At 72.4% G+C, this 57010-nt stretch carries 51 protein-coding genes and 3 pseudogenes; 21 read left to right on the top strand and 33 right to left on the bottom strand.

All coding sequences use genetic code 11. The features are described from left to right. Positions 1-859 precede the first annotated feature (859 nt). Positions 860-3490 carry a glycosyl hydrolase family 28-related protein gene (locus J5Y04_RS05600; protein WP_209410694.1) on the top strand — a complete coding sequence of 877 codons (2631 nt, stop codon included), beginning with the start codon at positions 860-862 and terminating at the stop codon, positions 3488-3490. Between the two features lie 225 nt (positions 3491-3715). Then, positions 3716-3948 (top strand): annotated as a pseudogene (locus J5Y04_RS05595) (cation diffusion facilitator family transporter); the annotation flags it as partial. 183 nt (positions 3949-4131) lie between these two features. On the opposite strand, the gene J5Y04_RS05590 reads toward J5Y04_RS05595, so the two are convergent. Continuing rightward, on the bottom strand, positions 4132-4281 hold the full coding sequence (locus J5Y04_RS05590) for a hypothetical protein (RefSeq protein ID WP_209410692.1): 150 nt from the start codon (positions 4279-4281) through the stop codon (positions 4132-4134). Positions 4282-4518: 237 nt separating this feature from the next. On the opposite strand from J5Y04_RS05590, the gene J5Y04_RS05585 reads away from it, so the two are divergent. Next, positions 4519-5025: a GNAT family N-acetyltransferase gene (locus J5Y04_RS05585; protein WP_209410690.1), complete on the top strand. Its 507-nt coding sequence runs from the start codon at positions 4519-4521 to the stop codon at positions 5023-5025. An 88-nt stretch (positions 5026-5113) separates the two neighbouring features. Here J5Y04_RS05585 and J5Y04_RS05580 read toward each other — a convergent pair whose 3' ends face one another. The 3 genes from J5Y04_RS05580 to J5Y04_RS05570 all read right to left on the bottom strand — a co-directional run bounded on the left by J5Y04_RS05580 (position 5114) and on the right by J5Y04_RS05570 (position 7171). Then, positions 5114-5356: a hypothetical protein gene (locus J5Y04_RS05580; protein ID WP_209410688.1), complete on the bottom strand. Its 243-nt coding sequence runs from the start codon at positions 5354-5356 to the stop codon at positions 5114-5116. Positions 5357-5419: 63 nt separating this feature from the next. After that, positions 5420-5890, bottom strand: coding sequence for a flavodoxin family protein (locus J5Y04_RS05575; protein WP_209410686.1), 471 nt, complete (start codon positions 5888-5890; stop codon positions 5420-5422). A 372-nt stretch (positions 5891-6262) separates the two neighbouring features. Then, positions 6263-7171 carry a LysR family transcriptional regulator gene (locus J5Y04_RS05570; RefSeq protein ID WP_209410684.1) on the bottom strand — a complete coding sequence of 303 codons (909 nt, stop codon included), beginning with the start codon at positions 7169-7171 and terminating at the stop codon, positions 6263-6265. An 84-nt stretch (positions 7172-7255) separates the two neighbouring features. On the opposite strand from J5Y04_RS05570, the gene J5Y04_RS05565 reads away from it, so the two are divergent. From J5Y04_RS05565 to J5Y04_RS05555, 3 genes are all read left to right on the top strand, one after another. Beyond that, positions 7256-8194 (top strand): DMT family transporter, encoded by a 939-nt coding sequence (locus J5Y04_RS05565; protein WP_245204356.1) that lies wholly within the window; start codon positions 7256-7258, stop codon positions 8192-8194. Between the two features lie 164 nt (positions 8195-8358). Then, on the top strand, positions 8359-9021 hold the full coding sequence (locus J5Y04_RS05560) for a hypothetical protein (protein ID WP_209410682.1): 663 nt from the start codon (positions 8359-8361) through the stop codon (positions 9019-9021). 215 nt (positions 9022-9236) lie between these two features. Beyond that, the gene (locus tag J5Y04_RS05555; RefSeq protein WP_307852944.1) at positions 9237-10949 is read left to right on the top strand and encodes a GAF domain-containing sensor histidine kinase; all 1713 of its coding nucleotides are present in this window, start codon (positions 9237-9239) and stop codon (positions 10947-10949) included. A gap of 182 nt (positions 10950-11131) precedes the next feature. Here J5Y04_RS05555 and J5Y04_RS05550 read toward each other — a convergent pair whose 3' ends face one another. The 4 genes from J5Y04_RS05550 to J5Y04_RS05535 form a co-directional block, all read right to left on the bottom strand. Next, complete coding sequence (locus J5Y04_RS05550) at positions 11132-11623, bottom strand: pyridoxamine 5'-phosphate oxidase family protein (protein ID WP_209410680.1); 492 nt, start codon at positions 11621-11623, stop codon at positions 11132-11134. Between the two features lie 137 nt (positions 11624-11760). Further along, positions 11761-12456, bottom strand: a complete 696-nt coding sequence (locus tag J5Y04_RS05545) for a response regulator transcription factor (protein WP_209410679.1) — start codon at positions 12454-12456, stop codon at positions 11761-11763. A gap of 203 nt (positions 12457-12659) precedes the next feature. Next, entirely contained in the window at positions 12660-13439 is a 780-nt protein-coding gene (locus J5Y04_RS05540; RefSeq protein WP_209410677.1) for a trans-aconitate 2-methyltransferase, read from the bottom strand. Positions 13440-13605: 166 nt separating this feature from the next. Continuing rightward, on the bottom strand, positions 13606-14094 hold the full coding sequence (locus J5Y04_RS05535; protein WP_209410675.1) for an HPP family protein: 489 nt from the start codon (positions 14092-14094) through the stop codon (positions 13606-13608). 370 nt (positions 14095-14464) lie between these two features. Here J5Y04_RS05535 and J5Y04_RS05530 point away from each other — a divergent pair, with 370 nt between their 5' ends. Beyond that, positions 14465-15115 carry a DUF4360 domain-containing protein gene (locus tag J5Y04_RS05530; protein ID WP_209410673.1) on the top strand — a complete coding sequence of 217 codons (651 nt, stop codon included), beginning with the start codon at positions 14465-14467 and terminating at the stop codon, positions 15113-15115. 248 nt (positions 15116-15363) lie between these two features. Here the strand turns inward: J5Y04_RS05530 and J5Y04_RS05525 are convergent, their stop codons facing one another. From J5Y04_RS05525 to J5Y04_RS05480, 10 genes are all read right to left on the bottom strand, one after another. Next, positions 15364-15786, bottom strand: coding sequence for a hypothetical protein (locus J5Y04_RS05525; protein WP_209410671.1), 423 nt, complete (start codon positions 15784-15786; stop codon positions 15364-15366). Continuing rightward, complete coding sequence (locus J5Y04_RS43450) at positions 15783-16511, bottom strand: class I SAM-dependent methyltransferase (RefSeq protein ID WP_209410670.1); 729 nt, start codon at positions 16509-16511, stop codon at positions 15783-15785. Before J5Y04_RS43450 ends, J5Y04_RS05525 begins: the two co-directional genes overlap by 4 nt. A gap of 224 nt (positions 16512-16735) precedes the next feature. Next, positions 16736-17515 carry a DUF2071 domain-containing protein gene (locus tag J5Y04_RS05515; RefSeq protein ID WP_209410669.1) on the bottom strand — a complete coding sequence of 260 codons (780 nt, stop codon included), beginning with the start codon at positions 17513-17515 and terminating at the stop codon, positions 16736-16738. Between the two features lie 2 nt (positions 17516-17517). Continuing rightward, positions 17518-18567 carry a DUF3419 family protein gene (locus tag J5Y04_RS05510; protein WP_209410667.1) on the bottom strand — a complete coding sequence of 350 codons (1050 nt, stop codon included), beginning with the start codon at positions 18565-18567 and terminating at the stop codon, positions 17518-17520. Further along, entirely contained in the window at positions 18564-18980 is a 417-nt protein-coding gene (locus tag J5Y04_RS05505) for a DoxX-like family protein (RefSeq protein WP_209410665.1), read from the bottom strand. Before J5Y04_RS05505 ends, J5Y04_RS05510 begins: the two co-directional genes overlap by 4 nt. 619 nt (positions 18981-19599) lie before the next feature. Further along, positions 19600-22572, bottom strand: a complete 2973-nt coding sequence (locus tag J5Y04_RS05500; RefSeq protein ID WP_209410664.1) for an aminotransferase — start codon at positions 22570-22572, stop codon at positions 19600-19602. Positions 22573-22630: 58 nt separating this feature from the next. Next, the gene (locus tag J5Y04_RS05495) at positions 22631-23071 is read right to left on the bottom strand and encodes an Lrp/AsnC family transcriptional regulator (protein ID WP_209411064.1); all 441 of its coding nucleotides are present in this window, start codon (positions 23069-23071) and stop codon (positions 22631-22633) included. A gap of 272 nt (positions 23072-23343) precedes the next feature. Beyond that, positions 23344-23538 (bottom strand): hypothetical protein, encoded by a 195-nt coding sequence (locus tag J5Y04_RS05490; RefSeq protein WP_209410662.1) that lies wholly within the window; start codon positions 23536-23538, stop codon positions 23344-23346. Between the two features lie 147 nt (positions 23539-23685). Then, complete coding sequence (locus tag J5Y04_RS05485) at positions 23686-24306, bottom strand: restriction endonuclease (protein ID WP_245204355.1); 621 nt, start codon at positions 24304-24306, stop codon at positions 23686-23688. A gap of 267 nt (positions 24307-24573) precedes the next feature. Then, complete coding sequence (locus J5Y04_RS05480) at positions 24574-25035, bottom strand: NTP pyrophosphohydrolase (protein WP_245204354.1); 462 nt, start codon at positions 25033-25035, stop codon at positions 24574-24576. Positions 25036-25264: 229 nt separating this feature from the next. Here J5Y04_RS05480 and J5Y04_RS05475 point away from each other — a divergent pair, with 229 nt between their 5' ends. Next, on the top strand, positions 25265-25699 hold the full coding sequence (locus tag J5Y04_RS05475; RefSeq protein ID WP_245204353.1) for a hypothetical protein: 435 nt from the start codon (positions 25265-25267) through the stop codon (positions 25697-25699). A gap of 76 nt (positions 25700-25775) precedes the next feature. Here the strand turns inward: J5Y04_RS05475 and J5Y04_RS05470 are convergent, their stop codons facing one another. Then, positions 25776-27251 carry an MFS transporter gene (locus J5Y04_RS05470; protein ID WP_209410660.1) on the bottom strand — a complete coding sequence of 492 codons (1476 nt, stop codon included), beginning with the start codon at positions 27249-27251 and terminating at the stop codon, positions 25776-25778. 186 nt (positions 27252-27437) lie between these two features. Between J5Y04_RS05470 and J5Y04_RS05465 the strand changes: the two genes are divergently transcribed. From J5Y04_RS05465 to J5Y04_RS05455, 3 genes are all read left to right on the top strand, one after another. Further along, on the top strand, positions 27438-27788 hold the full coding sequence (locus J5Y04_RS05465) for a YciI family protein (protein WP_209410659.1): 351 nt from the start codon (positions 27438-27440) through the stop codon (positions 27786-27788). A gap of 12 nt (positions 27789-27800) precedes the next feature. Next, complete coding sequence (locus J5Y04_RS05460; RefSeq protein WP_209410658.1) at positions 27801-29069, top strand: RNA polymerase sigma factor; 1269 nt, start codon at positions 27801-27803, stop codon at positions 29067-29069. Positions 29070-29373: 304 nt separating this feature from the next. Beyond that, positions 29374-30066: an ester cyclase gene (locus tag J5Y04_RS05455; RefSeq protein WP_209410657.1), complete on the top strand. Its 693-nt coding sequence runs from the start codon at positions 29374-29376 to the stop codon at positions 30064-30066. Positions 30067-30297: 231 nt separating this feature from the next. Here the strand turns inward: J5Y04_RS05455 and J5Y04_RS05450 are convergent, their stop codons facing one another. Continuing rightward, positions 30298-30876 (bottom strand): TetR/AcrR family transcriptional regulator, encoded by a 579-nt coding sequence (locus J5Y04_RS05450; RefSeq protein ID WP_209410656.1) that lies wholly within the window; start codon positions 30874-30876, stop codon positions 30298-30300. A 160-nt stretch (positions 30877-31036) separates the two neighbouring features. Between J5Y04_RS05450 and J5Y04_RS05445 the strand changes: the two genes are divergently transcribed. The 3 genes from J5Y04_RS05445 (at position 31037) to J5Y04_RS05435 (ending at position 33027) form a co-directional block, all read left to right on the top strand. After that, the gene (locus J5Y04_RS05445; protein WP_245204352.1) at positions 31037-31798 is read left to right on the top strand and encodes an SDR family NAD(P)-dependent oxidoreductase; all 762 of its coding nucleotides are present in this window, start codon (positions 31037-31039) and stop codon (positions 31796-31798) included. 174 nt (positions 31799-31972) lie between these two features. After that, positions 31973-32305 carry a metalloregulator ArsR/SmtB family transcription factor gene (locus tag J5Y04_RS05440; protein WP_209410655.1) on the top strand — a complete coding sequence of 111 codons (333 nt, stop codon included), beginning with the start codon at positions 31973-31975 and terminating at the stop codon, positions 32303-32305. Beyond that, the gene (locus J5Y04_RS05435) at positions 32302-33027 is read left to right on the top strand and encodes a DUF2071 domain-containing protein (protein ID WP_209410654.1); all 726 of its coding nucleotides are present in this window, start codon (positions 32302-32304) and stop codon (positions 33025-33027) included. Before J5Y04_RS05440 ends, J5Y04_RS05435 begins: the two co-directional genes overlap by 4 nt. 170 nt (positions 33028-33197) lie before the next feature. Here J5Y04_RS05435 and J5Y04_RS05430 read toward each other — a convergent pair whose 3' ends face one another. Next, complete coding sequence (locus J5Y04_RS05430; RefSeq protein ID WP_209410653.1) at positions 33198-34010, bottom strand: SDR family NAD(P)-dependent oxidoreductase; 813 nt, start codon at positions 34008-34010, stop codon at positions 33198-33200. Positions 34011-34165: 155 nt separating this feature from the next. On the opposite strand from J5Y04_RS05430, the gene J5Y04_RS05425 reads away from it, so the two are divergent. After that, positions 34166-35017 (top strand): SAM-dependent methyltransferase, encoded by an 852-nt coding sequence (locus J5Y04_RS05425; RefSeq protein WP_209410652.1) that lies wholly within the window; start codon positions 34166-34168, stop codon positions 35015-35017. A gap of 162 nt (positions 35018-35179) precedes the next feature. Here J5Y04_RS05425 and argG read toward each other — a convergent pair whose 3' ends face one another. After that, positions 35180-36625 carry an argininosuccinate synthase gene (gene argG, locus J5Y04_RS05420; protein WP_209410651.1) on the bottom strand — a complete coding sequence of 482 codons (1446 nt, stop codon included), beginning with the start codon at positions 36623-36625 and terminating at the stop codon, positions 35180-35182. Positions 36626-36722: 97 nt separating this feature from the next. Beyond that, on the bottom strand, positions 36723-37532 hold the full coding sequence (locus J5Y04_RS05415) for a hypothetical protein (RefSeq protein ID WP_209410650.1): 810 nt from the start codon (positions 37530-37532) through the stop codon (positions 36723-36725). 333 nt (positions 37533-37865) lie between these two features. Between J5Y04_RS05415 and J5Y04_RS05410 the strand changes: the two genes are divergently transcribed. Together J5Y04_RS05410 and J5Y04_RS05405 are read left to right on the top strand one after the other, a co-directional pair. Further along, positions 37866-38336 carry a cupredoxin domain-containing protein gene (locus J5Y04_RS05410; RefSeq protein ID WP_209410649.1) on the top strand — a complete coding sequence of 157 codons (471 nt, stop codon included), beginning with the start codon at positions 37866-37868 and terminating at the stop codon, positions 38334-38336. A gap of 32 nt (positions 38337-38368) precedes the next feature. Further along, positions 38369-38866 carry a hypothetical protein gene (locus J5Y04_RS05405; RefSeq protein ID WP_209410648.1) on the top strand — a complete coding sequence of 166 codons (498 nt, stop codon included), beginning with the start codon at positions 38369-38371 and terminating at the stop codon, positions 38864-38866. A 161-nt stretch (positions 38867-39027) separates the two neighbouring features. On the opposite strand, the gene J5Y04_RS05400 is transcribed toward J5Y04_RS05405, so the two are convergent. The 6 genes and pseudogenes from J5Y04_RS05400 to J5Y04_RS05380 form a co-directional block, all read right to left on the bottom strand. Then, entirely contained in the window at positions 39028-39774 is a 747-nt protein-coding gene (locus tag J5Y04_RS05400; RefSeq protein WP_209410647.1) for a phosphotransferase family protein, read from the bottom strand. Positions 39775-39918: 144 nt separating this feature from the next. After that, positions 39919-41271, bottom strand: a complete 1353-nt coding sequence (locus J5Y04_RS05395) for an SMI1/KNR4 family protein (protein WP_209410646.1) — start codon at positions 41269-41271, stop codon at positions 39919-39921. A gap of 197 nt (positions 41272-41468) precedes the next feature. After that, a complete protein-coding gene (locus tag J5Y04_RS05390) occupies positions 41469-41903 on the bottom strand; it encodes a hypothetical protein (protein WP_209410645.1) in 435 nt (144 codons plus the stop codon). 162 nt (positions 41904-42065) lie between these two features. Continuing rightward, positions 42066-42590: an ATP-binding protein gene (locus J5Y04_RS05385; RefSeq protein WP_209410644.1), complete on the bottom strand. Its 525-nt coding sequence runs from the start codon at positions 42588-42590 to the stop codon at positions 42066-42068. Positions 42591-43117: 527 nt separating this feature from the next. Beyond that, positions 43118-43237 (bottom strand): annotated as a pseudogene (locus tag J5Y04_RS43905) (IS5/IS1182 family transposase); the annotation flags it as partial. After that, positions 43207-43572, bottom strand: coding sequence for a DUF6191 domain-containing protein (locus J5Y04_RS05380; protein WP_209410643.1), 366 nt, complete (start codon positions 43570-43572; stop codon positions 43207-43209). The gene J5Y04_RS05380 and the pseudogene J5Y04_RS43905, both read right to left, overlap by 31 nt. 911 nt (positions 43573-44483) lie before the next feature. Between J5Y04_RS05380 and J5Y04_RS41400 the strand changes: the two genes are divergently transcribed. Further along, positions 44484-47414 carry a hypothetical protein gene (locus J5Y04_RS41400; RefSeq protein WP_245204351.1) on the top strand — a complete coding sequence of 977 codons (2931 nt, stop codon included), beginning with the start codon at positions 44484-44486 and terminating at the stop codon, positions 47412-47414. Positions 47415-47607: 193 nt separating this feature from the next. After that, positions 47608-47824: pseudogene (locus tag J5Y04_RS05370) on the top strand (transposase); the annotation flags it as partial. 5 nt (positions 47825-47829) lie between these two features. On the opposite strand, the gene J5Y04_RS05365 reads toward J5Y04_RS05370, so the two are convergent. Continuing rightward, entirely contained in the window at positions 47830-48417 is a 588-nt protein-coding gene (locus J5Y04_RS05365; protein WP_209410642.1) for a DinB family protein, read from the bottom strand. Between the two features lie 482 nt (positions 48418-48899). Here J5Y04_RS05365 and J5Y04_RS05360 point away from each other — a divergent pair, with 482 nt between their 5' ends. Then, positions 48900-50684: a hypothetical protein gene (locus J5Y04_RS05360; RefSeq protein WP_209410641.1), complete on the top strand. Its 1785-nt coding sequence runs from the start codon at positions 48900-48902 to the stop codon at positions 50682-50684. An 86-nt stretch (positions 50685-50770) separates the two neighbouring features. Here J5Y04_RS05360 and J5Y04_RS05355 read toward each other — a convergent pair whose 3' ends face one another. From J5Y04_RS05355 to J5Y04_RS05345, 3 genes are all read right to left on the bottom strand, one after another. Further along, positions 50771-52117, bottom strand: coding sequence for a serine hydrolase (locus tag J5Y04_RS05355; RefSeq protein WP_209410640.1), 1347 nt, complete (start codon positions 52115-52117; stop codon positions 50771-50773). Positions 52118-52531: 414 nt separating this feature from the next. Beyond that, entirely contained in the window at positions 52532-53047 is a 516-nt protein-coding gene (locus J5Y04_RS05350) for a hypothetical protein (protein WP_307852943.1), read from the bottom strand. Positions 53048-53361: 314 nt separating this feature from the next. Then, positions 53362-54075, bottom strand: a complete 714-nt coding sequence (locus tag J5Y04_RS05345) for a transglycosylase SLT domain-containing protein (RefSeq protein WP_209410638.1) — start codon at positions 54073-54075, stop codon at positions 53362-53364. Between the two features lie 429 nt (positions 54076-54504). Between J5Y04_RS05345 and J5Y04_RS05340 the strand changes: the two genes are divergently transcribed. Then, on the top strand, positions 54505-56910 hold the full coding sequence (locus J5Y04_RS05340; RefSeq protein ID WP_209410637.1) for an excinuclease ABC subunit UvrA: 2406 nt from the start codon (positions 54505-54507) through the stop codon (positions 56908-56910). The last annotated feature ends 100 nt before the right edge of the window (positions 56911-57010 follow it).

The raw sequence follows: 57010 nt of genomic DNA, 5'->3' as shown, positions 1-57010 counted from the left end.
TGCTGGTAAGAACCCTGTCACCAACCGCAGACGGCGGTGATCAGTCCTATGCCCTGGAGGGTGGGGGCAGCTCCGTCGTGTTGGCCGTCTCGGCGAGCGTGAGACGGCTTCCCTTCAGCTCGGGCACGTCGTTGCAGATGGTGTTGCGGGAGACGCCGAGGAGCTTTCGCGATCGAGGTGACGGTGTTCTCCGGGCAGGCGGGCAGGCGGGCAGGCGGGCAGGCGGGCAGGTCGCGGGCGTGACGTACGGTCACCTCATGCCGTGGGCCGCCTGAACTGCCGGGCGGCAGGACGCACATGCATGCGTCCCAGCGTGGTACGCCGCTCGGCAGGACACCGGGCGGCTACGGCTGGCCAGCGGCTCCACCGCGGCCGGCCCTTTCCAACCCGGCTTCGATGATCGCCTCTCGAAGCAGGAGGCCCGGATCTCAACTCCCAGGCCGGGATGGCGATCTGGCGCAACCGGCCATCGCTGCCCGCCGCCTGACCGGCAAGAGCAGCATCGCTTCCGTCCTTCGGCACCATGCCCGCGATGCCCGCCGGCCGCTCACCCTGCTCGGAAGAGGGGTCTGAGTTCATGGATACCAGGGCGTCGCGTACGGGCCCGTTGGCGTTGTCCTTTGCGGGGCCCGGGCCAGGGGCGCCCCGGCGGCGGCGCGCGCCCTCCAGGGGCTGCCACGGATCGTCGAGAGGGCCTGGCGCGCCTATCCTTGGAGGAGGCGGCTGTAGAGGATTCAGTAATACCTCCGGCGCCGATGAGATCGGACCACCGCCCGGCCTCCGCTGAGGACTCTCCCGGAACTGGCGTGTTCCCCGGACCTGCGTTTGCCAACGAAGTCTCAACGGAAGAGAAGCTCCGATGGACACCGTTATTGTCACCATGCAAGCCGCACAGAAGGTCACAGCCGGCCAGGCGGTCCGCATCACCCAATCACCGACCACCCCCGGATCACCGGCCACCCCCGTCACCCCTGCCGTCGCTCCTGCTGTCCCGCAGAGCAACAACCCCGACGACGAGACGTTGCATACCCTTCCGTTCTTTGGGATTGCTCTGCAGACAGCGGACGCCAGGACGAAGGTCGACGTTCAAATAGGCGGTGTTGTCCGAATAGACGGCGCTGTCTTCGGCGGCCTGGGCCCCGGAAAGTCTGGCGCGGTTGGCGTCAACAGTTCGGGAAAACTCGTGCGGGCTAACGCCGTGCGCGTGCGCAAAAACGATCCGACAAACGCAAAAGTCTGCATCAGTGCTCCGAACTGGATCGGTGACTGTGACGCTTCGGGCATGGTGACAATCCGGCCCCGCCGCGACACGCGGCTGAACGTGCTCGACTTCGGGGCAGCAGGGGATGGAAAGGCAGACGACACGGACGCGCTCCAAGATGCCCTGGACTGCGCAATGCGACTCGGAAAGATGACTGATGAACCGGCGTCCGACGGCAAAGTCGTCTACCTGCCTCCGGGTGACTACCTGATTAGGAAGCCTCTTGTCGTCTCGAACGGTTGCATTCTGGAGGGAGCCGGCTTTGGATTCAGAGGAACTTCCCGCATCATCGCAGATGTCGCAGGCGAAAAGGCGGATTTCAACCTCTCCACCAGGACCAGTCCCCTTGAACCCCCTCCACACGACCCTCCAATCCCTCCAGGTATCGGCGGCGGTATCGGTCAAGTCGGAGTAGACGCCGGAGAGACCGTTTATTGCGCAATTGCCCTGACGGGCCATTTTACCGTATCGCCCGATCGCGGTCGTGCTGACTATGCTGTGCTTCGCCAGTTCACCCTCGAGTCGAGGCCCCTACAAGCGAGGGGTACCACCGAGGCCGATCTCCATCAGGCCCCGCAGATGGATGGCGTACGAGTTCTGGCGCACGGCCCGTGGATCGAGAAGGTGCGGGTCGTTGGCTTCAGGCGTAACGGAATAACGATATACGCGAGCTACCCGCCTCGCTTCACGCCGGAAGTTAATGCCAACCTCACACAGATACGTGATTGCCTCATCATTAGCAATGGCCAGCATGGGCTCGACATCGGCAGCAAGGGTAAGGATAATGCAAATACCATGCTGGTCATGAACGTCTCTGCCACACAAAACGGGCGTGATGGAATTCATGATGCTTCGTATCTCGGCTGCACCTTCGTTTCGTGTCACACCGAAGCAAACCAGCACCGAAACATCAGTTCCGAAAGCGATGGCGCGTGGTCTGTGTACGTCGGTTGCTATGCCGAAGTGGATGCACCAGTGGTATTCAAGGGGGGTGGCCATGCCGCTGTAGTCGGAGGGGACATGGACATCACCCCGGACTCAAAGTACTGGGGCTTTGGCGCCGTCAGAGGAGGACCTGGACCCTCTGCCTTGAAAGTGACAAACAACCACTCCGAAGTGCACTTGTATCGGATCGTCAACGGTGGGATCGATATAGATGTGGGCGAGTTGCAGACGCCGCCCGACCCCCCACCAAGGGACCCACCCATCCCACCCTACCCCGCGCAAGGGTACCTATTTCGAGCAATAGTCGGCGGGCATACTCTCGGAGCTAGTCCGGAAAACCCGACCGGTATGCCTATTCAATGGTCCACCGAGGTCCCAACGGAAGGGGGCGTGACAAAAGATGGCGAGGTGAGATGGGAATGCCTGGGCAAATGCCCGCCTTCGATCGTAACGTCCAACGCCCTCGGAAGTAATGCGGATTCCACCATCATTCAGGATGTTCAGTCCGTGACGATGGACGGCAAGCTGAAACCCGTCGACGGGGATTCCCTCTTCCGTACCCAAGTCCAGATATCTCGGGATCCAGATAGCGATGACGCTCGTATCGGCAGGATTGAAACGTCCCTTCTGAGTGGTGGGTCTTTCCATACGTACTATCAAAACGCGTACGAAAACGGTCCGCGCCCCGGCGCGCTGATGCTTCCGGAAGCCTGGATTGGAAGACCTGACAATAACGGGGAGCGGCGAATCTGTGTTGTTTATGGCGGAACTCCCTTCGATACCCTTGCAGGTAGCTCAAACTTCTACCGCCCGGGTGATCTGATCCTCAATGGCCTTAGAGATGCAGAGCGCGAAGGCCCGATCGGGTGGGCGGTGCGGGCTCCGTGTGGAAGGGGGCGAAAGGCTTCTACCTGGGCTCCCGGGACGCACTACATCATCGGGCAAACCGTCACGCCGACTCCCCCCAATGACTTCCTGTATCGGCTGACCGCCTACAAGCCCGGTGGCCCGTTGAACCCGCACGACAACATCTCCGGTCCAAGTCAGCCGCGGTCCTGGAGCCGGGACCTGCCCCAGCAGGTTGGAGTGGTCACTGAGGACAATTGTCTGAAGTGGGAGACGCTCTATGACTTGGATGTCATCGCAAACAGAAAGTACCTTGAGCCGATTCCACAGGGCGTGCCAGATCAGAAGGACTCGACCACGACGGACATTATCCAGCTGAGAAATGATTTCAACGCACTTCTTGCCAAGCTGAGAGCGGCGCACCTGTTGCGAGAGTAAGCGGAGGCGGACGGGACTGATACCGGGAATGCCGCATCTCATCGACTCCGCCATTGACTGAGCTGAGTGTGCTGAACGTTGATGGCACAGCGGGCCGGTGGCACTTCGAAGGCGGAGCCAGTATGACTCTCGTGTCGCCAACTATGCGAGCACACGAGCGTCGTGACGGTATGACACCGTGCAGGGAGGCATAACTTTTCCACGGCCGAGCACGTCCAGCGCGATGTCCGAGACGTGGGACAGGTCCGCATGCGCTGGATCGGCCACACACTGGGCGCCGAAGCCGACTTCGTCGTCGCCCCGCAGCTCACCGAGGTCCAGGCCCACGAACTCGCGGTCGCCGCCGAACACGCCTCATCCACGCCGTCTCCCGGCCGACTGCCGCCGGCGTCCACACCGATGTGACCGAGGGCCACGGCAAACCAGACGCCGCACTCGCCCACCATGCCGAAGCCTGAACCCCGACAACCCTCCAGGTTCAGAATCGGGCACTCGCGGATCCCTGGGGCTCAGCACCGACTGCTCGACGGCCGCAGCGGTACGAGGGAGGGGACCCGTCGAGCCCGCAGTGAGGTTCAGGCGGGTGTCCATGTCGAGATTTACCTCCCCGTACGGGCGGATGTGGGACCAGAACAGCGGGGTCAGGCCACGTCGGTTGGCGGGTGTGAGAAGTTCGGCCTGAACAGATCCGGCGGTAGCCCGATCGCCCGCACCGTCAGCAGCTTGTCGATCTCGGTGAGCATCGTCACCAGGCTCACGTTGCCCGGCGCCTCCTTGATCGTCCCCAGCACCGGCGGCGTGTCCTCACCCTCTCTGCCACCGCCTGCGGGTCCCAGCGGAGGACGGGCCGTGATCGCCGATCGTCCTCGCTGGGCCTCACTCGCCGGAGCCGTACGGCCCGGAACTCACCCACGCAGGTGGCACCGGCGCAAGATCATTCCCGTTTGCGGCTGGTGACAGCGTTCTTACCGGCACCCCAATCCGGCGGTATCCCCCACGCGCCCGGCCGCACCGTCGAGGATGGCCCCATGCCCCACGTACTCGAATCCCCCCGCCCCGACGACGCCCTGGCTCTCGGCCCACTTCAGCTGAGGGTCTGGCTGGAGACGTATCCCTGTGAGGACGCCGGGATCGACGAAGCCTGGATCCGCGAGCAGCACGGCTCCTCCGCCACGGCGGACGGGATCGCCGGGTGGCGGGCGTTCATCGAGGCGGCGCTGCGGCAGCCGGACCTGCTGTTCTGCCTCGTCGCCCGCTCCGGGGCTGAGGCCGTCGGGTTCGTCTGCGGCCGCCGGGACGAGGCGGTCACGCTCGGCCCGATGTACCTGTCGAACGAAGCCCAGGGCCAGGGGCTCGGCGACCGGATGATGCGTGAGTTCCTCGTGTGGGCGGGGGACGCACCCGTGCGGCTGTGGGTCACCGACTACAACACGCGGGCGATCCGCTTCTACCGGCGCCACGGATTCGAGGCCACGGGCGAGCGCGAGCTCTGGCGCGGGAGGCTGCCGAACCTGCGCATGGTGCGGGAACCGTGAGCGCCGCCCAGGGAGCACCAGTTGGCGCGCCGCCCCTGGACGGGGAGGGACGGAGGTCGGCGAGCCGGCGGGGGTCGCGGCGGCGACCTCAGACACCATCGGCCCGCCGCTCGCACCGGAGGCCCTTGCGCAGGAGATCGGTGATGCGCAGGACCTGGGCGGTTCGGGCGGAGCCGAGGTTGATCAGGTAGGCACCGGTCAGCCGACCGTAGTCCCAGTCCACTTCGAGTGATGGCAGCTTGGCGGCGGCGAGCGCGAGGACAGCGCTGAGCTCCTTCGGGGTCGGCGAGGACCCCCAGCCGGAGCCGTCAGGATTCCGGGGCGGTGTCAAGCGGTCAGAGCATCACCGCTGGTTGGGGATGCGGTAGAGGCCGATGCCTCGGGGCACCACTGGTCAGGACACCGGCCCTTGCCTGTCCCGCAGCCGCCCGGCGAACGCCTGCGCGGCGGCCAGGTCCTCGGTGTTCGGCCGCTGTTTGTTGATGCCGCCGACGAGCTTGAAGGGCGTCCAGGTGTCGAACCCCCGGCATGAGAAGCTCCCCTCCACCTGGAAGCCCTTGCCTTCGAGGAGTTGGACCAGGGGGCGGGTGAAAGGCGCCGGCGGGATCTCGGGGAGCCCGCTGGTGGCGAACACGAACGCCCGGCCCCGCCCGGGGGGAAGTGCCTTGACGAGGTCGGTCAGGCGGGGGTGGAGTCTGGTGTAGAAGACTCCCGAGCCGAATCCCACGAGGTCGGCGTCGGCCAGCTCCGTCAGGTCGGCCTGCTCGGGGGAGACGACGTTCGCGCCCAGGACCTGGGCCATGGCGGCTGCGACGCGCCGGGTATTGCCGTGCGACACGGAGGCGCACACGATGACGGTCTTCATCCTCACGATCCCTTCTCTCGCTTCCGCCTTGAAGACAGGGCAGCGGCGTCAGATGTGACACCGCTCAAGCGTGACGGCGGCCACACCGGACGGACGGCGACGAGTCCCCGGCCGCTCGGTGGTCCAGCCATGGATGGTGATGGTGCCGGCCAGGACCGGCGCGGAGACGGGTGCGGCCACCGGTGATCATCGGTCTGTGAAGACGGAAGACCGGTCGGTGGCTGCGGGCCGCAGCAGAGATCCCCGGCCGTTGGCGGGAGGCGCTCGATGTGGCCACGGGGCGGACCGCGGACCGGTTCGCTCGGGTGGAACCGCGGCGCCGGGCACGGGCGTTCGTCCTGGGCCTGCTCGCGGGCCTGCTCGCGGACCTGCTCAGGCCCGGGGCGCGCCGGCCGGGCCGGCCTGCTCGCGCAGCAGTTCGCGGACCAGCGAGAGCGCCGGCCACCGGAGCCGGCCGTGGCGCGCCACCGCGTACGCGCGCAGCACGACGGGCGGGTCGTCCAGCGGGACGAAGCGCACGCCGGGGACGGCAGGCCGTCCCGCGGGCAGCAGCGCCACGCCCAGGCCGGCGGCGACCATGTGCTCGACCAGGCCGAGGCTGTCGGCGCGGTGGGTGACCCGGGGGTCGAACCCCGCCATCGAGGAGAGCGTGCGCACCACCGTCTCGTCGGCGGTGTGGCGGGAGTTGACGATCCAGTCCAGCCCGGCACAGGCGGTGAAGACCCGGACGGCGCCGTCGGCGGGTACGTCCAGGCCCGCCGGTACGCCCAGTCCGCACCGGGCCGTCCACAGCGGGGCCGCGTCGGCCGAGGGGTCGACCGGGGCCGGCGCGAGGTTGTAGTCGTAGGTGAGCGCCAGGTCCACCGTGTCGTCCGCCAGCAGCGCCAGTGACTCCGGCGGTTCGTGCTCGCGCACCAGCAGCCGAACCCGCGGGTACGCCTCGGCCAGCCGGACGACCAGGGGGAGGAGGTGGTCCCGCACCCCCGTGAGGTAGCCGGCCACCCGCACCGTGCCGTTCGGCTCGGCGCCCGCGCTCAGGTCGATGCGGGCGGCCTCCACCGCGTCCAGGATGCGCGCTCCGTGCTCGGCGAGCCGTCGGCCGGCCGGGGTCAGCCGCACCCCGCGCCCGTCCGGCTCGATGAGCACCTGTCCCACCTCCTTCGACAGCGCGGCGAGCTGCTGCGACACGGTCGAGGTCGTGACGTGGAGGCTCTCGGCGACGGCGCGCATCGAGCCGAGGCGCGTCAGCTCGCAGAGCAGGGCGAGTCGGCGGGTGTCCATCACTCCATCGTTCATGATTCATGAACGGACTGTCCAGAAATGGCACGTGGACGGCAACGGTCATCAGGCGGTCCAATGATCCCCATGACCCCGTACAAGCAGGCCCCGCCGAGCCGTGGCGGCTCCCGGTCCGGCGCTGCCATGGCACTCGCCGCCATGACCAGCGTCCAGGCCGGCCTCGCCCTCTCTGCCGCCCAGTTCGACCGGCTGGGCCCGGTCGCCGCCGCCTGGCTCCGGCTGGTCTGGGCCGGGCTGATCCTGCTGGTGCTGGCCCGGCCCCGGCGCGCCGACTTCACCCGCGCCGGCCTGCGGGCCTGCCTGGCCCTCGGCGTGGTCACCGCGGGGATGATGTCCCTGTTCATGCTCGCCGTCGCTCGCATCCCGCTCGGCACGGCGAGCGCGCTGGAATACCTCGGCCCGCTCGCGGTCTCCCTGTACGGCGGGCGCCGGGCCGGTCTGTTGCAGTGGAGCGTGCTGGCCGGCGCGGGAGTCCTGCTGCTGACCGAACCCTGGCACGGCGGCACGGACCTCGTCGGCATCGCCCTCGCGCTCGGCGCCGGCGCCTGCTGGGCCGGTTACATCGTCCTCACCCAGCACGCCGGCGACCAGGTGGAGGGCCTCAAGGGACTCGCGGTGTCCCTACCGACCGCCGCGCTCGTCACCACCGTCCTCGCCGGCCCGTCCGCGATCGGCGGGCTCACGCCCTCGCTGGTGCTCGTCGGCCTGCTGCTGGCCGCACTCGCGCCGCTGCTCCCGTTCTGCCTCGAACTCCTGGCCCTCCGACGGCTCACCACCGGCGCCTTCGGCACCCTGATGAGCCTGGAGCCGGCCATCGCCACGGCCATCGGCGTCGTGCTGCTCGGCCAGGTCCCCGGTTCGGCCGGCCTGGTGGGCGTCGCCTGCGTGGTGACCGCCGGTGTCGCCGTCGTCCGCACGGGCGGGCGTGCACCCGCCGAAGCTCTCCGCACCCCGGCGGCCGCGGAGGAGCCCACCACGCCGGTGCCCGTCCACCAGGCCGGGTGACCAGGCCGGGTGACCGGGCGGGGTGACCAGGCCAACGCGTGGCCGGCCTGCCGGTGAGTGGCCGGCGGGCCGACGGGCCGGCGGGAGGAGTCCGGCGGGTGCGGAGGATCGCCGGGGCCCGAAAATCCCGGTCGGGAACCTGGGCGGCCTGTCACCCTGGGTGGATGCTGCTCGAGCTGACCGGCTCCAGCGGAGCGGGCAAGACCACACTCGCCCTCGCCGTCGCCGACCGACTGGACGGGGTCGTGGTGCACGACTTCGACGAGGTCGGCGTCCCGGACCCGCCGATCCCGCCCGGCTGGCGCAATCGCACGACCGAGGTGTGGGTACGCCGCGGGCTGGAGTACCAGGCCCGCGGAACGGACCTGCTGCTGTCCGGCAACTCGCCGTTGGGCGAGGTTCTGGCCGCTCCCTCGGCCCCGTTGCCGGACGGGATCGCCGTCTGCCTGATCGATGTCGCGGACCAGGACCGGCGCGACCGTCTCGCCGTACGCGACGGCGGCCGATGGGACCAGGCCGCCACCGACGCCTTCTGCGGCTGGGCGGCCTGGCACCGCGGGCACGCCCGCGACCCGCGCTTCCGGCCCGACGTCATCATCGACGGGAGCCGGCCGGAGATGGCCTGGCACCGGTGGACCACGTGGACCGCCGAGGACCCGCGATGGCGCACCCACCTGATCGACACCACCGGCCGGTCCCTGGCGACGTCCGTGGACCAGGTGGAGCGATGGGCCACCGAACAGCGCGAGGCACAGCGGTCGGGCCGGCTGGCCCTCGCCCGAGGCTGGGCGGACGAGACTCCCCGTCCGACCGGCCACGATGCCTGATCCACGGGTAGGACACGCCCCGACGCGCTGACGCCCCGACGCCCTCCGGGCCTGACGCTCCCCGGCCCCGGAACCCGTTCGCCGACGCCCCTGCCCGGTCCCCGGGCGGGTGCCCGGGCGCCGTTCCGCTGGTCGCGGGGGCTCTGCCAGAATCGGGGTCGTCGCTGGAGAACGGCAGGGGCACGACGGGGGCACGGCGGGGACGAGGAGGACCGGTGGGCGGCGACGTAGAGCGGTCGCGCATTCCACAGCTGCGGTTGGACGAGCTGCTGGAGGAGCTCCAGGCGCGGATCGACGCGGCCCGGGGCACCCGCGACCGGGTGCACAGCCTGCTGGAGGCCGTGCTGTCGGTGGGCCGCGAGCTGGATCTGACGCAGGTGCTGCGGCGGATCGTCGAGGCGGCCGCCGTGCTGGCCGACGCCAGGTACGCCGCGCTCGGCGTGATCGGGCCGGACGGCGAAACGCTGTCGCAGTTCCTGACGGTGGGCCTGTCGGAGGAGGAGATCGCGCGGATCGGCCCCTACCCGACCGGCAAGGGGCTGCTCGGCGAGCTGATCCGGCACCCGGAGGCGCTGCGGCTGGCCGACCTCAACGAGCACCCGGCCTCCTACGGCTGCCCGGCGCACCACCCCACGATGCGGACCTTCCTCGGCGTCCCGGTCCGGGTGCGCGACGAGGTGTTCGGCAATCTCTACCTCACCGACAAGCGGGGCGGCGAGGAGTTCGACGCCGACGACGAGTCGGTGATCGCGACGCTGGCCGTCGCGGCGGGCGTCGCGATCGACAACGCCCGGCTGTACGAGGAGGCGCAGCGCCAGCAGCGCTGGCTGAGCGCGAGCGCGGAGATCAACCGGACCCTGCTGTCGGGGACGTCCCGCTCGGACGTCGTGGAGCTGATCGCGCAGCGGGCCCGGGAGATCACCGGGGCGGACCTGGCGGACGTGTCCGTGCCGGTCGCCGGGACGGACACGCTGCGGGTGGAACTGGCGCTCGGCGGGGACACCGCCGGGCGGCTGGGCCTGGTGGTGGCGCAGGACGGGTCGCTGTCGGGCAAGGCGTGCGCCGACGCCTCGCCGGTCACCACGGCCGACCTGGACGGCGATCCGCGACTGACCGCCGGCCCGCGTCGCTTCGAGGGCCTGGGGCCGGCCGTGGCGGTGCCGCTGGGCCGTTCCGCCGGGCGCATCGCGGGGGTGCTGCTGCTCGCCCGGCGGGCGGGGGAGGCGCTCTTCACCGAGCGGGAGATCGGACCGCTGCTCGGCTTCGCCGACCAGGCGGCGCTGGCGCTGGAGCTCGGGGAGCGGCGCCGCGACGCCGAGCAGCTCGCCATGCTGGAGGACCGGGACCGGATCGCCCGCGATCTGCACGACCTCGCGATCCAGCGGCTCTTCGCCACCGGCATGACGCTGCAGAGCGCGGCCCGGTTCATCGACCACTCCGGGGCGTCCGACCGCGTGCTCCGTGCCGTGGGGGACCTCGACGAGACCATCAAGATCATCCGATCGACCATCTTCGGCCTCCGGGCCCGGGAGGAGGGGGCCGGGCAGGGCCTGAGGGCCCGGGCGGTCCGGACGACGGAGGAGGCCCAGGCCGCCCTCGGGTTCCCGCCGAGGCTCAGCATGGAGGGCCTGCTGGACACGGACGTCCCGGCGGAGGTCGCCGACCACGTCGTGGCGGTCCTGGGCGAGGCGCTCAGCAACGCCGCCCGGCACGCCGGGGCCCGCCGGGTCGAGGTTGTGCTCCAGGCGACCGGGGCGCAGGTGCGGCTGACCGTCCAGGACGACGGCGTCGGAATCCCGGAGCAGGGGCGGCGCAGCGGTCTGCGCAACCTGGCCGAACGGGCCGACGGCGTGGGCGGGGCGTTCGAGATCGCGCCGGCGCCGGAGGGCGGTACGAGGCTGGACTGGTGGGCACCGCTGGGCGCGTGAGCCCGGCGGCCGTCAGGCGGCCGTACGTTGGCCGTACGGTGGCGCCGCCGGATGCCCGGCGTGTGCGGGACGGGTACCCGGCGGGGGCGGACGGCCGTCCGGCCGGTACGAGCGGGGTGCCGGGTCAGGACGCGCGGGCCGGGTGCCGGGTGCCGGGGCATGGCGGGGGCGGAGGCGCCGGGTCAGGACGAGAGGGGCGCGACCGCCAGGTCGGTGAGGAAGCGGCCGGTCACCAGCTCGGGGCGGATCCGGATCGACACCCGGACGGGCGATGGCGGGCCCTTGACCGCACCGGTCGCACCGGTCGCACCGGCCGCTCCGACTGCACCTGTTGCACCGGCCGCACCGGTCGGCGGCGGGTCTTCGGTCACGTCGGCGCGGCCGAGTACGGTGACGCTCCAGCCGCTGCCGTCCGCGGCGTCGACCTCGCCGGTCTCGAAGGCGACGAGCGCGCCGTCCACCGCACGGACCAGCTCGGAACGGGCGGCGCTGCGCAGCAGCACGCTGCCGTCGTCGTCGAGGCGGTAACGGATCGGCAGGACGGCCGGCAGCGCGCCGACGGTGTAGACGACACGCCCGACCGAGGCCCCGGCCAGCAGCCGCAGGCACTGCCGCTCGTCCAGCGGCGTGTGGTCGGGGGGAGCGGGGGCGGGCGGAGTGTGGGCGGAGGTCATGACACCGATGCTCCCGCCGGATCCGTCGCGGGGTGAGGGGCCTTCGGTCCCTCTCGGACGCCGAACGGTCCCGGGCGGGGTGGGACCGTGGGCGGGCGCGGGCGCGGGCGCGGGCGCGGGTGCGGGCGCGTCGGGGCTCACAGGACGGAGCGCCCCGTCGGTCGGCCGACGGCGGTGGCCTGGGTGGCGATGAGCGCGGCCTGGACCCGGCGCTCGACGCCGAGCTTGGCCAGCAGTCGGGAGACGTGGTTCTTGACGGTCTTCTCGGCCAGATAGAGCCGCTGGCCGATCTGGCGGTTGGTCAGCCCTTCGCCGACCAGGGCGAGGATCTCCCGCTCCCGCTCGGTGAGTTCGGGAAAGGCGGGGGCCTGGGCGGGGGTGTCGCCGCGCAGGCGGGCCATCAGGCGGGTGGCGGCGCCGGGGTCGAGCATGGACTGGCCGGAGGCGATCGTGCGGACGGCGGAGACCAGGTCGGTGCCGCTGATCTGCTTGAGCACGTAGCCGGCGGCGCCGGCCATGATCGAGTCGAGCAGGGCCTCCTCGTCGTCGAAGGAGGTGAGGATCAGACACGCCAACTCGGGCATCCGCGAGCGCAGTTCGCGGCAGACGGTGACGCCGTCGCCGTCCGGCAGGCGCATGTCCAGAATGGCGACGTCCGGCCGCAGGGCCGGAACGCGTGCCAGTGCCTGCTCGACGGTGGCGGCCTCGCCGATGACGGTCAGATCGGGCTCGGCGTCCAGCAGGTCGTACACGCCCCGGCGGACGACCTCGTGGTCGTCGAGGAGGAACACCTTGACGGGGGTGTTCGCCTGGGTCGCCGTGTTGTCCGCCATGACTTCTCCGTAAGCCTGGGCCCGCTGCCGCGGCGGGCCGGATGGAACCTCCGAGGAGTCTGCCCCTCCCGGCGGCGGTCCGCCAGGGCCGGAGGGCCCCATTGCCTCTGCCGCCCTTCCCCTCCCGCCTGCTCCTGCGGCCCTTCCCCTCCCGCCGCCCGCCGCCGGTCTACCCCTGACACCCTTCTCCGCCCGCCGCCCGTCTACTCCTGCCGTCCGTCGCGCCGGCGTGCGAGGTGGACGGTGATGTCGGCGGCGATCTCGACCGTCTCCGGAAGCACCCGCAGGATCCGGCCGAGGACCTCCTCCCGCTCGGGGGGAGGCAGGACGAGGTAGGCGGAGACGGTCGAGAGGTGACCGACGTAGTCGTGGGAGCTCAGCGTCAGGCGCCGTTCGAAGACGGACTGCCGCACGCCGGTGAACCACTCGGACCGCTGGAGCTCCGTGCCCGGCCACTGCATGGCGTGCTCCGGAGGCGTCCCGTCCGGGGACGGGACCTCGTCGCTCTCCAGGAACGGTGCCCGCGCCGCGCGGACGGCGTCCTCCACGGCGGGGTCGGCCGGCTGGACCGGCCCGCCGAAACAGGCGAACACGCCACCGGGTTCCAGCAGTCCGGCCATGCGTGACCAGCGGCCCTCCGGACTGGTCCAGTGCAGCGCCGCCGCCGCGTAGACCAGCCCGTACCGGTCACCCGGTGGCAGGTCCAAGTCCTCGAACGCCGCCCGGAGCGTTCTGGCACCGGCCGGTACGTGGCGGCGCAGCTCGGCGAGCATCGCTCCGTCGGGTTCGGTCGCGGTGACGGCGATCCCCTGCCGGGCGAACAGGCGGGTCGCCTTGCCCGTCCCGGCACCGATTTCGAGGGCGGTCCTGATCGGACGGCCCGCGTACGCCGTCACCAGTTCGAAGAGCTCCGGGGGATACCCCGGCCGGAACCGTTCGTACGCTTGCGCCATCACCCCGAAGCTCAGTGCGCGATCAGTCATGCCGGGCATGGTGGCACGAACCGGCGCTCGGCGCACGGCAGTTCCGCGCGACCGGGCTGGAGCGGCCCGCAGGACACAGCGTCAACGCGGGGGCGGCGGCACCGGCGGCACGGCGGCGGACGGTGTGGGCCGCCGGCCCGGCACCGGCGCAGGGTCGGGCGGGGGTTCACCAGGTGAGCGGGTAGCGCTCCGGGTGCCCGCCGATCCGGCCGGGGAGCAGGCCGATGGCCACCAGGAGGGCCGTGGACAGGGCGAGCAGCGGGAGGAAATGGGTCGGCGACGGCGCCTGGAGCACCACGATCACGGAGGTGGCGGCGGCGGGGGAGTGCGAGAGGTGGGTCAGCATCATCGCGCCCAGCGAGAGCCCGGCCGCGACCGCCGCGCCCCAGGCGGTGCTCCCGGTCACCGCGAGCGTGGCGAACCCGATCACGGCGGAGAGCAGCTGGCCGCCGACCAGGTTGCGCGGCTGCGAGATCGGCAGCCCGGGCGCACCGTGGACCAGGGCCGCGCTGGCGGCCAGCGGCGGGATCAGCAGCGGCTGCCGAAGCACCACGCCGACCCCGACCAGTACCAGGAGCGCGCCGATCGCGAAGACGGTGGTGCGCAGAACGTGCAGCGGATGCGGCCGGGGCCGGGCGGGCGGGGGCGTAGGCATGCGGGGGCTCCGGGCAGGCAGGACAAGGGCCCGGAGATGATAAACAGATTGTTGATTGAAGAGGAAAACATTGCCCCGGGGGCAACCGGCTTGACCCTTGCGATCAAGATCGGATACCGGATACCGGATACCGGATACCGGATACCGGATGCGGGGTTCCGGGGCGGGTGTGCGCTGGGGGCGCCCACTGGGGGGGCGTGAACGTGCCGCCCCGCGCCGGGGGGTTCACGCCGACGCGACGCGATGCGCTCTACTGCTCCCCCTGTACGCGCAGTACCGAAGGTGGTGGCATGTACGCGACAACCCGCCGGGTGGTCCGCACGTGGGGGTGCGAGACCCGCAACCGGCGGGAAAGCGGAAGGATACGCCCGTGACCGTACGCGTCCTGGCCGTCGGCGGCGCAGCCGCGGCCCTGCTCGTCACCCAGCTCGCCGGAGCCGCCTCCGGCACCGGCTGGTCCACACCTCCGCCCGACAAGATCGTCATCGACGTGGCCACCGTCAACGGGTCCGGCTGCCCGGCCGGAACGGCCGCCGTCGCGGTCTCGCCGGACAACACCGCCTTCACGGTGACGTACAGCGACTACATCGCCCAGGTCGGCGTCGGCTCCAAGCCCACCGACTTCCGCAAGAACTGTCAGCTCAACCTGAACGTCCACGTCCCGCAGGGCTTCACCTACGCCATCGCCTCCGCCGACTACCGGGGCTTCGCCCACCTGGAGAAGGGAGCGACCGCACTCCAGAAGGCCAGCTACTACTTCCAGGGCTCGCCGCAGACCGCCTCGCGCAGCCACCAGTTCGCCGGGCAGCTCGACAACGGCTGGCAGGTGACCGACACCGTCGCGGTCGAGGCCCTGGTCTGGGCGCCCTGCGGGGAGCTGCGCAACTTCAACATCAACACCGAGCTCAGGGTGAGCGCCGGCACGTCGGACCCGTCCAAGACCACCAGCTTCATGACGATGGACTCCACCGACGGCAGCATCAACACCCTCTACCACCTCGCCTGGAAGCGGTGCCCCTGACCAAGGCCTCTCCAAGGCCCGCCAAGGCCTCTCCAAGGCCCGCCAAGGCCTCTCCAAGGCCCCACCAAGGCCCCACCAAGGCCCCTCCAAGGCCCGGCCGTAGTGCCGTCGGCCCCGCCGTAGGCTCCCGGGTTCAGCCGTAGAGCCCCCGAGGATCCGTCCGCGCCCGCCCGTGCCCCGGCGGGTGGGCGCGGACGGTCGGCCGGCACCCCGGTGGGCGCCCCGGCGGGTGCGGGGCCCCGGGCCGACTACAGGACCCGCCACAGCGCGCACGCGAACACCGCCGTCACCCACGTCCACAGCACCGCGAACGCGACGTGGCCCAGGGTGCGAAGCGGGTCGCCGCGCCAGAGCCGGGACGGGAACACGGTGAACTGGAAGAGCCACCGGGCACCCCAGAACACCGTCTGGCCGGCCAGCAGCGCGGTGGCCAGCGGCGTACCCGCGAGGAGCTCGCCGGCCAGCAGGAGCGGCAGCAGGCCCAGCAGCACGCAGGTGAGGCCGATGAAGAAGAGGTGCGCCCAGGAGACCCGGCGGGTCATCAGCGTGGTCCCGTCCAGGTCGGCCGGCCATCCGATCACGCGCGGCAGCGCCGCGTGGAACAGGCCGACGCCCACCAGCACGGCGCCGACGAGCCGCAACTGCACAGCGAGGTCGAGGAGTCCGTTCATGCCCCGGCCCGCCGGAACGCGAACGCGGTGACCAGGCCGGCGATCCGCCGCTCCGCCGCCAGGCTCAGGCCCGCCCCGGCGGCGTGGCCGAGCCAGGTGGAGCGCGACAGGAAGTGCAAGGCGCCGGGACCGTAGACGGCGGAGTTCGCGGCGTCGCGCAGGTGCTCGACCACGACGAACGCACCCCCGGGCCGCAGCACCCTGGCGGCTTCGGCGAACAGCGCGGCGCGGTCCGCGGGCCGGCGCAGCTCGTGGGCCGAGAACACGGCGAGCACGGAGTCCAGCGAGGCGGTCGCGGCGGGCAACGCCCCCGGCCGGGCGGGCAGGCTGCCGGGCACCGGCGGCACCCGGCGGCGCGCCCGGTGGATGGAGCCTTCCGTCATCAGCGCCGGGTCGTACAGGTCCGCGGTCCGCTGGGGCGCGGCCGGGTGGCGTGCCGCGACGGGCCGGCTCGCCTCGTCGAGGCCCGTGGCGACCACGAGATGCCGGCCGGGACCCTCCGGCAGGAGGTCGTCGAGCCAGGCGTAGCCGTGGAGTCCGGAACGGTCGTAGACGCACCAGGTGGCGGCGGTGGCGGCGGCGAGCAGCCAGCCCGCCGTGAGCGCGCCCGCGCGGACGAGCCGGGCCGCCGGGCGGGGCAGCCACCGGGCCAGCGCCCAGCCCCCGCCGGCCGCGAGAGCCCCGGCGGCGTACAGCGGCCAGTTGTAGCCGACCACCTCGCGCACCCCGGAGGGACGGTGGGGCCGGCCGGCGTCGGTCGTCGTGGATCCGGCTGCGTTCGCGGATCCGGCGCTGCTCGCAGGCCGGGTGGCCCCTGCGACCGCGGTGACCTCTGCGACCCCGGTGACCGCGGCGGCCCCGGCAGCCTCTGCGGCCGCGCCGGGCGCGGCACCGGCAGGCTCCTGCCGACGGACCTCGTGCGGCTCCCGGCCCACCGGGCGGACGCCGCTCACCGGACTCCCCCGTCGAGGGCGCGGCGGCTGCCCGCCTGCCACCCGTAGTCGAGGTCCGCGACGTGGAAGGCGTTGGCGAGCACCGGCCGGCTGCCGGCCAGTGGGCCGTGGTCGAAGAACGTCAGCCGCGGCACCTCCACCGAGACCGGCACCGGCTCCCAGTGGGCACGGACGGCCTTGACGACGATCATCGACCGGGTCTGCGGCTCGTACTCGAAGGTGTAGGGGAGGGGGCCGGCGAACCGGCGGGCGGCCCGGGCGTCGGCGAACGGGCTGCCGGGCGGCAGCGGCGCCGGGCCGCCCGCCAGGTCGGCCCGGACGTGCAGGTCGGCCAGGCCGTCGGCGCTGCACACCTTGAACTCCAGCGTCGAGCCGACGACCCGGCTGCCGATCCGGGCGAGCCGGTAGTGGTAGCGGGAGAACAGGTTGCCGCCCGCGACCATCAGCCGGTGGCCGGTGTCGCTGCGCAGGATGCGCAGGCCGCGCATGGTCCGGCCGCCGGGGGTGGGGAAGCGGGTGAAGACCCGGTAACCGGTGAGCACGCAGTCCGCGCCGAGCCGGGCCGGCAACCCGGCCGGGCGCAGGCCGCGGGCGTCCACCACGGCGGCCGCGACGAAGCCGTGCTCGGTGCCGCCGGGATCCGTGTACGTGTCCAGGGTGAGCCCCGGCGGTACCAGCGGCTCCAGCCGCTCGGGCGGCAGCGCGTAGGTGAGGACGAGCGAGTGCGCGAAGTGGGTGCGCATCGGGAGGGGGTGGCGTTGCAGCAGGTGGCGCACGGTCAGGCCCTTCGGGAGGCGGGGCGGGCGGGGGTTCGCGGCCGGACCACCCGGACGACGCCCCAGAGCAGTGAGCGGTCCTCGGCGGCGGCGCCGGGGCCGGCGGGGCCCGGCTCACGGATGCTGCGCAGGACGACGACCCCGCCGGGCCGCACGGCGTGCCGGACGGCGGTGCGCAACCGCCGGGCGAACGCGGGGCCGGGCCCGTCCAGCACGTTGGAGAGCGTCACCGCGTCGTAGTGGCCGGCCGGGGAGCGCTCCAGGTGGTCGACGACGTCCCCGGCGAGCAGCCGGATGGTCCCCTGGGTCGGCCCGGCCGTGGCCGCCCCACCACCGGGGAGGTCACCTTCGGGCAGGTCGCGCCCGGGCAGGTCGCGTCCGGTCAGGTCACGCCCACGAGGTTCGCCGCCGGGCATTTCGTGGCCGAGCAGCAGCCGCCAGGCCCAGGGGTTGGCGGCATTGGGGTGCCGGGCGAAGCCACGGGCGAGCCGGGCGCGCAGCACGGCGTCGAAGCGCGCCGGCACGACGCCGCGGAAGGGCGGCCGCAGCCCGACGGCCAGGGCTCCGGCGGGCCGGAGCGAGGCGGCGAGGAACAGTCGCAGACCGGGGCCGTCGAGCGTGCGCCGCCATTGCCGGGCCTGCTCGGCCGGGTCGTCCAGGCGCAGGAACCGCTCCAGTGCGGACGGGCGCCAGGCGGGTAGCAGCGCGCCGGCGGCGGCGCGGCCGGTGGCGAGCAGGCGCTCGGCCGAGCCGGGGACGGCCGGGGCTCCGGCCTGGAGCCGGCCGCGGGCGTAGTCGAGCTGGGCGGGGTTGAGGTCGACGGCCGTGACGTCGTAGCCGGCGGCGGCGAGCGCGGCGGCGGTGTCCCCGGCCGAGGCGATGCAGAGCACCCGCGCCGCGGGTGGCGGGAAGGCGGCGAGCTCGACCGCCGGGTCCTCGTACATCCGGCCGAACAGGACGCGCGGCTGCCGAGGCTGGACGGTGAGCAGCCGGCCCTCCGCCCACGGGGTGCCCGCGCCGGCGGCGGTGCGGGCGGCGGTGCGGGCGGTCATACGGCGGCCGCCGCGGGGTGCGCGGGCGTGGCCGCGGGTGCCGGGCGTTCGGCGGCGACCGTCCAGATCAGGGCGAGGAAGGCCAGGTCCTGGACGACCAGCCGGCCCGGCTCGGGGATGTGGTCGGCCCCGACGAGCAGGCCGCCGGTGTTGAAGCCGACCACCAGCACGGTCTGCACCAGCGCGGCGAGCCGGCGCCGGCGCCCGCTCAGCACCCAGGCGCCGAGGGCCAGTTCGGCCAGGCCGATGGCGACGAGCAGCACGGTGGCGGCGCCCTCGGGCAGCAAGGGCAGGCCCTCGACGATGGCCCGCTGGTCGGCGCGGCCGGGGAAGATCTTGCACCAGAGGCCCTCGTACCCCCACATCAGTGCGATCGCGAGGGCGGCGCAGCGGCTCTGCCAGGTTGTCGGCACGGCGGACGGTCCTTTCTGCCGCCGCCCGGGCAGGGGCGTGCACCGGGGCGCGGCGGGGTACGACGAGGCGGCCCGGCGCCCGTGCTCGGGGCCGGTCGCTCCCGCTCGCGATCATCATGGCGCACGCGTTTGAACATGTTCAACTCCGGGTCGGACGTCTCCCCGGAGGTCTCCCCGGACGGCCCCCGGATCCACCCGGATGGCCCTGGACGTCTCCCGGATCCACCCGGATGGCCCTGGACGGCCCCCGGATCCACCCGGGCGGCCCGCACGGCGGGCAGGCGATTGCCGCCGTGCCCTCGGGCCGGTCCGTCGCAGGCCCGCCCGCATCCGGACTGACGGCCTGTCCGGCCGGCGGTGCCGCGTCGGCGGGCTCCCCGGGGGTCTCCAGGGCGCCGGGGACCGTTCGGGCCGCGCCCAGTTGACCAGGAGGCGGGGGCCGAGGCCCCGACGACGACGGCTGCGTGGACCTCCGTGATCTGCGAGTGGAACAGCCGGCCCGCCGTGGCGCCGAGTGCCGGCCCGGTGAGCGCCGCGAGGACGTCCGCCGGAGGGTCGACGTACTGGCTGAACCTCGGCCGGGTCCTCGCCGTGGTCCTGAGTCTCCGCAGTCGGGTGGTCAGAGCCCGCGCGGGCCCGGGGACAGTTCGGTGAGGGCGCGGTCGAGCATGTCGGCGAAGAAGTCGGCGGCCGCGCGGTCGATGCACAGCGGCGGCTTGATCTTGAGGACGTTGAGGTGGTCCCCGGTGGGCTGGACGACGACGCCCAGTTCGAGCATCCGGTCGCAGAGCTCCGCGGTCTCCTCGGGGGCGGGTTCGAGGGTGACCCGGTCGCGGACGAGCTCGACGCCCAGGTAGAGGCCCGCGCCGTGGACGGCGCCGATGACGGGGTGGCGGTCCGCGAGGGCGCGGAGCCGGTTGCGCAGGTGGGTGCCGACGCGCAGCGCGTTGCCCTGGAGGTCCTCGTCCCGCAGGGTGTCGAGGACGGTGAGGCCGGCGATGCTGGAGACGGGGCTGCCGCCGGTGGAGGAGAAGAAGTAGCCCTGGTCGCGGTAGCGGTCGGCGACCGCGCGCGAGGTGATGACGGCGCCCAGCGGATGGCCGTTGCCCATGGCCTTGGCCACCGTCACGATGTCGGGCACCACGCCCTGCTGCTCGAACCCCCAGAACCAGCTGCCGAGCCGGCCGTACCCGACCTGGATCTCGTCCGCGATCGTCAGACCGCCGTGGCGCCGCACCGCCGCGTACACCTGCCGGAGGTAGCCGTCGGGCAGGGCCACCGCTCCGGCGTTGCCGTAGAAGGACTCCGAGACGAAGGCGCCGGGTGCCCGGCCGGACGCCGCGAGGTCGTCGACCACCCGCACCGCGTCGCCCGCGTACGCGGTGGCGTCGGCACCGCGGTGACGGCCGCGGTACGGGTTGGGCGAGTCCACGGTGTGGACCCAGGCCGGGCGGCTGGTCAGCGCGTTGGGATTGTCGGCCACCGAGGTGGAGACGGCGTCCGAGGCGTACGTCCAGCCGTGGTAGGCCTCGCGGAGCGCCACGACGTCGTGGCGTCCGGTGGCGCCGATGGCCAGCCGCAGGGCCAGGTCGACCGCCTCGGAGCCCGAGTTGACCAGGAACACCGTGTCGAGCGGCTCGGGCAGCAGGGCGGCCAGCCGCTCGGTGAACTCCACCACCGAGGCGTAGTGGAACCGCGAGTTGGTGTTCAGCCGCCGCAACTGCCGGGACACGGCCTGCTCCACGCGCGGGTGCGCATGGCCGAGCGGCGTGACGTTGTTGACGATGTCGAGGTAGACCCGGCCGTCGGTGGACACCAGGTGGTGCCGCCAGCCGCGTTCGATGCGCGGCGGGTCGTCGTAGTAGTGCTCCTGCACGTCGGCGAAGGAGGCGCCGCGCCGGCCGAGCAGCTCCGCCGACGAGGTCGTGCCGCTGGTCGCCGCCAGGCCGAGGAGGCCGGCGGGATCGGCGGTCAGGGCGAGCCAGCCGGCCGCGTACTCGGGCCGCACCAGGGCGGGCACCTCGGGGCTCTGCCGACGCCGCAGCGCGAGGTGTACGCGCGTCCCGGCGGGCAGCTCCGCCAGCGGGTCGCCGGCACGCAGGGGTTCGCCGGCGCGCACCCCGGGGGCGGCCGGGCCGTCCCAGGAGACGTCCAGCAGGTGGAGGCCGCAGCCGATGGTCGCCCGGCCGGGCGAGGCGGTGAGCACCTCGCCGTCGCGGGGCGCCTGGAGGCCGGCCGGGCCGCCCAGCCAGAGGTCGACACCCGTCGCGACGGTCGCGGGGGAGTCGGCGGACAACGGGGTGGCGGCGGTGAGCCGCGGCCGGCCGTACCGGGTGGCGACGGCGGCGCTGCCCTGGGCGAGCAGGTCGGCCGCGAGCCGGCCCTCGGCGCCGGGCTCCAGCCAGGCGCCGTGGTCCATGGCGTCGGCCTCCGTCGACAGGTCGAGCAGGGCGATCCCGTCCGGGGCGAGGCCCGCCACCAGCGGACGGCCGACGGGCAGCGAGGGGGCCGGCCGCGCGGGGAGGCCGAGCGCGTCGGCGACCAGGCCCGCCATCACCGCGGACGGCACCGAGACGGCCTGCTCGAAGATCCGCCACTCGCCGGCGAGCGCCGCGTTGACGTAGGCGTTGTCGCCGTCGACGTCGGCCTGCTGGCGGCCGCTGACGACCAGTGCGGCCGCGCGCAGCACGACCAGCGGCCACAGCGCCGCCGCCTCCTCCGCGAACAGCGGGCGCACGGCGTGGAAGGCCCGCACGGCGGGCAGGACGTGGTGCGGCTCCGCGCCGGTGTGGTGCAGTACGGAGGACAGGCACACGGCGAGCTCGGCGACTGCCCAACTGTGCGTCAGGTCGCCGAAGTCGATGATCCCGTCGGGGAGGCCGGCGCGGCTGCCGGGCGAGCGGACCAGGTTGTCGTCGGTGAGGTCGAGGTGCACGGCCTGCCGGGGCAGCGCGTCGCGGACCTCGCCGAGGCCCGCCCAGGCCCCGGCCGTGGCGGCCTCCACGGCGGCGCGCCGGTCCGCCTCGGCGACGTGGTGGAGCAGGCCGCCGACCACCCGGTCGGCGTACTGCGGGTCCCACTGCAGGACCCGCTCCAGCCCGGGGTGGCGGAAGTCGCGGAGCGTCGTGCCGACCCGGCCGGCGATGGAGCCCATGGCCGACACCGTCCGCGGGGACAGGTGGCGGGGCCCGGAGAGGGCTCCGCCCGGCAGGAAGCGCAGCAGCCGCGCGGTGACCGGCCCGTCCTCGGTGACGACGGTGGCCGCCCGCCGGGCCCCCGCGGGGTCGCGCAGGACGGTTGCCACCCGCAGCCCGGGGTGCGCCTCGGCGACCAGGTCGGCGGCGGCGTCCTGCGCCGCCGTCTCGGTCGCGCTGAACGCCGGATTGGCGATCTTGAGCACGGCGACGGCCGTGCCGCCGTCGCCCTGGCGCAGCAGGAAGTTGGTGTCCTGCTGGCTGCCGAGGGCGTCGGCGTGCACGGTGAGCCCGAAGTGCTCGGCGGCGATGCGGCGCGCGTCGGACCCGCTCACGCGCGGGGCGGGCAGGGCCTTGCGGGCGAAGAAGTCGACGCCGGAGGGCTGCTCGTGGGGCATGCGGGAGTCCTTGTCCTGGGTGAACGGCTCGGCGGGGAGGGAGGGCCCGGTGCGGGCCTCAGCCCACGTCCCAGAGGAACCGGTGGGTGTGGATCCCGAAGTAGGGGAAGTTGTCGACCGCCGTGACGCCCTCGACCGGGCGCACCACGTCGTTGATGAAGTCCAGCAGCGCGGCCGGGCTGTGGCAGACGACCTCGGTGAACAGGTCGAAGGCGCCCGAGGTCAGGACGGCGTAGACGACCTCGTCGTGCCGGGAGAGCGCATCGGCCACCGCCCGCGGATCGCCGTCCACCCGGATGCCCAGCAGCGCCATGGCCTGGCCGCCCATCGCCACCGGGTCGGTCACCCCGACGACCTGGACCACCTTGGCGTCGATCAGCCGCTGCAACCGCTGTCGGGCCGCCGACGGCGACAGCCCGACCTTGGGCCCCAGCTCGGCGTAGGGGATGCGGCCGTCCGTCTGGAGCTCACGCAGGATCGCCCGGTCGATCTCGTCCATCCCGCTCACCGCCGCACGGTGGGGTCGGGGCGGCCCGGCAGCCGCCCGGCGGCCGGCCCAGGGGAGCGGAAGGGGTGCATGGCTGGTCCTCCGGTGGGGGGTGCAGGATCGACCCTACGATCGATTCACGCGTCAAGGCAATGCCTGACGCTCGAATCGCGTGTATACCCGGATGAAAACAGCGCCCGGCCCCGGCGCGACGACCGTACGAGCGGCGCCCCCCGCGGTGGGGGCACCGCCCGCAGCGCCCCTCGCGCCGGGCCGGGGCGGCCTCAGAGGGTTGCCTGGGTTACCACGCCGACGAGCCGGAAGATGGTCCGGCCCCATGGCGAGGCGGCGATGAGTACGCCGAACACGACGCAGAGGAAGGCCATGAACCGCTCGTCGGCCCGGCTGCGGGCCTCGGTACGGCGGTTGAGGCGGATGAGGATGATGATGGCGAGTGCCGCCGACGCGCTGATGGTCAACGGTGTATCCCCGTTCTGGTGACTGCGTGACTGCGTGACTGCGTGGGTGTGGGGTGTGGGGGCGGGTGTGTGACTGCGAGGGCGCGTGGTGTGCGGGGCCGTGGGACGGGTGGGGCAAGTGGCTGCGGGAGGGGGAGCCGGGCCGGATCAGTGGTGCCGGCCGGGCCGGGGTGCCGGGACGCGGGGCAGCAGTTCCCAGAGCGGCCGGCCGCCGGCGGCCCAGCGGCCGAGGAGCTCGCGGTCGACCAGGACGACGTCCTGTTCCCGGCCCCACCTCACCGCCGGGCCGGTGAACCTGCCGTTGGTGACGACGACGGGCACCTGGGCCCGGTGCACCCGCTCGTTGGTGCCCACCAGCGCGTACAGCACGCCGACGCCGACCGCCGAGCCGCCGTCCGGGTCCTGTTTGTGCTTGCACTGGAGGACCCAGCGGCGTCCATGCGGGTCCGTCGCCAGGACGTCCGCGCTCTGGTCGCCGCCGCCGCCCACCTGCTCCGCGCGGCACCCGTCGCGGCGCAGGAGGTCCCGTACGGCGAACTCGAAGCCCCGGTGCCCCAGCTGGTCGAGGCCGCCCGGCCCCGTCAGCGCGAGCCGCAGCCGGCGCCGCCGCTCGCGCGCCGCGGCCTCCCGGGCCAGTCGGCTCCGGACCAGCGCCACGCCGACGGCCGCAGCGGCCGCCGACAGCAGCAGCGGCAACCACCAGTGCGCGAACAGCCACCGGAGCAGCGCCGGCACGAAGCCGACGACGACCGCGGCGCCGCACAGCAACAGGACGAGAGACTCACCACCGGACCCACCACCGCTGTTCTTTCCCGACCGTCCCCGACGTGCCGCCGGCCTGCGCGATCCCACCCGGTCCCCTCCGACTCGGTTGCCAGACGAAGGACCCCATGACACCAGCCGCCACGGCCGGCACAGCAGACGCGTGCGGGAGCACACCGAGGGCGCCCGCCGGCGTCCGTCCGCCGGTCTGCGGTCTGCGGTCTGCGGTCTGCGGTCGCCGTCCGCCGGTCGTCGGCCGGTCGCCAGCCGCCCTCAGTCGGCCTGCGGTGCGGACCGGGCGGGCCACACCGCGCGCGGGCCCGTGACCTCGGCGCCGAGGGCGGTGACGCGGGCGCGCAGGCCGCGGTCCGCGGTGACGACAAGGCAGTCCCGCTGCGGCCGACGGGCCAGGGCGTCCCCGACGACCCCGACGATCCGGTCGTCGCCGCTGCCGGCCGCGGCGACGACCTCGACCCCGGGGACTCCCGTGACCCCGCGCGCGGCACCCTCCACGACCAGGACCACCTCCAGCGGTCCGCCGCAGTACCGTTCCGGCGCACCGCCGTGGTCCGCGAGCCCCCTCCGCGCGACGTGCGCCAGCGCGTCCCGCAGCCGTTCCGCCGCCCCCTGCCGGTCCCGCCACCACCCGTCGGGCACCGAACCCACCACATTGGCGGCGTCCACCACCAGCAGCGGCATCCGCCCGCCGGGCCCGCCCGCACCGTTCGCGCTCATGGCCCGCAAGCCTGCCACGCCGCACCCGTCGTCTCGGCGTCCCTCCACGCCGGGCCCGTCCACGTTGGGCCCGTCCACGCGCCCGTCAACGTGGCGCGCGCCGGGGCATCAGGGGCCGCCGCCCGTTGTCGGTGCCGCCCGCTAGCTTGGTCCCGACCGAGCGCGGACGAAGGGGAGAGCGGCCATGGGCGGCAGTACGTGGGAGTACCTCACACCGTATCGGGGGAGCATGGAGGCCACCCTGGAAGCCCTCCACGAGGAGGTCTTCCAGGAGCTCTACGGCGACGGCGCCATGTTCGGCAGCCGCGCCGAGCTCTACGCCGACGAGCAGTACATGGCCGAGGCGGGCACGCACTCGATCCTGGACGTGCGGCACGTCGTCGCCACCACCGAACCCCCGGGCGGGGCCGGCGGCGCTGACTACGGGACGCTGCGCCCCCTGGCCCCCGAGCGGCTGGTGCACCACTTCGGCACCGAACGCCCGACCGTCGAGCAGTACGAGGCCGCGACGGCCCGGGCCCACGAGGCCCTCCTCCGCTGGACCCCGGGCCCGGACACGACGCTCCACGGCGAGCACACCATGCGCTGGACCGGCCGCTACGTGCTCCTCCACACCGACGGTCGGCCCACTCACGTCGGGATCTTCGGCTCCTCCGGGGACTGACCCCCGCCCCCGGCCGGACACCACGCGGACACGAACACGAACACGGACGTGGGTGCGGACACGGGCGGCGGCGGGATCACGCGTCGGTGCGTACCGTCCGCACGGCCCGGGGTTCGGCGGAGGGGCCGGCCTGGCCCGGTCCGCCCTCCCGCGGCGTTCCTGCGTGCCGGGGCGCGAGCAGCGCCGAGACGATGCCGACGACGGCCAGGCCCGCGCCTACCCCGAGGGCGGGTCTGAAGGCGTCGACGAAGGCGTCGGGCGAGCCGTAGACGGCCGGCCCGGTGAAGATCGCCGCGAGGACGGCGACACCGAAGACGCCGCCGAGTTCCCGGATGGCGCTGTTCGTCCCGGACGCGACCCCGGCCTCCTGCTGGGGCACGGACCCCATCACCGCGTTGGCGACGGTCGGGAAGCACATCGACGTTCCGACCCCGGCCACCGTGAGGGCGACGCTCAGCTGGGCGTACCCCATGCCCGGGTGGGCGATCGCGGCGACCCAGCCGAGTCCGGCCGCCTGCATCGCCAGCCCGGCGGCCATGAAGGGGCGGTTGCCGAAGCGCTCGGACAGGGCGCCCGCGACGGGCGCGACCACCACGGGGGTCGCGGTCCAGGGGAGGATCCACAGGCCCGCGGCGAGCGGCGAGTTGCCGAGCCCGATCTGCAGGAACTGCGACATCAGGAAGAGCGCGCCGAACAGCGAGGCGTACATGAAGAAACTGACGCCGTTGGCCGTGGAGAAGCCGCGCAGACGGAACAGGCCGAGCGGGAGCATGGGGTTGCGGGCCCGCCGCTGCCAGGCGAGGAAGCCGGTCACCAGGGCCGTCCCGGCCAGCAGCGAGAGGAGCACCTCGGCGCTGCCCCAGCCGACCGTGCTCGCGCGGACCAGCCCCCAGGTCAGGCCCAGGAAGCCCGTTCCGGCCAGGGCGAGGCCGACGGGGTCGAGGCGCGGCCTGGGGCCGAAGCTCTCGGTCAGCCGGCGCAGCGCGAGCGGGGCCAGGGCGAGCCCGACGGGGACGTTGAGCCAGAAGATCCACTGCCAGGCGAGGCCGTTGGTGATCGCCCCGCCGACGACCGGTCCCATCGCGACCGCGAGACCGGCGATGCCGCCCCAGAGCCCGATGGCCATCCCGCGCTTCTCGGCCGGGAAGGCCTGGCTGATCAGGGTGAGCGTCAGGGGCATCACGATCGCCGCGAAACCGCCCTGCACCGCGCGGGCGGCGATCAGGGCTCCGACGGAGCCGGACATGGCGGCCGCCGCCGAGGCGACGGCGAAGCCGAGGACTCCGATGGCGTACACGCGCCGCCTGCCGAACCTGTCGCCGAGCGCGGCGCCGGTCAGCAGCAGGCAGGCGAAGGCCAGGTTGTAGGCGTTCACCGTCCATTCGAGGTCGGTGAGCTTCGCGCCCAGGTCGGCTCTGAGTACGGGCAGCGCGGTCGTCACCACCAGGGTGTCGAGGGCGACCATGAACAACCCGAGGGAGGCCAGCACCAGGGTCCACGCCTGGCGGGGCCGGGCCGCGGCGGGCGCGCGGGGGAAGTCGTCGTGAGACATGGGGTTCACATCCTCTGCGGATCGGGGGCCGGGTTTCCGGTCTCACCCCTTCGACGGACGGGAGGAGGCCGGATCGACACCGGCCGCAGGAAGATGAGCCCGAGGGCGCTGTCGATTCCGGCGGGTGCCGCACGTCGTACGAGTGGAGGGCCCGGACGGCGGGCCCGAGCGAGAGGGGAGCACGCCATGGCGCAGTACCTGATCCTGATCTACGGGGACGAGGCCTCCTGGGCCGCCGCCCCGCAGGAGACCCTGGCCGAGGCGCACGAGGACCACCGCGCCTTCCAGGAACGCAACAGGACGGCCGTCCTCGGCGGCAACGCCCTGCACTTCACCGAGACGGCCACCTCCGTCCGCAAGGACGGGTCGGGCGGCTTCGCCGTCACGGACGGGCCCTTCGCCGAGACGAAGGAGGCACTCGGCGGCTACTACCTGGTCGAGGCCGCGGACCTCGACGAGGCCATCGGCCTGGCCAAGCAGGTCCCGGTGCACTTCGGCGGCGGCGTCGAGGTGCGTCCCGTCCGGGTGATCGACTGACGGAGGCCGCCGATGGCCACGGACCCGGTGGTCGCCGCCGCGGTCGCGGACGCGCACCGTCGCGAGTGGGCCTTCGTGCTCGCCGCGACCGCGCGCGTCACGCGCGACCTCGACCTGGCCGAGGAGTGCGTGCAGGACGCGTACGCGAAGGCGCTGACGGTGTGGGGCGAGCGCGGCATCCCGCAGCGCCCCGGGGCGTGGCTCACCACGACCGCCCGCAACCGCGCACTGGACGGGCTGCGGCGCGACGCGACCCTGCGCCGGTCGCTGCCGCAGCTCCTCGACCCCGCCGCCGGTCCTGCCGACGGCCCCGCACCGGAGCCGTCCCCGGCGGAGGAGTACCCCGACGACCGGCTGCGGCTGATCTTCACCTGCTGCCACCCGGCCCTCGCCGAGGAGACCAAGGTCGCCCTGACCCTCCGGCTGCTGTGCGGCCTCACCACCGCCGAAGTGGCCAGCGCCTTCCTCGTCAGCGAGCCGGCCATGGCCGCCCGGATCACGCGCGCCAAGAAGAAGATCGCCACCGCGCGCATCCCCTACCGGGTACCGCCCGCCGACGAACTGCCCGAACGCATCGACGCCGTCCTCACCGTGGTGCACCTGCTCTTCACCACCGGGCACACCGCCCCGGCCGGCGACGACCTCGTCCGCCGCGACCTGGTGGAACGGGCCCTCGACCTGGCCCGGATGCTGCGCACCCTGCTGCCCGGGGACTCCGGGGTCGCCGGGCTGCTGGCACTGATCCTGCTGACCGACGCCCGCCGCGAGGCCCGTTCGGCCGACGACGGCCGGCTGCTCCTGCTCGACGAACAGGACCGCACGCGGTGGGACGGCGCCGCGATCGAGGAGGGCCTCGCGCTCGTCCGCGAGGCCCTGCGCCCGAGGCCCCCGGGGCGGTTCGCGCTGATGGCGGCCATCGCCGCCGTCCACGCCGGGGCGCCGAGCTGGCAGGAGACCGACTGGCGGGAGGTCGTCGCCCTCTACGACCTGCTGGTCCGGATCTGGCCGTCACCGGTGGTGGCCCTCAACCGCGCGGTGGCGGTGGGCTTCGCCGACGGCCCGGCCGCCGGACTCGCGGCGCTCGACGCGCTCGCCACCGAACCGCAGCTCGCCGGCTACGGCTACCTCGCCGCCGCCCGCGCCGACCTCCTGCGCCGGCTCCACCGCACCGAGGAGGCGTGGCTGGCCTACCAGGAGGCGCTGCTGCTCACGGAGAACACCGTCGAGCGCGACTTCCTGACCGGCCGCCTCCGGCAGCTGGGGCCGCGCGAGGACGGCTGAGCCGGGGGCCCCCGGATCCGCCGCCGTCGGAGCAGTCGCCGCGGGAGCGCCCGTCCGGCCCCTGGGCGGCCGCCCGCCCGGTCAGCGGGCCGGGCCCCCTTCTTGCGGGTGAGCGGTTCTTGCGGTGGCCGGTTCTGGCGGTGACCGTTCTTGCGGTGGCCGGTACTGGCGGTGACCGGTTCTGGCGGTGACCGGCTGCGGGTGGTGACCGGTTCTTGTGGTGACCGGGCGGCGGCAGGAGGAGAGTGGAAGGCGGCGCGATCGCGGACGGCGGCCAGCAGGGGGAGTGATCGGGAGGTCTGCGATGACCTTTGTACAGATCGTCGAGTGCCGCACGGAGCGGCCGGACGAGCTCAACCGGCTGATGGACACCTGGATCGAGCAGACTCAGGGCCGGCGCACCGCCACCCACGCGATGGTGGGTGCGGACCGGGCGGACGCCCAGCACATCGTGGAGATCGTCGAGTTCCCGTCCTACGAGGCGGCGATGCGCAACTCCGGCCTGCCGGAGACCGACCGGATCTTCCGCGAGATGGTCGCGCTCTGCCAGGAGCCGCCGACCTTCACCAACCTGGACCTGGTCCGCGACGAGCAGCTCCAGAAGGCTGCGGCCCGCCGGCTGCTCGTCGACCCGTCGAGCGGGGACATGTCCGCGCTCGACGAGCTGCTCGCGCCGGACTACCGCGACCACGACCCGTCGATGGACGGCGACACGGTCGGCCCGGCGGCCGTACGGCAGATGATCGAGGGCTACCGGACGGCCTTCGACTTCACCTTCGACATCCAGTCCCAGATCGCCGAGGGGGACCAGGTGGCCACCCGCTGGGTCTGGCGCGGCACCCACATCGGGGAGTTCATGGGCATGCCGGCCAGCAACAAGACCATCGAGGCCGCCGGGATGACGGTGTTCCGCTTCGAGGACGGCATGGTCAAGGAGGGCTGGTGGAGCTGGGACGGCGTCGGAATGATGCGTCAGATGGGCATGATGCCCGGCTGACCGCTCCTCCGCGTCGCACCGGCCCTGCGCCGGTCGATGTCACCTCGGGACGGGCCCTGCCCGCCCGGGGGCGCAGGCGTGCCGTCGTGGGCGCCCCGTCGGTTGGAGCCCCGTCGGGGAGCCCGACCGCGCCGGGCTCGTGATCGCCGGGCCGCCGGAGCCGCCTCGGTCACCGGGGCCGCCGGGCCGAGTGCCGGCGGACGGTCGTCCGCCGGCACTTCCGTGGTGGCATCAGTCCGCTGTTCCGTGCCTGAGCCCGTCCAGGACGAGGTCGAGGAGCCGTTCGGCCTGCTCGCGCTGTTCGGGCTTCCCCGAGGCGAGGGCGACGCCGGTGAGGGCCGCGAACATGTCGCCCGCGCCGATGTCGGACCGGATCGTCCCGGCGGCGGTCGCGGCGTCCAGGAGCGAGGTGAGGGCGGTGATCATCAGCTCGCGGCTGTGGGCGTAGGGGTTGACGCCGGAGTCGACGACGGCGCGAAGGGCCTCGGCCATCCCCAGTTTCGCCGTCGCGTAGTCGATGAAGCGTCCCATCCAGGCGCGGAGCGCCTCACGCGGCGGCATGGCCGCCAGGAGCTCGGGGGCGGCGTCGCACAGCCGGCTCAGTTCGTTGCGGTAGGCGGCCTCGATCAGCGCCTCCCGGGTCGGGAAGTTCCGGTAGAGGGTGCCGGAGCCCACGCCCGCCTCCTTGGCGATGCGTTCGAGGTGCGCGTCCAGCCCCTCCTCGGCGAAGACGCGCACGGCCACGGAGAGGATCTTCTCCCGGTTTCGCCGCGCGTCGGCCCGTAGCGGCCGTCCGGTGCCGGTGGTCATGGGGGGCTCCTTCGCCGTCGGTGCGTTTGCTAAATGGAGGCGCCTCCGCTTAAATCCCAAGAACCGGGGACGCCTCCACTTGGAGAGTGTAAGTCGAGTGCAGGGCGCATCCCCACCGGTGTCCGTACGGTGCGGACGCATCCACCCCGAGGAGAGAACGATGGGCTTCCCGCTCGAAGGCAAGGTTGCCGTGGTCACCGGGGGCGCGTCCGGCGTCGGCCTGGGAATCGCCCGGGAATTCGTGGAGCAGGGCGCCCGCGTGGTCATCACCGACCTGCACCGGGGTCCGCTGGACGCGGCGGTCGCCACGATCGGACCGAACTGCTCCGGCATCGTGGCCGACGTCACCAGGCTCGCGGACATGGAGGCGGCGTACGAGGAGGTCATCGCACGGCACGGGCGCCTCGACGCCGTCGTGGCCAACGCCGGCATCGGCGCACACGCCCCGCTCGGCGCCATCACCGAGGAACAGTTCGACCGGACCTTCGGCGTCAACGCGAAGGGCGTCCTGTTCACCGTCCAGCCGGCGATCGCGCTGCTGCCGCCCGGCGGCACCGTCGTCATCATCGGGTCGACCGCGTCCATCCAACCCCCGGCCGGCATGGGCCTGTACGGCGGCGCCAAGGCCGCGGTGCGCGCCTTCGTCCGGTCCTGGATCCAGGACGTCAAGGGCTCCGGCATCCGCATGAACGTCCTCAGCCCCGGCGCCGTCGACACCGACTCCCTGCGGAACGCCCTCGCCATGGCACAGGGCGCCGACGCCGTCCCCGCCGCGGTGCGGAGGATGGGCGAGGGCAGCCCCACCGGACGGATCGCCGACCCCCGCGAGATGGGCAAGGCCGCGGCCTTCCTCTCCAGTGACGCCTCCAGCTTCATCACCGGAGTGGAGCTCTTCGTCGACGGCGGCATGGCGCAGGTCTGAGGCATGGCACGGGTTCTGAGACGTGGCACGGGTTCTGTTGCGTGGCACAGGTCCGAGGTGTGACGCAGGGCTGAGGCCGCGGGCCGGCCGCCGCCCGCTCCGCGCCGCTTCGGGGGCTCCCGCCGAGCCGGCCGTACTTGTTAGCTACTTAGCCAATCTGCTAAATATGAGGGCGTGACAGAAGCTCAGGACGACGCGGGCGTCTTCCGCGCACTCGCCGATCCGACCAGACGTCAGATCCTGGAGGACCTCCGGGGCGGGGAGCTCGCGGCCGGCGACATCGCGGCCCGGTTCCCGATCAGCGCGCCCTCCGTCTCCCGCCACCTCGGCGTCCTCAAGGGGGCAGGACTGGTCACCGAACGCCGGGACGGCAACCGCATCCTCTACTCGCTCGTCGAGGAGCGCCTGGCGACCTCCGTCGGCCGCTTCCTCAGCGCCGTCTGCCCCGAGCAGATCGTGCTGCGCCACACCAAGTGGCGCTCAGGTGCTCAGAAGGAGGGGTCATGAGACAGCCGAACCTGTCCAGCGTCGTCGAACGCCGGCTGCTGGTGAACTACCGGATCACCCCGGAGGCCGCAGCCCGCCTGCTCCCCGGTGGGCTGCGCCCGCAGCTGGTGAACGGTCACGCGGTCGCGGGGATCTGCCTGCTGCGGCTGGGCGGTGTCCGGCCGGGCTGGGCGCCCCGGGCGTTCGGGCTGCGCAGCGAGAACGCGGCCCACCGGATCGCCGTCGAGTGGGACGGGCCGGACGGCACCGAGACCGGCGTCTACATCCCGCGCCGCGACACCGCCTCCCGGGTCAACGCCTGGGCCGGCGGCCGGATCTTCCCCGGGGAGCACGGCCGGGCCGACTTCGACGTCCACGAGACGGCCGACCGTGTGCACGTCGCCTTCGCGACCCGGGACGGCGCCGCCCGGGCGGACGTCACCGTCGACCTGGCCGACGAACTGCACGGCAGCAGCCTCTTCGCCGGCCTCGCGGAGGCCTCCCGCTTCTTCCAGAACGGTGCCAAGGGCTGGTCGGCCACCAGGGCGAACCGCGGGCTGGACGGAATGGAGCTGCGGACCGGCGCCTGGCACGTCGAGGCGGGCCGCGTCCGCTCCGCCACGTCGTCCTTCTTCGACGACCCGGACCGCTTTCCCCCGAACAGCGCCACCCTCGACTGCGCCCTGGTGATGCGCAACGTCCCCGTCGCCTGGCGCCCGCTCCCGGCCATGGCCGTCGCCTGAGCGCCCCGGTCGGCCCGCGCCTCCCGCCGGCGCCCCCGCGCGAGCCACCTGCCGCGCCGGCCCGGACGGCGGGCCGGTGCCGGGCGGGTCGTGCCGGGAGAGCCGGGCGGGCCGGTGCCCGGCGGCGCGTCCGGCGCCCCCGTCGCACGGGGGAGCGGGTCGGCCGGCCGTCAGTGCGGGCGGCGCGGCTCGATCCGGAAGTCGAAGGCCGTGGTGCCCGGGTCGAGGGCGGTGACCCCGCCGTCGACCGTGAGCACCGCACCGTTCACGTAACCCGCCGCCGGGGACAGCAGCCAGCCGATGGCCGCCGCCACCTCCTCCGGCTCGCCGGGGCGGCCCGCCGGGGTGAGCCGGGTTGCCTCGCGGTACGCCTCGTCGACGCCGCCGGCCAGGCCGTCCCGCTCCGCGAGGCGGGTCATCGGGCGGTCCGCCATCTCGGTGCGCACCCAGCTCGGGCAGACGGTGTTGGCCCGGAGTCCGTCGCGGCCGTAGTCGACGGCGAGCGAGCGGCACAGTTGGAGCAGGGCGGCCTTCGAGGTGGCGTACGCGGCGTTGGCGCTGCCGTTGCGCAGGGCGGAGACGGAGGCGACCGCCACGACGGCGCCCCGCGACCGCAGCAGGTGCGGCAGGGCGGCCCGCAGGAGGAGGAACGGGCCGGTGACGTTGGTGCGCATCACCAGCTCCCAGTCCTCCAGCGCGACGTCCCCCACCGCGCCGCCCCGGCCGACCCCGGCGTTGAGCACGAGCCCGTCGAGCCGGCCGAACCTGGAGACGGCGGCCTCGACGAGGGCCTCGACGTCGTCCGGGTCGGTGGTGTCGGAGACGTGGGCGACCGCACCGGTCTCGCGGGCGACGCGTTCCAGCGGCTCGGGGCGCCGGCCGGAGATCACCACGTGGTGGCCCTCGGCGCGCAGCAGCCGGGCGGTGGCCGCACCGATGCCGGTACCGCCGCCGGTGATGACGACTACACGCTGGTCGGGCATGGGGTTCCTCCCGTGGGGCCGGTGGTGCGCAGACCATCGGATCCTATGCTTACGGGGCGTCAGGTCCGGAGCCAGGTCAGGAGTCCGGCCACCGGGCCCGAGCGGGCCCTGGCTAGGATGAGGTGACTGGACGTCACGGAGTACGGGGAGAGCTCATGCAGGAGGATGCGGTGACCGGCGGGCCGTGGTCGGTGGTGGCGGGGGAGTGGCAGCCGCCGGCGGAGCTCAACACCGGGATCCCGCACCCCGCGCGGATGTACGACTACTACCTCGGCGGCAAGGACAACTTCCCGGCCGACCGGGAGGCCGCCGAGAAGATCATCGCGGTCATGCCCGACGCCCGCCTCGCGGCGCAGAGCAACCGCGACTTCCTCGGCCGCGCGGTGGAGTTCGCGGTCGGCCAGGGGGTGCGCCAGTTCCTGGACATCGGCACCGGGATCCCGGCGGTGGGCAGCACCGGCGAGGTCGCCCACCGGGTGGCCCCCGACGCCCGCGTGGTCTACGTCGACAACGACCCGATCGTCCTCACGCACTCGCGCGCACTGCTGGCCCACCACCCGGTCGGCCACACCACGGTCCTCCACGCCGACCTGCGCGAGCCGGAGGCGATACTCGGCGACCCCGGTCTGAAGGAGGCGATCGACCTCTCCCGGCCGGTGGCCCTGATGCTGGTCGCGGTGATGCACTTCGTCCGGGACGAGGAGGGCGCCGCCGAGACGGTGGCCCGGCTGCGGGACGCCCTGGCCCCGGGCAGCCTGCTGATCCTCTCGCACGGGACCCAGGACTTCATGGCGCCCGAGGCGGCGGCGGAGGCGACGCGGATCTACAACCGGGCGAGCTCCCCGCTGGTGCTGCGGACCGGTGACCAGGTGCGGGAGCTCTTCGGCGACTTCGAGCTGGCCGACCCCGGGCTGGTGCAACTGCCGCTGTGGCGCCCGAAGGAGGAGCTGCCGGACGGCTGGCAGCAGGCGGTCCCCGCCTACGCCGGAGTCGCCGTCAAGCGGTGACCGCAGGGCGCCGCGGCCGGCGCCGCCCCGGGGCCATGTCCCGGCCGGGGCCGCGCCCCGCGCCCGGCGGCAACGTCCGTCGCGGCGCCGCACCGTCCCCACGGGCGACACGGAAACGACGGAGGGGCCCGGCAGATGCCGGGCCCCTCCGTCTGCGGGTCGTCAGTCCGTGCCGGACTCCATGGCGGCGCGGTCGAGCAGCGCCTCGTCACCGGAGACCTCGCCGCGGGAGGCGATGGCCTGGGCACCGCCCTGCGGCATGGCGCCGATCAGCCCGGTCGCGGCGGCCTGGGCGGCACCGACGGCGGGGTTGGCGGAGCCGATCAGGCCGAGCCCGGCGTACTGCTCCAGCTTCGCGCGCGAGTCGGCGATGTCGAGGTTGCGCATGGTGAGCTGGCCGATCCGGTCGACCGGGCCGAACGCCGAGTCCTCGGTGCGCTCCATGGACAGCTTGTCCGGGTGGTAGCTGAAGGCCGGGCCGGTGGTGTCGAGGATCGAGTAGTCCTCGCCGCGCCGCAGCCGCAGCGTGACCTCGCCGGTGACGGCCGTGCCGACCCAGCGCTGGAGCGACTCGCGGATCATCAGGGCCTGCGGGTCGAGCCAGCGGCCCTCGTACATCAGCCGGCCGAGGCGGCGGCCCTCGTTGTGGTACTGGGCGAGGGTGTCCTCGTTGTGGATGGCGTTGACCAGCCGCTCGTAGGCCGCGTGCAGCAGGGCCATGCCGGGCGCCTCGTAGATGCCGCGGCTCTTGGCCTCGATGATCCGGTTCTCGATCTGGTCCGACATGCCCAGGCCGTGGCGGCCGCCGATGGCGTTCGCCTCCATCACCAGGTCGACCGGGGAGGCGAAGGTCTTGCCGTTGATCGTGACGGGGCGGCCCTGGTCGAAGCCGATGGTCACGTCCTCGGTCGCGATCTCGACCGACGGGTCCCAGAACCGCACGCCCATGATCGGGTCGACCGTCTCGACGCCGGTGTTCAGGTGCTCCAGCGTCTTGGCCTCGTGGGTGGCGCCCCAGATGTTGGCGTCGGTGGAGTAGGCCTTCTCGGTGCTGTCGCGGTACGGCAGGTCGTGGGCGAGGAGCCACTCCGACATTTCCTTGCGGCCGCCGAGCTCGGTCACGAAGTCCGCGTCCAGCCAGGGCTTGTAGATCCGCAGGTGCGGGTTGGCGAGCAGGCCGTAGCGGTAGAACCGCTCGATGTCGTTGCCCTTGAAGGTGGAGCCGTCGCCCCAGATCTGGACGTCGTCCTCCAGCATCGCCCGGACCAGGAGGGTGCCGGTGACGGCACGGCCGAGCGGCGTGGTGTTGAAGTAGGAGCGGCCGCCGGAGCGGATGTGGAACGCGCCGCAGGTGAGCGCGGCCAGGCCCTCCTCGACCAGCGCCGCACGGCAGTCGACCAGACGCGCGAGCTCGGCGCCGTAGGCCTTCGCACGGCCGGGAACCGACGCGATGTCGGGCTCGTCGTACTGGCCGATGTCGGCGGTGTAGGTGCAGGGGACGGCGCCCTTGTCGCGCATCCACGCGACCGCGACCGAGGTGTCGAGGCCGCCGGAGAAGGCGATGCCGACGCGCTCGCCGGCGGGAAGGGAGGTGAGGACCTTGGACATGGGAAGAGTATGCATGATGTCGCATGGTCATGCAAGCGGGTCCGTATTCCTCCCCGTGACCGGCCGGGCGGCCCGGCCGGGCCCGTCCCCGACGCCGTCACTGCGGTGGGGCCGGGGGCGGGGCCGAGGGTGGATTCGACGACGGATTCGAGGGCCGGGCGTCGGTGGGGCGGCCGGCGATCGCGTCGTAGACCCTGATCCGCAGCGTGCGCCGCCAGCCCTCGCGTTCCTCCCGCGCGACGGCGCGGGCGGCCGTGCGACTGCCCTCGCGGTAGAACCGGCGGGCCCACGGCGACCCAGGCCGGGCCAGCCGCACGGCGCCGACCAGGGCGAACAGGGGCACCAGGATGCCGAGCAGGCCGGTGAACGTCTTCCCCTTGGCGATCGTCACCAGGGCGAGCGCCCCGTTGAGGAGGACGGCGGTGACGTAGGACCAGTCGGAGACCGGTGCGCCGTCGGACGCGGTGTCGCTCACGCCGAACGGGGTGGCGCCGAGGAGCAGCAGCCCGCACGCGGCCGTGCCGAGGACCACGGTGTCCACCGAGAGCCGGCCCTGTTCGGACCAGTAGACGTCCTGCAGGTGCAGGATCAGCGCGAACTCGTCCAGCACGAGCGCGGTGCCGATGCCGAACAGCGCACCGAGCACCTCGCCCCAGGGGCGGTGGTGCCCCGCCGGCGAGGCCAGCCCCACCCCGGCCACGATCATGAAGACGGCACCGAACACCACGTGGTGGATGTGCAGTCCGCCGGGTGTGACGTTCTGCGGCCACCAGGACACCTGCGCCCGGATCATCCGGACGCTGATCCTGATGAACAGGAACGCCCCGATCAGGCCGAGCAGGAGGCAGAACAGGGGCTGCTTCCCGGGGTCGAGGATCTCTCGGTGGTACCAGTCCGGCGTCGCCATGCCGACATCGTGGCACCGCGGTGGCGCGGAGCCCGCCGACCGCGGGGCGCATCACCCCCGGACGGCGGTACGGCCTTGCCGGGACGCGCCCGCGCGCCGCCTGCCGGGTCCCGCGCCGTCCGGTGCCCGGCCCGCCGTCCGGACCTCTCCCGGTCGCCCGGGCGAGTGAATCGGCGCCGCTTCCCGGAGGGGGCGGCCCGGCCGCCGCGCGGGCCGTGCCGAAGGTGAGGCGGTGGCCCCGAGGACAGCGCGGGGCCACCGTCCGGACGAGGGCAGCGCGCCACCGGCCCCCGCCGGTGCGACGGTCCCTCACCCCCCTTCGAACGGAGCCCCGTGACCACCACTTCCCGACTGCTCCAGGCCGCCGGCGCCCTGCTCCTCGCCGCCGCCGTCAGCGCCTGCTCCAGCTCCGGATCGGGCGGCGGCGGTGCGACGTCTCCCGCGGCGACGTCCCCGGCAGCGTCCTCTCCTGCGGCGACGTCTCCTGCAGCCGCCTCCCCGGCAGCCACGTCTCCCGCCGGCACGGCGTCGCCGTCCGGTGCGAACAGCAACGCCGCCGTACGGGTGTCGATCAAGAACTTCCTGTTCGAACCGGCCGCCATCACCGTGCAGCCCGGCGCAACGGTCACCGTCGTCAACGAGGACTCCACCGCCCACACCCTCACCGCGAGTGACAAGTCCTTCGACACCGGCACCATCGCCCCCGGCGGGACGGCGACCTTCACCGCACCGGCCCAGACCGGAAGCCACCCCTACATCTGCTCCATCCACCCGTTCATGCACGGCACCCTCACCGTCAGCTGACCCCGCCCCACCGGTTCCCGGAGGTACCCGTCATGGCCAGCCCCGACCCCGGCCCCGTGCGCCACGGTCGCGCCCTCGACGTCGTCCTGCGCCTGCTCGCGGCGGCCGGGCTGGCCTTGGACGCCGCCGTGCACGCCCGCCTCGCCGGCCAGTACGACGCCGTCACGGCGACGATCAGCCAAGGGACCCTCTTCCGCGCCGAGGCCGCCGCGGCGAGTCTCGCGGTCCTGCTCGTCCTGTTCTGGCGCCACCGGATCGGCGACGCCTTCGCCTGGCTGACCGCGGCCGCCGGCCTCGCCGCGATCCTCCTCTACCGCTACGTCGACGTCGGAGCCCTGGGGCCGCTGCCGAACATGTACGAACCGATCTGGTCCGATGACAAGAGCACCGCCGCCTGGGCGCAGGCGGTCGCGGTGGCCGCCCTCACCGTCCTGCTGGTCCGCCACGGCCGGTGGCGCGGCCCCGGCCGCACGTCGGAGTCCGGAAGCACGTCGGAGTCCGGAAGCACGTCGGAGTCCGGTCCGGCGTGACGCCCGGCCGTCGGTGCGTCGCTCCGGGCGGGTGTTTCCCGCGGCCGTCCCGAACGCCGTCCGCCGTCCTGCTGGTTGCACTTCCGGTCGGCTGCACCGCCGCGACGGCTACGACCCGGCCGCCGGGAGGCCACGGCCCGCGACCCAAGAGAGAGGGTGCCTCACATCCGGGATCTCAGCACGTCGACCTCACAGCCCGGTGCGAACGGGTCGAAGCCGTGCTCGATCAGCCAGCGAACCACCAGCAGGCTTCGCAACGACCACCATGCGTGGATCACGTCGAGGTCGATGCCGGTGCCGTAGCCGGCGACGACGTCGTCGAGGTGCTCCTCGTGTCCGAGCGTGAAGGTGGCGAGGTCGTACAGGGCATCTCCCTGGCCCGCCTCGGACCAGTCGATGATGCCGGTGACCTCGCCACCGTCGACGAACACGTGCGCGATCTGCAGGTCGCCGTGCGTGAACGCCGGAGTCCACGGCCGGAGCGCGGCCTCGGCGACCTGGCGGTTGCGGGTGACCAGGTCGGCGGGCAGGACGCCGTTCGACACGAGCAACTCGCACTCGTCGTCGAGTTCCGCCGTGAGCGCGACGATGCTCCGGCCGGCCTGGCCCGGCCAGGGCGGCAGCGGCGCGTCGTGCAGCTTCCGGATGGCGGCGCCCGCCGCGGCCCACGCCGCCGGTGACCCGGTCGACGGCCCGCCGAGGCGCCCGAGCGTCGTCCCCGGGAGTGCGGCGAGGGCGAGCACGGGCGGCTTGCGCCACAGGACCTCCGGGGTCGGGACCGGCGCGAGGGACATCGCCTCGACCTCGACGTCGATGCGCGCCTGGTCGGCGTCCACCTTCAGGAACACGTCGCCGACGCGCAGGGTGGCGCGCTCGGAATGGGCGACGACGACTCTGACCTCATCCATGGGCGACCAGTATCCCGGGGGCGATCGCCGACGTCGCCGGGTTTATCGCGTGCAATGACGAGGCCGAGTGCGTCCCGATGCCACCCGGCCGCCCCGTGCACGACACCCGCCTCCGGCCAGGTCACGTGATCCGTCGGACAGGATTCATGCCGCCGGACCAAGGTCGCCTTCGATGGTGGTCAGGGTGATCGGGGGCCGGTCCCACAGGGCGAGGAGTTCGTTGGCGAGGTCCGCGACGGCCAAGGGGTCCTCGTCGAAGGGGGCATTGATGGCGACCGCCAACAGGCCGCGCGGGACGATGTTGGCATCGAGGAGGACGCGCCACTCCTGGGACCCGAGTCCCAGGTACTCCAGCCCGGTGAGCCCGGCGATTTCCAAAGGGTCGGCGAGAGTGCCGGGGTGGGCGCTGAGGGTTCGCAGCCGCGGGAGTCCTGTCAGTGGTGCGATGCTGATCGGCTGACCGGTCGACATGTCGACGGACAGAACCTCCAGGCCGGGGTGGACGCTGTCGACAAGGCTCTGCTGACTGTACGCGTGGGCCGCAGCCTTGGCCGGTGGGTGGTTCTCCGGGCTGCCGGTTCGTGCGGCGGGCCGGTCGAGCATCAGGTCGGTGAGGGAGTCGGCGACGAGCCTGGCGCCGATGTCCTCCTCATGGGAGATTTTGATGATCTGTCCGGTGTGCCCCTGCGGGCCCGGCGTCAGGTCGACGGCCAGCCGGTCGCCGCCGCCGTTGTCGCCGAAGACGATCCAGCCCGGTGAGCCGGCCAGCCCCTGCACGGCGGCGGTGGGCCGCGTGTCCACCACTTCCATGGCCGCGCGCTGCCACGGGCATTCGCGGGTCGCCGCCTCGGCGACGTACAGGCCTGCCAGGCCGAAGAGTTCGCAGCGGACCGCCTTGGAATGGCGGCTCGCCGCCTCGAAGTCACCACCCCAGTCCGCCCAGTCCGCCCGTGTCACCCGGTAGAGCGCTTTGAGCTCCTCGGGCAGGGTGATGCCCAGGCGCGTCTCCGCCGCTGCGATCTCGGCCTCGGTGGCGCCGACGGCGCCGGGCAGACGCTCGCGCAGCGTCCGTTCGAGCAGCGCCGGGTCCGCCGACGGCGCCGGCGCCGCCCCTGACGCCGGGTCGGGAAGGCGGCGCCAGGGCTCGGGAAGCGCGTCCTCGACCAGGACAAGCGCCCCCGGATTCGGACCGATGCCGTGCTCCACTGCCGGGCTGGGCCGGAGTATGTGGAGCCGGGTCCTTCCCGCCGCCCCGATCTCCACCGCGAACGTCACAGTGTTGACGTCGTCCTTCACCAGAGTGCTGTGCACCCGCCGCACGGCGTCGTGCGTCATCTGCTTCAGGGGCACGCTCCAGCCGCCCCGGCCGATGAAGCCCACCACGCGTCCGCCCGGGGTGGCGAGGTGTTCCGCATGCTCTGCCCGCAGGAGGCGCAGTACGGGCTCCCAGGTCTCGAAGTCGTGAACCGACAAGGTGGAGTTCTCTTGATCGTCCATACACAGACCGTACCCGGGGACTCGGACACCCGACTCCGTCGGCTCCGCACGCCGTTGTGCGGCCCGGCACGTCACTTGTCGCCGAGGGCGCTGCTCGACGTTCGGTTCCTCGGTCAGCCCGGCGCGACAACTGTCGCTGCATCAGCAGGGCAACTGACGGTTGGTGACTCGTTCGGAACCCGGGTCGCCGACCCGCCTCACCCGGGTTCGGCCGGCGGGTAGGGCTGATCGTCCTCGCGGCGGGCCACACCGTGGCCCGTGACGCGCCAGGAGAGGCTGTGGCGGGTCAGGGCCCACGATTCGGGTGCCCGCCGGACCCAGGTCACCCAGTCCCGTAGTTCGGGGAGTGCCTGCTCGCGCAGGATGCCGCGGGCGTGGGCCCGTTCGCCGGCCGGGAGCGGGGCGATGGTGATCCCTACGCGCGACCAGTCGGCCGGGAACTTGTGGTATCCGTAGTTCGAGGTGGTCAAGCGGTTCCGTAAGGCCTGCAGGAGCGTGCTGTCGTGCAGAGGATGCTCGACGAAGCTGAGACGGACCTCATCCATCAGTGGTTCGCCGAGCACCGCGCGGATGTCCGTCGGCGTGAGCGGCCACGACAGGTGGCGTGGCAGTCTGCGGTTACGAGCTGGCATGCGCCGGAGAGTGGCACACTCCCCGGCGCAAGCGCATGCGGGTTTTGACACCACGAGATCGATGTCCGTAGGGGACGACCGATTCGTCGCCGGCATGACGGTCGGCTTGAACGCGGAACCGCAGCCAAGCCGCTCCATGCTCAAGTGGGTCGTGACCAAGTCTCAGCCATTGAAGGCCTCCACGATCTGCAGGGCGGCCTGGGCGGGCGTGAGGTGCGTGGTGTCGACGACTTCGGCCTCGTCGTGCAGCCACGTGCGGGCCGCCTCGGCGTAGGGCTCGAGGTACTTGAGGCGGAACCAGGAGTCGGGACCGACAACAGTGTCCCCCGCGATGCGCCCGCGGAGGGTCTCCTGGTCGGCGTGGAGGACGAAGTGCCGCACCGGGATGGCGTGTCGGGCGAGGCCTGTGCTGATCTCGCGCCAGTACTGCTCGACCAGGACGGTCATCGGCATCACCAGAGTCCCACCCGTGTAGTCGAGTACGCGGCGAGCGGTCTCGACCACGAGTGGCCGCCACGGCGGCCAGTGCTGGAAGTTGTCCGTCTCGGGCAGCCCCGGCGTGATGTCCATGAGCGTCTCGCCGACCTTCTCGGCGTCGAACACCCGTGAATCCGGGATCAGCTGCTGCACGAGGGCGCTGGTCGTCGTCTTGCCCACACCGTGGGTGCCGTTGAGCCATACGATCACGGGCCCGACGCTAGCGGTGTTCAGGCCGCGCTCTGGTGCCGATCACGTCACAGGACTGGCACAGCGGAACATCGCGAAGCGTCGGACTCGCCTTCGAGACGCTGCACGGAGACGTGACACGAAGCGCGGAACCTACATCCCTGATGGGCCTGAAGCGGTGGCTGTACGTCCTGGTGTGGTGTGTGGGACATGCGGATGGGGTCGGGCCGACCGCCGTGGGACGTGAACGCCGGGAAGTGGTGCGGATCCGGGCGGCCACCCTGTTCGGGCGCACCGGCGGGCTGATCCGCCCCGGTCCACGGCGCGCGCCTGCACCGGCCGGCCTTCCCCGACCGGCCGCGCGACGGCAGCAACGGGTCGGCCGGCTCCCAGGGTTCATCGGGAACCATACGCTTCGATAGACCAGCACCCACGACCGGCATCGTTGCCGCACGACCATCAAGTCGCGTGGGACAACCTCTAACTGGGCGTTTCGTCCCGTTGCTTCATCCTGTGATTGCCTGATTGGTCATGTTTCACGTTCCGCGTCATGTTGGTGTGGATTCGCTGGTCGGGCGACGGGTCATGAGGTTGATCATCGCGAGGTGGATCATGGCTTCGGACCGGGGCGAGGCGGTCAATTCCGTCCGCCGGGCTTTCGGTCGGTGCCGGTCGGCTGCTTCGGGAGCACGATGACGGCGCGGCCCGCGTGTAGGTCGACGGTCGAGCGGGGCGGTGCGGCGTCGCCCTCCTCATCGCGGCGCATTGCCTCGGCAGAGCGTTCCTCCAGCTCAGCGGTTTTGCCGGTGTTCACTGAGCCGGTGAAGACGTCCAAGGCCACGGTGGACACCGAAGGCGCGCCGCCGACCCGGCTCGGCCGTCGCCGGAGCCGAGCCGGGACCAGCCTCGAACCGGCCAGCTGCCGAAACGCCGTCGAGGCGAGCGCGAACAGCACCACCGCCAGCGCCAGGCCGGGCAAGGAGAGAGCGAACGCAATGACCATCGACCCGTGACCCCCATTGCACGACGCTCCCTGCATCGTGTTCCGACCGACAAACGGCCCGCACCTGAACGGTAGTTCCCCGAACGGGCGACGCGCAGGCCGGTAACCCCGGGTCAGCGGGCCGACATGCCCAGGGCGCCGCCGCCGTACGTGAGCTCCTGACCGAGCACACCCCCAGAGCCAGCCGTCCGACCCCGGAAACGACAACACGCACAGGCGCGGCACTCAAGGCCGCCGCAGCGCGACCGCCGGACGCCTGTGGCACGCCGACCCCGGTTCTCCAGGCTGAGACATGACTCACTGAAATCGTGTCCCAGTCCGGCTTCTTGGAATGAGACAGGACGCAGTGCGCAGTTCCGACGGGCATTCGCATGCAGGTGACACTCTCGGCACATCAGCCTCTGGAGCACCCACAGAAGAGCCGGCCGAGCGGCCCGGAGATCGGGCTCGACTGCCATTTTCATGGACGAAACGCCCAGTAAACTGATCGTTTCGGAAAGGGACAAAAAAGCTTCCGAAGGCGGGTAATGCCAGCCCCGATCAAGCGGGAGTTCGAGGTCGGCGGGCTCTTCGCGGCGAAGGTCCGGCACCGGCGCGCAGGCGATCAACTCCTCTGAGTGGGAACTGCGTTGGGTCTGCCGATTGGGGCACTGGTTCCGGCCAAGTTCTGCAAAGTGTGCCGCTGCTGTGAACGGGCTGTGTAGTTTCGAGCGATCCGGAAGGCGCCATTCGCCCATGGGCCAGGGACTCCATGTCCTGGCGGCCATGTCGGCCGTTCCTCATTTCCTCCGCAGACGGGAATCGTGATGACCACCCCGAGCACCGGAACACCTGCCACCACACCTGCGACGACCCCGGCGAGCGCGACGGCCCCGGCGAGTAGGTCGCCCAAGTTCGAAGTGGACAAGGCGATGCTCGACGGCGCAACGCCGAAGGACCTGCTTCCGAGCACCGGCAACTACCCGGTGGAGATCGTCCGGTACCGCTCGGTGGTGCTCACCGACATTCCCGGGGCGAAACCGACGCGCAAGCTGACCGGCGCCATCGACCTCGGCGAGGAGAACCTGCCGTTCTACGACCGCCCGGCCGAGGGCATGATCGTCACGACGGAGCAGAGCTGGTCGGCCCAGGGCGTCACGCTCGGCCGGCTGCTGCACAGCCTCGCGCTCGCGCCCGGCGAGAGCACCAAGGTCGCGGTCGTCGACTGGCAGCGCAGCACCAAGGCCACCGGCACCGAGACGACCTCCGAGAACGACACGCTCTCCGGCACCACCGACCAGAGCCGGTCGATCAGCGAAGTCGCGAACGCGATCGCCCGCGAGGAGCAGTACGGCACCTCCGAAGCGTTCCAGGCGAGCAAGTCGTCCAGCTCCGGCGGCAGCTTCGGAGCCGCGATCTTCGGCATGGGCGGCGGCGGCTCCTGGGGCCAGTCGTCGAACACGGGCTTCACGACCGCGGTGTCGCGCTCGACCGGCGTGCAGTCGGTCGCGGCCGAGGCGACGCAGCGCATCAGCGCGCGGACCCAGCAGGTGGCGACCGCGGCCCGCAGCCGGAACATGACGGTCGTGCGGGAGACGACGCAGTCGGAGAAGGACAAGGTCCTCACCCGGGTCGTCACCAACTACAACCACATGCACGCGATGTCGGTGCAGTACTACGAGGTCGTCCAGGTCTACAGCGTGACGACCAAGCCGACCAGGCTGGAACGGTGCCTGTTCATCCCGCTGCAGGAGCTCACCTTCAACTACACCAGCCTGCAGCGGTACAAGGAGGTGCTCGCGTCGGTGGCGCCGGCCGACTGGGCGGCGAGGATCCGGGCCGCGAACCCGTTCGACACCACCGTGCGCAAGCTCGACGCCTGCACGGCCCCGGAGACGCCGTCGACCGCCCAGGCGTTCGACGGGGTGGACCTGGCCGACATCGCCGCCTCGGCCATGGGCGCGTACGGAGTGCGCAGGTTCGACGGCAGCCCGGTCCGGTTCGATCCGGTGGCCCGACAGTGGAACCCGCTGCCCACCACCGGACTGGACGGCGAACTGGTCCGCATCGCACCGGGCAAGAACACCGTGTGGGCGCTCAGGGCCGACAACGAACTCGTGCACTTCGACGGGACGACCTGGCGGCGTGACCCGAACGGCTGGGCGGGGCGGAGCCTTGCCTGCGGCCCGGACGGGACGCTCTACCTCATCGGCATGGACAGTTCGATCTACCAGCGCGACCCGAACGGCGTATCGCAGAACCTGAACATCACGGCTGACGACGTCGCCGTCATCGGGAAGAACAAGGTGTGGTACTGCCGGCAGGGGCGGACCTGGGAGCGCACCGGCACCACCTGGTCGGAGCGGACCCCGGCGCCGAACGTGCAGCGCCTGTCCGCCGGCCCGGACGGCGTGCTCTGGGGCATCACCGCCGAGGGCAAGGCCCTCGTGGTGGAGGCCGGTGCCACGACCTGGACCCCTCCCAGGTACACCAGCCTTGCGGTACTGCCCGGGCTGGCGGAACTCGCCTCGTCCGTCGGCGGGGACCACTGGGCGCTCATGAAGAGCGGGGTCCTCCTACGGTTCCTCACCGCAGAACGAGAGGCGCCGATACCCTTCGACGCCCCGCCGAAGGCCGACTCCCCCTTCGCGTCCAAGATCGACGTCTGGTACGACGAGGCCGGAATCCGCAGCATCCAGGTGGTCTTCCAGGGCCAGACCTTCCGCTGCGGCGACACCGGCGGCTCCGGCGTGCAGCAGCGCGCGTCCCACACCTTCGCAGGCGCCGACAAGCTGCTCTCCGTCGACGCCTGGTTCGGCACGGCCGCACGCGGCAGCCTCTCCGGGCTGCGCCTGACGATGACCTCGGGCGTGGCCAACTTCGGGATCGCCGCGACCACCACCGCCGCCGCCGACATGACCGAGGACGCCGGCGGCGCGGCCATCTGCGGGCTGTTCGGTTCGACGGTGAAGTCCGGCACCCGCACCTACGTCGCGTCGATCGGCTTCCACGTGCGCGGCGGGAACGTGCCGCAGGCGGTCCTGGACCACCTGAACGACAACCGTCGCCACTACAGCCAGGCCGTGTGGGCCAACGCCGACGAGTTGACGCTCAGCCGCATCCTCGCCAACTACTCCTACACGCCGGCGGGCTCGAACGCCGCGCCGGTCCTGCTCGGGACGCTGCTGGACCCCAAGCCGATCGCCGCCACCGGCAACTACCTCGGCTTCCGGTGGAACTTCAGCAGCGAGCAGGAACGAGACGCGTGGACCAAGACCCGCCAGGCGGGCGACGCCACGTTCGGGACGCCGGTGACCAACACGATCGCGATCGCCACCAAGGGCGTGTTCGCCGAGGCCGTACTCGGCCGGGCCAACTCGGCCGAGAAGATCGACCTCACCCGATTCTGGAACTGGAAGGACTCGCCCATCCAGATCACGCCGGCCGACATCGCGCCGGTCGCCACCGGAACGCGCGCGCAGAACCTCGACACCACGGTGGCTGCCCTGGGCGCTTCCGAGGCGAAGTTCACGCCGCCGGCGGCGATGCCCGACCCGGCCGGCCTGCAAGCGGTGCAGGCCATCGCCACCGCGAACCTGTTCCGCGACATGAGCGGCCTCAACACCATGAGCCAGGTGCTCACCAAGGGCATCGAAGCCGCCGCCGACAACGACAAGGACGCCGGCGCACGCGCCCAGGAGGCCCTGAAGACCGCCACCGAACACCTGCAGAAGATGGCCCAGATCGCCGTCGACGCCGCCGGCAAGGTGGCACCGGCCGTGACCGGCGGCGGCGCCAACATCAGCGCCCTCGGCGGCATGCTGAACCAGGGCGACAAGACCGGTTCGGACACCAAGGCCTGATCACCGCACCGCGCGGGTCCGGGCCGCCGCCCGGGCCCGCCCCGCCCTGCCCGAACAGCAACACCCAGCACCATGGGCATGCCGGGGATTCAAGGCTCGCACGTCTTCTTCCCGGTCTTTCACTCCAGAATGAGTCGAGCTGCGTGTCTTGCGCTCGGCGATCTCGGTCGACTTCGACGAGTCCCGCAGCCTGCTGTGGAAGCGCGGCATCAAGCCGGTGATCGTCCGACGCGGCGTTGCCCATGGTTCCGGGTGGGCAAGGTCCGGTGGGTGGCAGAGCGCGCGTTCGCCCGGCTGCACCGGTTCAAGCGACTCCGCACCCGCTGTGAACGACGCGCCGACCTCCACCAGGCCTGCTCGAACTCGCCTGCGGCATCATCCGCTTTCGACGGCTCCGAGCGGCATTCTGAAACGATCAGTAAGCCTTGATCGATGCCGCCGACCTGGCGGCCTGCTCGATCTTCGCGCAGTAGGCTGCACGGGCTTCCTCGTCGATCTGCTTCTCGTGTTCGGCGCGCAACCCGGTCCGGCCGTCGACGCTCTCGCGCAGGATGTCGGCGTGCCCGGCATGCCGGATGGACTCGCCGAGGACGTGGACCATGACGGCGAACAGGTTCGTGTCGGCATGAGGCTCCGGCCACCACGGCACGTGGCCGGGGGCGTCGAGGGGAAGCTCGTTGATCGTCGCGTCCGAGTGCTCCCACGTGCGCCGGTAGAACCCGATGATCTGATCGCGGGTCTCGTCCTCGGTCGCCCACAGATCGCTGCCGTTGGAGTCCTGCCACCGGGGCAGCGGTTCCAGGGAAGGGCGGTCGAAGACCTCGCCGAAGTACCTGGCCTCGACGCTGGCCACGTGTTTGACCAGGCCGAGGAGGTTGGTCCCGGTCGCCGTCAAAGGTCGGCGGGCGTCGTATTCGGACAAGCCGTCGAGTTTCCAGAGCAGCGCCTTGCGGTCCCGCCGCAGTCTCCCGTGCAGGTTGTCCTTCGCGAATTCGTCGATCATGCGGCATGAGCCTGCCACGGGCTGCTCGGGGTCTCAAGATCCCGTACGTGGTCCGCAACGACTGGCAGAGCCGAGGCCAGGCCATGGCCGCCGCCCAGGCCTGCTACAGGAAGCTCGCGAAACCTGCCACGTGAGCTCGAGCCGCAGCTCGGACCAGGAGAGACGGCCGACGTTCGCCTGGCCCCCCTGCAGCCCGAGCAGTGGCGGCATCTGAAGCCCGGTGACGTGATCACCATGCACGAGGCCCACCCCGCCGGCCTCGCCGAAATCATCGAGGCCCTGCCGTCTCGCGTCTGACGCCACCGGGCAGAGGTCGCTCATTCGTTCGGCAGTGGTTCCAGCCAGAGGGAGGCCTGTTCGGGCCAGCTCTGCCGGATCGCGGCTCCCGGGCGGCGGGGCGTTGCCTACCGTTGACGGGTCGGTAAGCACCCGTCCCGTCGTCTGCCCGCATCGCGGGAGCACCGAGGTAGGGAGTCCGCACTGTGCCGTCCTTGCTGAAGTACGAGATCATCACTGATCCGACGTGGCTCCAGGCCTCGCTCCCCGGCGAACCGTCCCGGGGAACGGTGTACATCATCGTCTCCAACTCCCACCAGTCCGCCGTGGAGTGGGACTACATCGACGTCGAGCTGCCGTTCCTCTCCTTCTCCTCGCCCCTGACGGACGATCCGGCCGCGGTGACCACGAGTATCGAGAGGACGAAGCAGCGGCCCATCGATGACCAGCTGGAATTCGGCTGGGACAACGGCCGGCTCCTTTTCCGGGCCCAGTTCGACCAGGCGCAGCCTCACGCAGCGAGGTACCCGTTCCTGAAGAGCGGAGAGGCCCTGGTCCTGAAGCTGGAGAACATCCCGGTCGCCGGGGAAGCGGGGCTGTCCCTCCTGGAGATCCACGAGAAGGCCGGCGGCGGCGACCGGAACGAGCCCATGCGGCTGCAGCCCTTCACCACCACCCTCGGACTGGTCAAGCAGACGCCGAGGGTGCCGCGCAACTTCCGCGCGGAGAAGTCCCTGCTGGACGGGGACCGGAACGAGCCCCTCGTCCTGAAGTGGGACGGGCCCAACACCCTCGACTACCGGATCCTCGACGCGACGGGTGCCGAGGTGCGCCACGAGCCGGCTGCGCAGGGAGGTGCGGCCGCCCACCAGGAGTACTCCTGGTCCACCACCGCCCCGAAGCGCGGCGCCACCTACACCCTGGTCGCCAAGTCACCCGACGGCGGTGATCAGCGGGGGTACTTCCTCACCACCACCGTCCACGCGCTCGTCCCCGAGTTCGGCGACGGGACGCGCTCGCCGTGGATCGAGGGAACGCAGTACAAGGGCCGCGCCGTCTTCACCGCGGACGGCCTGGCCGTCCAGGACGCGAAGCACGACCTGGGGAGGGTGACGGCGGACAAGGCCGACGTGGACAGGGTGATCACCAGGCTGGTCCAGGGGCGGAGCGACGACGACGGCTGGATCACCTTCCCGGACAGGGGCGTCAACGTCTACCACGGCCCGACCAACGTCCCCGGCGTTGTCACGGCCGCCCGGGCCGACGTCGACGGCGTCAACACCAAGTGGGCGGGCAGCCGCGACGCGGGCGCCGGCTGGATCGAGTTCACCTCCTTGGGGGCCGGCCTCCACAAGGACGGCACCCAGGAGCTGGGAACCCTCACGGCCGACAGGGCCGAGCTCAACGGCGTGAACACGACGTGGGTCGGCGATCGTGACGGCGGCGGCGGTTGGCTGGAGTTTCCCCGGTCCGGGATCAACGTCCGCAAGGACGGCGGTGAGGAGTGGGGCACTGTTGCCGCCGACAAGGCCGACCTCAACGGCATCAACACCAAGTGGGTCCAGGGCCGCGCCACCACCGACGGCTGGATCGAGTTCCCCACCTCCGGCGTGCGCGTCCTGCGCGACGGCGGCCACGACCTGGGCACCGTCACGGCCGACAAGGCCGACCTGAACGAACTGCACACGGGCGAAGCACGGGTCTCCGGTGAAGCACGGGTGACGGGTCACCTCACCGTCGGCGGCGGGATGAAGCTCAGCCACGACGGTGAGCGGATGTTCTTCACGATGCCGGACCGGATCATGTTCCAGGGGATCAACGAGTTCAAGAAGTGGGTGACCTTCGGGGACGGCATCTCGGTCACCTTCGGCCGGAGCAACGTCTCGATGACCCGCGCCAACGGGATGATCGTCGGGGGAAGCGACCTCCAGATCCAGCACGGGAAGCTCTCCATCTCCACCGGTAACCCGCCGCACGTCCGGGAGCTCTAGCCGGGCGTCCGCGGCCTCCCGATGGGGGTCGTTCCCTGCGAGGCGGGGTGACACCGCGGCGGTCCGTCACCGACGGGCCGCCGCGGTCAGCGGGCTCGGGCGGTGGCCGGGCCGGTCGTCGTCGGTGTCGCTGTCGGCCGCGTGGCCGTCGGCGGCATGGTCGTCAGCGGCGTCGTGGGGACCGGCTTGTCGAACATTGCGCAGAGCACGGCGGTCTGGAGTTCCTGGCTCGCCTCGACGAGCTTCGGGTCGGCCTCGAACTCGAACAGCAGCTCCGTCGAGAAGAGGATGGTGGCGGTGCGGCTGCCGGCCCGGTCGGTGTAGTTGCTGCTGGAGTAGCCGGTGATCCCCCCGTCGTGCGCCCAGACGGTGCCGCAGGGGGTGGCCGCCGTCACGATGCCCAGCCCGGAGCCGGCCCCCGGGTTCTCCGGGTCGACCGGGACGGTGGTGAGCATCTGTTGCAACTGCGCGGCGGGCAGCAGCCTGCCGGACATCAGGGCGGCGTAGAAGCGCGACCAGTCCTGCGGGGTGGACACCACCGCCCCGGCGGCGCCGCCCCAGCTGGGGTCGTTGCCGGAGACGTCCACGTGACCGTCGCGCCGTGGCCCGGCGACCTCCCTGAACGCGTCCGGCACTCCCGGCGGCATGTGGGCGGGGTCCGGTTCGTAGCCACGGGCGTGCCGGCCCCGCCAGGTGGAGTCCGGGGCCAGGTAGGTGTGGTCCAGCTTCAGCGGCCGGGCGATCCGGTCCCGCACCAGGTCGGCGAGAGCGGCCCCGGTGACCCGCTCCAGGACGGCACCGACCGCGGCGTAATCGGTGTTGCTGTACGACCACCTCGTGCCCGGGGCGAACAGCGGCTCGTGCCTCGCGCCCACGGCGAGCAGCTCCGTGGAGGTCCACCGGTGCGGGTCCCTGCCGAGGATCGAGTCCAGCAGCGCGCCGTCCTGGGTGTAGTCGAACAGTCCGCTGGTGTGGTTCAGCAGCATCCGCAGCGTCATCGCCGCGCCGTTCGGGACCGCGCCCGGCAGCCACTTCTCCACCGGGGCGTCCAGGGAGAGCCTCCCCTCGGCAACCAGCTGGAGCACCAGAACGGCCATCATGGTCTTGGTGTTGGAACCCATCCGGAACTCGTCACCCGCCTTCAGCCGGTGGTCCCGGACCGACCAGGGGGCCTGCTCGGCGATCTCGACGGGCCGGCCGCGGCCGTCGTCGACCCGCACGACCACACCCGGCGCCCCGGCGTCCACGAGTCGTTGCGCCAACTGCCGCAGCCGGGCCCGCTGCGCCTGAGCCCCGCCCTGATCCCCGTCCTGCGCCGCGGACGCCGACCCGTCCGGTCCGGCGGCGGACGCGGACCGCGCGGCCGCCGCCGGGAGGGCGGCCGGGAACGCGACGGACGGGGCCAGCCCCACGGCCAGGGCCGACACCGTCACCAGGGCCGGCGCCCACCGGAGGCGGCGCGACCACGCCGAGCGGCCCGACGGTGAAGTACGTGGAAACACTGATCCGTTCCTCCGGGTTGGGCGACCTGGACGACCTCGGCCTCGGGCCCGCCACTGGCGACCCGCCGCACACTGCATGCTGTCAGGTCCCCGGTGCCGTGGCGGCCGTTTCCCCAACCGGCCGTCCACAACTGGCAATCCGCAAGCGGATGTTCGCGACAAGCCGCCCACAACCGGCCGTCCTTCACCGGTCGTTGCCGATCAACCACCGGAAAGCGGCTGCCCGCAAGCAACCACCCGCGCCGGCACGCGGCCACCGGCAACCAGGTGCCTCCAAGCGGCCGTTGCCGACCCGCCGCCCAGGCCGGCCCGTGCCCGGTGCCGCCCCACCGCGAGCACCGGAGTTCAGGGTGACCCGGGCGCCGCCCTCCGGGCTCTTGCCCGCCCCAGCGACCACGAAGTCGCACACACCACCAGAGCCGTCCCCAACGCGTACGCCGGCAGCCAGCGCGTCGTCGTCGATGCCAGGCAGTCGTCGACGGCCTGGCGGCTCTGCTCCTGCTGCGCGTGGGCCAGGGCGTCACCAGCCTGGCCCGCCAGGCTCCCCAGGGCGGCCTGGGTCTGCAGGCTCTGGTACCGGCCCGACTCCACGCACCCGTGACGGGTCTCCGGCATGGGGAACAGCCAGTCCCAGCGCTGGAGTGCGGGGGCCAGCGCCAGCGCGACACAGAGGCCGACGACCAGCGCGTACGCGGCCAGACGCCACCCGAAGGCGGTCCGCCGGCCCGGCGCCCACACCGGTAGCCGGCCGAAGGACAGGACCGCCGCGAGCAGCGTCACCCCGAGGTAGGTGGAGAACCACTGCCAGGAGCCCTGTGCGAGCGAGAACGCCAGCACCACGCCGAGCGCCGTGCCCAGCACCCCGGCATCTCCCGCCGACGGATCCCCGCCCGCGACCTCACCCGCGGTCCCGCCCGCGGCCACGGGACCCCGGACGCCTCGACCGCCGCGCCCACTCACAAGCTCTCTCCTGCCTGCCTCCGGAGCACCAGCCTCCCGCCCCCGCCCGCCGCCGTCCTCCGACACCACACCGGTGCGCCCCCGACCCCACCCGACCGGCCCAGCTCCGGTCCACCCGGCTCCACCGGGTGCTGCACCGGGTACGCGGCTCCACGGTCAACCGGCTCCACCACCGGGTACGCGGCTCCACCGGGTACGCGCCACCGCCGGGCCGGTCACGGGCGCAGCGACTCCGCGGCCTTGGCCCAGTTGTCGTGCAGGCGGTCGAGGTAGGAGCGGGCCGCCGCACCGGGGGGCACGTTCCGGGCGAAGGCCAGCATGTTCCCCGCACCGGTGTTGTAGCCCAGGGCCATCAACTCGTCCTTGGTGTACGGCCCGGACCAGTGTGCGGGCAGTTGGGCGGCCAGGTCGTGCAGGTGCCAGGCCGCGGCCTCGACCGCGAGGTCCGGGTCGTCGGGGAGGTCCTCCCAGGCCCGGCCGGCGAAGTCGCGCCCCTGCCGGGCCTCCTCGAAGGCCGCGCGGTGCATGTTGGCGATACCGAACGCGGCGTCCGGCTTGAGGCGTTGCCAGGCGCGTTCCACCTCGGGCCCGTGCGGCTTGTACGACTCGATGTAGAGGATGGCCATCAGGAGCTGGGGGTCGACGCCGGCGCGGGCCGCGTGCGTACGGACGGGCGCCGCGAACCGGCCCGGCGCGTAGTCGGAGTCGGCGGCCTTCGGCGAGGGGGACGCGGTGCCCGGCCCGGCCGTGCCGGAAGCCGCCCCGGCCGTCGGTGTGGCGGACCGGCCCGGCGTGGCGGTGGTCGTCAGCCGGGCGGTGCCCGCCGGCTCGCCGCCGTGCCCGCCGGCACCGCCCCGCACCAGGAACCAGAGGCCGAGGACGACCACCGCGATGGCGGGCCAACGCCGCTTGCGAGCTTCCTCGGCCATGCTGTCCCACCTTCTGTGCCGGTTCGTCGGACCGTACGGAGAGCCCGGTGGAGGACCGGGCTCCCGGGCCCTCCCCCCGGCCCTCCCATCATGGACGACCGGCCCCGCCGCACCGGGGTGATCCGGCCGGAGAGACCGGGCACCGAAGCCTTCCCCGGTCCGCGCCGCTCCGCCGTCGGTCCGTCGGTCCGCCGGTCCGCCGAGCCGCCGGCCCATCGACCCATCGCCCGCCGGACCGGTCAGGAACCGGGGTCAGGAACCGGTCAGGAACCGGTCAGGAACAGAGAAGCGCAGGTCATTGCGGCGCACTGGCGTGACCACCACGGACGCGCCCGAAACTGGTTAGATCGAGCCTGGCAACCCCTCCGGAGACCGTGAAGGCGGCCCGGCCGGACAGTGGAACGGCGCCGCGCAACAGATGGAGAGACGATGAGCATGGCCAAGAGGACGGACCCGCAGTCGTCCGGGCCGCACCCCGCCGACGGCCACGACCTGATCCGCGTGCACGGCGCACGCGTGAACAACCTCAAGGACGTCAGCATCGAGATCCCGAAGCGCCGGCTGACGGTGTTCACCGGTGTCTCCGGCTCGGGCAAGAGCTCGCTGGTGTTCAATACGATCGCCGCCGAGTCGCAGCGGCTGATCAACGAGACCTACAGCGCCTTCGTGCAGGGTTTCATGCCGACGCTGGCCCGTCCCGAGGTCGACGTGCTCGACGGGCTGACCACGGCGATCATCGTCGACCAGCAGCGGATGGGCGCGGACCCCCGTTCCACGGTCGGCACCGCCACCGACGCGAACGCGATGCTGCGCATCCTCTTCAGCCGGCTCGGCGAGCCGCACATCGGCTCGCCCAAGGCGTTCTCCTTCAACATCGCCTCGGTCAGCGGAGCGGGCGCGGTCACCCTGGAGCGCGGCGGGCAGACCGTGAAGGAGCGGCGCAGCTTCAGCATCACCGGCGGCATGTGCCCGCGCTGCGAAGGCCGGGGCGCCGTCTCCGACATCGACCTCACCCAGCTCTACGACGACTCCAAGTCGCTCGCCGAGGGTGCGTTGACCATCCCCGGCTACACGACGGGCGGCTGGAACTACCGGCTCTACAGCGAGTCGGGCTTCGTCGACCCGGACAAGCCGATCCGCAAGTACACCAAGAAGGAGCTGCGCGACTTCCTCCACCACGAGCCGGTCAGGATGAAGATCGCCGGCATCAACATGACCTACGAGGGGTTGGTCCTGCGGATCCAGAAGTCGATGCTCTCCAAGGATCGGGAGGGCATGCAGCCGCACATTCGGGCCTTCGTGGACCGGGCGGTCACCTTCACCGTCTGCCCCGAGTGCGACGGCACGCGGCTCAGCGAGGGGGCCCGGTCGTCGAAGATCAAGCGGATCAGCATCGCGGACGCCTGCGCGATGCAGATCAGCGACCTGGCCGAGTGGGTCCGCGGCCTCGACGAGCCGTCGGTGGCACCGCTGCTCACCGCGCTTCAGCAGACCCTGGACTCCTTCGTGGAGATCGGCCTCGGCTACCTCTCGCTCGACCGGTCGGCCGGCACGCTGTCGGGCGGCGAGGCTCAGCGCGTCAAGATGATCCGTCACCTCGGCTCCTCGCTCACCGACGTCACCTACGTCTTCGACGAGCCCACCATCGGCCTGCACCCCCATGACATCCAGCGGATGAACGCCCTGCTGCTGCGGCTGCGGGACAAGGGCAACACGGTGCTCGTCGTGGAGCACAAGCCGGAGACGATCGCGATCGCCGACCACGTCGTCGACCTCGGCCCCGGCGCGGGTACGGGGGGCGGAACCGTGTGCTTCGAGGGCAGCGTCGACGGCCTGCGGGCGGGCGGCACCATCACCGGCCGCCACTTCGACGACCGCGCCGCCGTCAAGGAGACGGTGCGCAAGCCCACCGGGAAGCTGGAGATCCGCGGAGCGACGGCGAACAACCTGCGTGACGTCGACGTCGACGTCCCGCTCGGGGTGCTGGTCGTGGTGACCGGCGTGGCGGGGTCGGGCAAGAGCTCGCTCGTGCACGGTTCGCTGGTCAACGGTCCGGGGCCGGCCGGTGCGGGCGTGGTGGCGGTCGACCAGGGCGCGATCCGCGGCTCGCGGCGCAGCAACCCGGCGACGTACTCCGGTCTGCTGGACCCGATCCGCAAGGCGTTCGCTAAGGCGAACGGCGTGAAGCCGGCCCTGTTCAGCGCCAACTCCGAAGGCGCCTGCCCGAACTGCAACGGCGCCGGGGTCGTCTACACCGACCTGGCGATGATGGCCGGCGTGGCCAGTGTCTGCGAGGAGTGCGAGGGGAAGCGGTTCGAGGCCTCGGTGCTGGAGTACCACCTCGGCGGCCGCGACATCAGCGAGGTGCTCGCGATGTCGGTGGCCGAGGCCGAGGAGTTCTTCGGGGCCGGCGAGGCGCGCACCCCGGCCGCGCACACCGTGCTCAAGCGGCTCGCCGACGTCGGGCTCGGCTACCTGAGCCTCGGTCAGCCGCTCACCACGCTGTCCGGCGGCGAGCGGCAGCGGCTGAAGCTGGCGACCCACATGGCGGAGAAGGGCGGCGTCTACGTCCTCGACGAGCCGACCACCGGCCTTCACCTGGCCGACGTCGAGCAGTTGCTCGGCCTGCTCGACCGGCTGGTCGACTCCGGCAAGTCGGTCATCGTCATCGAGCACCATCAGGCGGTCATGGCGCACGCGGACTGGATCATCGACCTCGGCCCGGGCGCCGGCCACGACGGCGGGCGGATCGTCTTCGAGGGCACTCCCGCCGATCTCGTCGCCGACCGCTCCACCCTCACCGGCGAGCACCTCGCGGCCTACGTCGGCGCCTGACCGCAGCCGCGCCGCCGGGCCGCAGCCGCGCCGCCGGGCCGCAGCCGCGCCGCCCCCGCCGGCTCCCCACGGTGGCCGCCGCCCAGACCCTCGGCCATGG

The organism is Kitasatospora sp. RG8 (assembly GCF_017813315.1).
In the GTDB taxonomy this organism is placed as follows: Bacteria; Actinomycetota; Actinomycetes; order Streptomycetales; family Streptomycetaceae; genus Kitasatospora.
Note: the sequence above shows the minus strand (reverse complement) of the source record. Positions and strands in the feature narration are given on the sequence as shown.

Coding starts and splice junctions, on each gene's coding strand:
- J5Y04_RS05365 (WP_209410642.1), bottom strand. CDS start 48,417: ATGATCGACGAATTCGCGAAGGACAACCTGCACGGGAGACTGCGGCGG.
- J5Y04_RS05560 (WP_209410682.1), top strand. CDS start 8,359: ATGCTGCTCGAGCTGACCGGCTCCAGCGGAGCGGGCAAGACCACACTC.
- J5Y04_RS05480 (WP_245204354.1), bottom strand. CDS start 25,035: ATGAGCGCGAACGGTGCGGGCGGGCCCGGCGGGCGGATGCCGCTGCTG.
- J5Y04_RS05405 (WP_209410648.1), top strand. CDS start 38,369: ATGGCCAGCCCCGACCCCGGCCCCGTGCGCCACGGTCGCGCCCTCGAC.
- J5Y04_RS05600 (WP_209410694.1), top strand. CDS start 860: ATGGACACCGTTATTGTCACCATGCAAGCCGCACAGAAGGTCACAGCC.
- J5Y04_RS05450 (WP_209410656.1), bottom strand. CDS start 30,876: ATGACCACCGGCACCGGACGGCCGCTACGGGCCGACGCGCGGCGAAAC.
- J5Y04_RS05570 (WP_209410684.1), bottom strand. CDS start 7,171: ATGGACACCCGCCGACTCGCCCTGCTCTGCGAGCTGACGCGCCTCGGC.
- J5Y04_RS05435 (WP_209410654.1), top strand. CDS start 32,302: ATGAGACAGCCGAACCTGTCCAGCGTCGTCGAACGCCGGCTGCTGGTG.
- J5Y04_RS05545 (WP_209410679.1), bottom strand. CDS start 12,456: ATGGCGGACAACACGGCGACCCAGGCGAACACCCCCGTCAAGGTGTTC.
- J5Y04_RS05345 (WP_209410638.1), bottom strand. CDS start 54,075: ATGGCCGAGGAAGCTCGCAAGCGGCGTTGGCCCGCCATCGCGGTGGTC.
- J5Y04_RS05460 (WP_209410658.1), top strand. CDS start 27,801: ATGGCCACGGACCCGGTGGTCGCCGCCGCGGTCGCGGACGCGCACCGT.
- J5Y04_RS05395 (WP_209410646.1), bottom strand. CDS start 41,271: ATGGACGATCAAGAGAACTCCACCTTGTCGGTTCACGACTTCGAGACC.
- J5Y04_RS05455 (WP_209410657.1), top strand. CDS start 29,374: ATGACCTTTGTACAGATCGTCGAGTGCCGCACGGAGCGGCCGGACGAG.
- J5Y04_RS05425 (WP_209410652.1), top strand. CDS start 34,166: ATGCAGGAGGATGCGGTGACCGGCGGGCCGTGGTCGGTGGTGGCGGGG.
- J5Y04_RS41400 (WP_245204351.1), top strand. CDS start 44,484: ATGCTCGACGGCGCAACGCCGAAGGACCTGCTTCCGAGCACCGGCAAC.
- J5Y04_RS05390 (WP_209410645.1), bottom strand. CDS start 41,903: ATGCCAGCTCGTAACCGCAGACTGCCACGCCACCTGTCGTGGCCGCTC.
- J5Y04_RS05565 (WP_245204356.1), top strand. CDS start 7,256: ATGACCCCGTACAAGCAGGCCCCGCCGAGCCGTGGCGGCTCCCGGTCC.
- J5Y04_RS05415 (WP_209410650.1), bottom strand. CDS start 37,532: ATGGCGACGCCGGACTGGTACCACCGAGAGATCCTCGACCCCGGGAAG.
- J5Y04_RS05475 (WP_245204353.1), top strand. CDS start 25,265: ATGGAGGCCACCCTGGAAGCCCTCCACGAGGAGGTCTTCCAGGAGCTC.
- J5Y04_RS05535 (WP_209410675.1), bottom strand. CDS start 14,094: ATGCCTACGCCCCCGCCCGCCCGGCCCCGGCCGCATCCGCTGCACGTT.
- J5Y04_RS05500 (WP_209410664.1), bottom strand. CDS start 22,572: ATGCCCCACGAGCAGCCCTCCGGCGTCGACTTCTTCGCCCGCAAGGCC.
- J5Y04_RS05510 (WP_209410667.1), bottom strand. CDS start 18,567: ATGACCGCCCGCACCGCCGCCCGCACCGCCGCCGGCGCGGGCACCCCG.
- J5Y04_RS05540 (WP_209410677.1), bottom strand. CDS start 13,439: ATGACTGATCGCGCACTGAGCTTCGGGGTGATGGCGCAAGCGTACGAA.
- J5Y04_RS05465 (WP_209410659.1), top strand. CDS start 27,438: ATGGCGCAGTACCTGATCCTGATCTACGGGGACGAGGCCTCCTGGGCC.
- J5Y04_RS05445 (WP_245204352.1), top strand. CDS start 31,037: ATGGGCTTCCCGCTCGAAGGCAAGGTTGCCGTGGTCACCGGGGGCGCG.
- J5Y04_RS05585 (WP_209410690.1), top strand. CDS start 4,519: ATGCCCCACGTACTCGAATCCCCCCGCCCCGACGACGCCCTGGCTCTC.
- J5Y04_RS05495 (WP_209411064.1), bottom strand. CDS start 23,071: ATGGACGAGATCGACCGGGCGATCCTGCGTGAGCTCCAGACGGACGGC.
- argG (WP_209410651.1), bottom strand. CDS start 36,625: ATGTCCAAGGTCCTCACCTCCCTTCCCGCCGGCGAGCGCGTCGGCATC.
- J5Y04_RS05340 (WP_209410637.1), top strand. CDS start 54,505: ATGAGCATGGCCAAGAGGACGGACCCGCAGTCGTCCGGGCCGCACCCC.
- J5Y04_RS05525 (WP_209410671.1), bottom strand. CDS start 15,786: ATGAACGGACTCCTCGACCTCGCTGTGCAGTTGCGGCTCGTCGGCGCC.
- J5Y04_RS05575 (WP_209410686.1), bottom strand. CDS start 5,890: ATGAAGACCGTCATCGTGTGCGCCTCCGTGTCGCACGGCAATACCCGG.
- J5Y04_RS05400 (WP_209410647.1), bottom strand. CDS start 39,774: ATGGATGAGGTCAGAGTCGTCGTCGCCCATTCCGAGCGCGCCACCCTG.
- J5Y04_RS05430 (WP_209410653.1), bottom strand. CDS start 34,010: ATGCCCGACCAGCGTGTAGTCGTCATCACCGGCGGCGGTACCGGCATC.
- J5Y04_RS05470 (WP_209410660.1), bottom strand. CDS start 27,251: ATGTCTCACGACGACTTCCCCCGCGCGCCCGCCGCGGCCCGGCCCCGC.
- J5Y04_RS05380 (WP_209410643.1), bottom strand. CDS start 43,572: ATGGTCATTGCGTTCGCTCTCTCCTTGCCCGGCCTGGCGCTGGCGGTG.
- J5Y04_RS05550 (WP_209410680.1), bottom strand. CDS start 11,623: ATGACCTCCGCCCACACTCCGCCCGCCCCCGCTCCCCCCGACCACACG.